This is a genomic window from Streptomyces sp. T12, assembly GCF_028736035.1.
GTDB lineage: Bacteria > Actinomycetota > Actinomycetes > Streptomycetales > Streptomycetaceae > Streptomyces.
This window is the reverse complement of the sequence record NZ_CP117866.1, coordinates 2,972,957-3,029,768: the sequence shown is the minus strand read 5'-3', so window position 1 is coordinate 3,029,768 and position 56,812 is coordinate 2,972,957. Positions and strand designations below refer to the sequence as shown.

The 56,812-nt window shown below is 70.4% G+C and carries 51 protein-coding genes, 1 tRNA gene and 1 pseudogene (2 of these 53 cut by a window edge); 26 read left to right on the top strand and 27 right to left on the bottom strand.

Annotated elements, in window-relative coordinates:
* Both PBV52_RS13505 and PBV52_RS13500 read left to right on the top strand, forming a co-directional pair.
* Positions 1-514, top strand: partial view of a MerR family transcriptional regulator gene (locus PBV52_RS13505; protein ID WP_274238592.1) — the 3' portion only. The gene continues 5 nt to the left of window position 1, outside the view; 514 of the gene's 519 nt are visible here — the last part of the coding sequence; its start codon lies beyond the left edge, outside the window; it ends in the stop codon at positions 512-514.
* Complete coding sequence (locus tag PBV52_RS13500; protein WP_274238591.1) at positions 511-1,524, top strand: aldo/keto reductase; 1,014 nt, start codon at positions 511-513, stop codon at positions 1,522-1,524. Before PBV52_RS13505 ends, PBV52_RS13500 begins: the two co-directional genes overlap by 4 nt.
* A gap of 143 nt (positions 1,525-1,667) precedes the next feature.
* Here PBV52_RS13500 and PBV52_RS13495 read toward each other — a convergent pair whose 3' ends face one another.
* From PBV52_RS13495 to PBV52_RS13485, 3 genes are all read right to left on the bottom strand, one after another.
* Entirely contained in the window at positions 1,668-2,531 is an 864-nt protein-coding gene (locus PBV52_RS13495) for a DUF4429 domain-containing protein (protein WP_274249374.1), read from the bottom strand.
* Between the two features lie 57 nt (positions 2,532-2,588).
* The gene (locus tag PBV52_RS13490) at positions 2,589-3,806 is read right to left on the bottom strand and encodes an alpha/beta hydrolase (protein WP_274238590.1); all 1,218 of its coding nucleotides are present in this window, start codon (positions 3,804-3,806) and stop codon (positions 2,589-2,591) included.
* Between the two features lie 93 nt (positions 3,807-3,899).
* The gene (locus PBV52_RS13485) at positions 3,900-4,526 is read right to left on the bottom strand and encodes a TetR family transcriptional regulator (RefSeq protein ID WP_274238589.1); all 627 of its coding nucleotides are present in this window, start codon (positions 4,524-4,526) and stop codon (positions 3,900-3,902) included.
* Positions 4,527-4,592: 66 nt separating this feature from the next.
* On the opposite strand from PBV52_RS13485, the gene PBV52_RS13480 reads away from it, so the two are divergent.
* Both PBV52_RS13480 and PBV52_RS13475 read left to right on the top strand, forming a co-directional pair.
* The gene (locus PBV52_RS13480; RefSeq protein ID WP_274238587.1) at positions 4,593-6,212 is read left to right on the top strand and encodes an MFS transporter; all 1,620 of its coding nucleotides are present in this window, start codon (positions 4,593-4,595) and stop codon (positions 6,210-6,212) included.
* Positions 6,213-6,503: 291 nt separating this feature from the next.
* Positions 6,504-6,809, top strand: coding sequence for a small hydrophobic protein (locus PBV52_RS13475; protein ID WP_274238585.1), 306 nt, complete (start codon positions 6,504-6,506; stop codon positions 6,807-6,809).
* Between the two features lie 34 nt (positions 6,810-6,843).
* Here the strand turns inward: PBV52_RS13475 and PBV52_RS13470 are convergent, their stop codons facing one another.
* The gene (locus PBV52_RS13470; RefSeq protein WP_274238584.1) at positions 6,844-7,584 is read right to left on the bottom strand and encodes a potassium channel family protein; all 741 of its coding nucleotides are present in this window, start codon (positions 7,582-7,584) and stop codon (positions 6,844-6,846) included.
* A gap of 89 nt (positions 7,585-7,673) precedes the next feature.
* A complete protein-coding gene (gene aceE, locus PBV52_RS13465; protein WP_274238583.1) occupies positions 7,674-10,421 on the bottom strand; it encodes a pyruvate dehydrogenase (acetyl-transferring), homodimeric type in 2,748 nt (915 codons plus the stop codon).
* Between the two features lie 353 nt (positions 10,422-10,774).
* Here aceE and PBV52_RS13460 point away from each other — a divergent pair, with 353 nt between their 5' ends.
* The 6 genes from PBV52_RS13460 to PBV52_RS13435 all read left to right on the top strand — a co-directional run bounded on the left by PBV52_RS13460 (position 10,775) and on the right by PBV52_RS13435 (position 15,336).
* Positions 10,775-11,209, top strand: coding sequence for a DUF3052 domain-containing protein (locus PBV52_RS13460; RefSeq protein WP_030054586.1), 435 nt, complete (start codon positions 10,775-10,777; stop codon positions 11,207-11,209).
* Between the two features lie 121 nt (positions 11,210-11,330).
* Positions 11,331-11,789, top strand: a complete 459-nt coding sequence (locus PBV52_RS13455; RefSeq protein ID WP_062698231.1) for a peroxiredoxin — start codon at positions 11,331-11,333, stop codon at positions 11,787-11,789.
* 146 nt (positions 11,790-11,935) lie between these two features.
* Positions 11,936-12,511 (top strand): TerD family protein, encoded by a 576-nt coding sequence (locus tag PBV52_RS13450; RefSeq protein WP_031476289.1) that lies wholly within the window; start codon positions 11,936-11,938, stop codon positions 12,509-12,511.
* A 122-nt stretch (positions 12,512-12,633) separates the two neighbouring features.
* Positions 12,634-13,209: a TerD family protein gene (locus PBV52_RS13445; RefSeq protein ID WP_128428150.1), complete on the top strand. Its 576-nt coding sequence runs from the start codon at positions 12,634-12,636 to the stop codon at positions 13,207-13,209.
* 125 nt (positions 13,210-13,334) lie between these two features.
* The gene (locus PBV52_RS13440; RefSeq protein WP_274238582.1) at positions 13,335-14,483 is read left to right on the top strand and encodes a DUF475 domain-containing protein; all 1,149 of its coding nucleotides are present in this window, start codon (positions 13,335-13,337) and stop codon (positions 14,481-14,483) included.
* A gap of 115 nt (positions 14,484-14,598) precedes the next feature.
* Complete coding sequence (locus tag PBV52_RS13435; RefSeq protein ID WP_274238581.1) at positions 14,599-15,336, top strand: Tellurium resistance; 738 nt, start codon at positions 14,599-14,601, stop codon at positions 15,334-15,336.
* A gap of 36 nt (positions 15,337-15,372) precedes the next feature.
* On the opposite strand, the gene PBV52_RS13430 is transcribed toward PBV52_RS13435, so the two are convergent.
* Complete coding sequence (locus tag PBV52_RS13430; RefSeq protein ID WP_274238580.1) at positions 15,373-16,170, bottom strand: TerD family protein; 798 nt, start codon at positions 16,168-16,170, stop codon at positions 15,373-15,375.
* Between the two features lie 187 nt (positions 16,171-16,357).
* Here PBV52_RS13430 and PBV52_RS13425 point away from each other — a divergent pair, with 187 nt between their 5' ends.
* The 3 genes from PBV52_RS13425 to PBV52_RS13415 are packed head-to-tail and all read left to right on the top strand — an operon-like array spanning position 16,358 to position 21,093.
* Entirely contained in the window at positions 16,358-17,542 is a 1,185-nt protein-coding gene (locus PBV52_RS13425; RefSeq protein WP_274238579.1) for an HpcH/HpaI aldolase/citrate lyase family protein, read from the top strand.
* A gap of 54 nt (positions 17,543-17,596) precedes the next feature.
* Positions 17,597-20,278 (top strand): phosphoribosyltransferase, encoded by a 2,682-nt coding sequence (locus tag PBV52_RS13420; protein ID WP_274238578.1) that lies wholly within the window; start codon positions 17,597-17,599, stop codon positions 20,276-20,278.
* On the top strand, positions 20,278-21,093 hold the full coding sequence (locus PBV52_RS13415; RefSeq protein WP_274238577.1) for an HAD family hydrolase: 816 nt from the start codon (positions 20,278-20,280) through the stop codon (positions 21,091-21,093). The genes PBV52_RS13420 and PBV52_RS13415 overlap by 1 nt, the downstream gene beginning before the upstream one ends.
* Positions 21,094-21,198: 105 nt before the next feature.
* Here PBV52_RS13415 and PBV52_RS13410 read toward each other — a convergent pair whose 3' ends face one another.
* The 3 genes from PBV52_RS13410 to PBV52_RS13400 all read right to left on the bottom strand — a co-directional run bounded on the left by PBV52_RS13410 (position 21,199) and on the right by PBV52_RS13400 (position 23,710).
* Positions 21,199-21,414 (bottom strand): zinc ribbon domain-containing protein, encoded by a 216-nt coding sequence (locus PBV52_RS13410; RefSeq protein ID WP_274238576.1) that lies wholly within the window; start codon positions 21,412-21,414, stop codon positions 21,199-21,201.
* Positions 21,415-21,432: 18 nt separating this feature from the next.
* Positions 21,433-22,863, bottom strand: coding sequence for a hypothetical protein (locus tag PBV52_RS13405; protein WP_274238575.1), 1,431 nt, complete (start codon positions 22,861-22,863; stop codon positions 21,433-21,435).
* Between the two features lie 73 nt (positions 22,864-22,936).
* The gene (locus PBV52_RS13400; protein WP_274238574.1) at positions 22,937-23,710 is read right to left on the bottom strand and encodes a DUF4097 family beta strand repeat-containing protein; all 774 of its coding nucleotides are present in this window, start codon (positions 23,708-23,710) and stop codon (positions 22,937-22,939) included.
* 216 nt (positions 23,711-23,926) lie between these two features.
* On the opposite strand from PBV52_RS13400, the gene PBV52_RS13395 reads away from it, so the two are divergent.
* Positions 23,927-23,998, top strand: a tRNA-Val gene (locus PBV52_RS13395).
* 61 nt (positions 23,999-24,059) lie between these two features.
* Here PBV52_RS13395 and PBV52_RS13390 read toward each other — a convergent pair.
* On the bottom strand, positions 24,060-24,404 hold the full coding sequence (locus PBV52_RS13390) for a hypothetical protein (RefSeq protein ID WP_274238573.1): 345 nt from the start codon (positions 24,402-24,404) through the stop codon (positions 24,060-24,062).
* A gap of 108 nt (positions 24,405-24,512) precedes the next feature.
* Positions 24,513-25,418 carry a ketopantoate reductase family protein gene (locus PBV52_RS13385; protein ID WP_274238572.1) on the bottom strand — a complete coding sequence of 302 codons (906 nt, stop codon included), beginning with the start codon at positions 25,416-25,418 and terminating at the stop codon, positions 24,513-24,515.
* 89 nt (positions 25,419-25,507) lie between these two features.
* On the opposite strand from PBV52_RS13385, the gene PBV52_RS13380 reads away from it, so the two are divergent.
* Positions 25,508-25,741 (top strand): DUF2277 domain-containing protein, encoded by a 234-nt coding sequence (locus PBV52_RS13380; RefSeq protein ID WP_274238571.1) that lies wholly within the window; start codon positions 25,508-25,510, stop codon positions 25,739-25,741.
* A 559-nt stretch (positions 25,742-26,300) separates the two neighbouring features.
* Here PBV52_RS13380 and PBV52_RS13375 read toward each other — a convergent pair.
* The 5 genes from PBV52_RS13375 to PBV52_RS13355 form a co-directional block, all read right to left on the bottom strand.
* Positions 26,301-26,921: a DedA family protein gene (locus PBV52_RS13375; protein ID WP_274238570.1), complete on the bottom strand. Its 621-nt coding sequence runs from the start codon at positions 26,919-26,921 to the stop codon at positions 26,301-26,303.
* 249 nt (positions 26,922-27,170) lie between these two features.
* Positions 27,171-27,608, bottom strand: coding sequence for a DoxX family protein (locus tag PBV52_RS13370; protein WP_274238569.1), 438 nt, complete (start codon positions 27,606-27,608; stop codon positions 27,171-27,173).
* A 90-nt stretch (positions 27,609-27,698) separates the two neighbouring features.
* Positions 27,699-29,630 (bottom strand): FAD/NAD(P)-binding protein, encoded by a 1,932-nt coding sequence (locus PBV52_RS13365; RefSeq protein ID WP_274238568.1) that lies wholly within the window; start codon positions 29,628-29,630, stop codon positions 27,699-27,701.
* 174 nt (positions 29,631-29,804) lie between these two features.
* Positions 29,805-31,529: an alkaline phosphatase D family protein gene (locus PBV52_RS13360; RefSeq protein ID WP_274238567.1), complete on the bottom strand. Its 1,725-nt coding sequence runs from the start codon at positions 31,527-31,529 to the stop codon at positions 29,805-29,807.
* Between the two features lie 86 nt (positions 31,530-31,615).
* Entirely contained in the window at positions 31,616-32,260 is a 645-nt protein-coding gene (locus tag PBV52_RS13355) for an HNH endonuclease family protein (RefSeq protein WP_274238566.1), read from the bottom strand.
* 384 nt (positions 32,261-32,644) lie between these two features.
* Between PBV52_RS13355 and PBV52_RS13350 the strand changes: the two genes are divergently transcribed.
* Both PBV52_RS13350 and PBV52_RS13345 read left to right on the top strand, forming a co-directional pair.
* Entirely contained in the window at positions 32,645-33,226 is a 582-nt protein-coding gene (locus PBV52_RS13350; protein WP_274238565.1) for a TMEM165/GDT1 family protein, read from the top strand.
* A gap of 258 nt (positions 33,227-33,484) precedes the next feature.
* Positions 33,485-34,162, top strand: a complete 678-nt coding sequence (locus PBV52_RS13345; protein ID WP_274249373.1) for an HAD family hydrolase — start codon at positions 33,485-33,487, stop codon at positions 34,160-34,162.
* Between the two features lie 169 nt (positions 34,163-34,331).
* Here PBV52_RS13345 and PBV52_RS13340 read toward each other — a convergent pair whose 3' ends face one another.
* Positions 34,332-35,234 carry a peptidoglycan-binding protein gene (locus PBV52_RS13340; RefSeq protein ID WP_274238564.1) on the bottom strand — a complete coding sequence of 301 codons (903 nt, stop codon included), beginning with the start codon at positions 35,232-35,234 and terminating at the stop codon, positions 34,332-34,334.
* Between the two features lie 336 nt (positions 35,235-35,570).
* Between PBV52_RS13340 and PBV52_RS13335 the strand changes: the two genes are divergently transcribed.
* Complete coding sequence (locus tag PBV52_RS13335; protein WP_373921859.1) at positions 35,571-37,628, top strand: MDR family MFS transporter; 2,058 nt, start codon at positions 35,571-35,573, stop codon at positions 37,626-37,628.
* A gap of 262 nt (positions 37,629-37,890) precedes the next feature.
* On the opposite strand, the gene PBV52_RS13330 is transcribed toward PBV52_RS13335, so the two are convergent.
* Positions 37,891-38,382, bottom strand: a complete 492-nt coding sequence (locus PBV52_RS13330) for a GNAT family N-acetyltransferase (protein WP_274238563.1) — start codon at positions 38,380-38,382, stop codon at positions 37,891-37,893.
* 97 nt (positions 38,383-38,479) lie between these two features.
* Here PBV52_RS13330 and PBV52_RS13325 point away from each other — a divergent pair.
* The 3 genes and pseudogenes from PBV52_RS13325 (at position 38,480) to PBV52_RS51695 (ending at position 39,535) form a co-directional block, all read left to right on the top strand.
* Positions 38,480-39,190, top strand: a pseudogene (locus PBV52_RS13325) (hypothetical protein).
* Positions 39,187-39,339 carry a hypothetical protein gene (locus PBV52_RS51700; protein WP_373921858.1) on the top strand — a complete coding sequence of 51 codons (153 nt, stop codon included), beginning with the start codon at positions 39,187-39,189 and terminating at the stop codon, positions 39,337-39,339. The pseudogene PBV52_RS13325 and the gene PBV52_RS51700 overlap by 4 nt, the downstream one beginning before the upstream one ends.
* Before the next feature lie 37 nt (positions 39,340-39,376).
* Positions 39,377-39,535 carry a hypothetical protein gene (locus tag PBV52_RS51695; RefSeq protein WP_373921857.1) on the top strand — a complete coding sequence of 53 codons (159 nt, stop codon included), beginning with the start codon at positions 39,377-39,379 and terminating at the stop codon, positions 39,533-39,535.
* On the opposite strand, the gene PBV52_RS13315 is transcribed toward PBV52_RS51695, so the two are convergent.
* Positions 39,524-39,961 (bottom strand): DUF1992 domain-containing protein, encoded by a 438-nt coding sequence (locus PBV52_RS13315; RefSeq protein ID WP_274238562.1) that lies wholly within the window; start codon positions 39,959-39,961, stop codon positions 39,524-39,526. The two genes, PBV52_RS51695 and PBV52_RS13315, sit on opposite strands and share 12 nt — an antisense overlap.
* Positions 39,962-40,058: 97 nt before the next feature.
* Between PBV52_RS13315 and PBV52_RS13310 the strand changes: the two genes are divergently transcribed.
* On the top strand, positions 40,059-40,451 hold the full coding sequence (locus tag PBV52_RS13310; RefSeq protein WP_274238561.1) for a hypothetical protein: 393 nt from the start codon (positions 40,059-40,061) through the stop codon (positions 40,449-40,451).
* Positions 40,452-40,483: 32 nt separating this feature from the next.
* Here the strand turns inward: PBV52_RS13310 and PBV52_RS13305 are convergent, their stop codons facing one another.
* The gene (locus PBV52_RS13305) at positions 40,484-41,155 is read right to left on the bottom strand and encodes an O-methyltransferase (protein ID WP_274238560.1); all 672 of its coding nucleotides are present in this window, start codon (positions 41,153-41,155) and stop codon (positions 40,484-40,486) included.
* Positions 41,156-41,305: 150 nt separating this feature from the next.
* Positions 41,306-42,439, bottom strand: a complete 1,134-nt coding sequence (locus PBV52_RS13300) for a DUF2330 domain-containing protein (protein WP_274238559.1) — start codon at positions 42,437-42,439, stop codon at positions 41,306-41,308.
* Between the two features lie 331 nt (positions 42,440-42,770).
* Here PBV52_RS13300 and PBV52_RS13295 point away from each other — a divergent pair, with 331 nt between their 5' ends.
* Positions 42,771-44,837, top strand: a complete 2,067-nt coding sequence (locus PBV52_RS13295) for a phosphatase PAP2 family protein (protein WP_274238558.1) — start codon at positions 42,771-42,773, stop codon at positions 44,835-44,837.
* Between the two features lie 141 nt (positions 44,838-44,978).
* Here PBV52_RS13295 and PBV52_RS13290 read toward each other — a convergent pair whose 3' ends face one another.
* From PBV52_RS13290 to PBV52_RS13270, 5 genes are all read right to left on the bottom strand, one after another.
* Positions 44,979-46,640 (bottom strand): hypothetical protein, encoded by a 1,662-nt coding sequence (locus tag PBV52_RS13290; protein WP_373921856.1) that lies wholly within the window; start codon positions 46,638-46,640, stop codon positions 44,979-44,981.
* 32 nt (positions 46,641-46,672) lie between these two features.
* Positions 46,673-50,878: an AAA family ATPase gene (locus PBV52_RS13285; RefSeq protein ID WP_274238557.1), complete on the bottom strand. Its 4,206-nt coding sequence runs from the start codon at positions 50,876-50,878 to the stop codon at positions 46,673-46,675.
* Positions 50,875-51,744 carry a hypothetical protein gene (locus PBV52_RS13280; RefSeq protein ID WP_274238556.1) on the bottom strand — a complete coding sequence of 290 codons (870 nt, stop codon included), beginning with the start codon at positions 51,742-51,744 and terminating at the stop codon, positions 50,875-50,877. The genes PBV52_RS13285 and PBV52_RS13280 overlap by 4 nt, the downstream gene beginning before the upstream one ends.
* A gap of 45 nt (positions 51,745-51,789) precedes the next feature.
* Positions 51,790-53,811 carry a P-loop NTPase fold protein gene (locus PBV52_RS13275; protein ID WP_274238555.1) on the bottom strand — a complete coding sequence of 674 codons (2,022 nt, stop codon included), beginning with the start codon at positions 53,809-53,811 and terminating at the stop codon, positions 51,790-51,792.
* A 161-nt stretch (positions 53,812-53,972) separates the two neighbouring features.
* Positions 53,973-54,398, bottom strand: coding sequence for an ATP-binding protein (locus PBV52_RS13270; protein ID WP_274238554.1), 426 nt, complete (start codon positions 54,396-54,398; stop codon positions 53,973-53,975).
* Between the two features lie 92 nt (positions 54,399-54,490).
* Between PBV52_RS13270 and PBV52_RS13265 the strand changes: the two genes are divergently transcribed.
* The 3 genes from PBV52_RS13265 to PBV52_RS13255 all read left to right on the top strand — a co-directional run bounded on the left by PBV52_RS13265 (position 54,491) and on the right by PBV52_RS13255 (position 56,267).
* Positions 54,491-55,339 (top strand): helix-turn-helix transcriptional regulator, encoded by an 849-nt coding sequence (locus tag PBV52_RS13265; protein WP_274238553.1) that lies wholly within the window; start codon positions 54,491-54,493, stop codon positions 55,337-55,339.
* Entirely contained in the window at positions 55,299-55,583 is a 285-nt protein-coding gene (locus tag PBV52_RS13260) for a DUF397 domain-containing protein (RefSeq protein WP_274238552.1), read from the top strand. The genes PBV52_RS13265 and PBV52_RS13260 overlap by 41 nt, the downstream gene beginning before the upstream one ends.
* A gap of 63 nt (positions 55,584-55,646) precedes the next feature.
* Positions 55,647-56,267 (top strand): hypothetical protein, encoded by a 621-nt coding sequence (locus PBV52_RS13255; RefSeq protein ID WP_274238551.1) that lies wholly within the window; start codon positions 55,647-55,649, stop codon positions 56,265-56,267.
* 35 nt (positions 56,268-56,302) lie between these two features.
* Here PBV52_RS13255 and PBV52_RS13250 read toward each other — a convergent pair whose 3' ends face one another.
* A protein-coding gene (locus PBV52_RS13250) for a steroid 3-ketoacyl-CoA thiolase (protein ID WP_274238550.1) crosses the window boundary here: on the bottom strand, positions 56,303-56,812 show its end. The gene runs 660 nt beyond the window's last position; only the last 510 of its 1,170 coding nucleotides appear in the window; the start codon falls outside the window, past its right edge — the gene reads right to left on this strand; its stop codon occupies positions 56,303-56,305.

Sequence of the window (56,812 nt, the reverse complement as noted above, 5' to 3'; positions counted from 1 at the left end):
GGTGATGGAGACCACGAGTACCAGGACCGACAGCTGTGCCGCTCCGCCGCACCCGCACCGCCGCCCGGAGGGCCAGGACAGCTACACGATCAGCGAGGTCGTCGCCTTCACCGGTCTGACGGCCCACACCCTGCGCTGGTACGAGCGGATCGGCCTCATGCCGCACATCGACCGCTCGCACACGGGCCAGCGCCGCTACAGCAACCGTGACCTGGACTGGCTCGACCTCGTCGGCAAGCTGCGGCTGACCGGCATGCCGGTCGCCGACATGGTCCGGTACGCCGAGCTGGTGCGCGAGGGCGACCACACCTTCGGCGAGCGCTTCGAACTGCTGGAGACGACCCGCCGCGACGTCCTCGCCCGGATCGCCGAGCTCCAGGACACGCTGGCGGTGCTCGACCGGAAGATCAGTTTCTACGCGGACGCGGGGCGTCTGTACGAGCAGGACAAGACGCACCAGCAGGACAAGACGTACGAGCAGCAGAAGACGGAACAGGTGGAGAAGGCCGGATGACGGACAGCAGGATCGCGACGGCACGACTCGGCTCGACGGGCCCCGAGGTAGGCGTCCAGGGCCTCGGCTGCATGGGCATGAGCTTCGCGTACGGCCCCTCGGACGCGGGCGAGTCCAGGGCGACCCTGGAGCGGGCGCTGGAGCTGGGCGTCACGCTGTACGACACGGCGGACGCGTACGGCGCGGGGCAGAACGAGAGCTTCCTGGCGCCGTTCTTCAAGGCGCATCGGGACGAGGTCGTCATCGCCACGAAGTTCGCCCTGGCGATCGACCCGGACGACCCGACGAAGCGGATCATCCGCAACGACGCGCCCTACATACGCCAGTGCATCGAGGCGAGCCTGAAGCGCCTCGACGTCGACGCGATCGACCTCTACTACATGCACCGTCGCGACGTGGCCGTCCCCATCGAGGAGACCGTCGGTGTCATGGCCGAGCTGGTCCGCGAGGGCAAGGTCAAGCATCTGGGCCTGAGCGAGGTGACGGCGGACGAGCTGCGCACCGCGCAGACCGTGCACCCGATCTCGGCCGTCCAGTCCGAGTGGTCCCTCTTCAGCCGCGACATCGAGGCGAACGTGGTCCCCGCGGCCCGCGAACTGGGCGTGGCCCTGGTGCCGTACTCCCCCCTGGGCCGGGGCTTCCTGACCGGCTCCTTCGCCAAGGCCGAGGACCTGACGGCGGACGACTTCCGCCGCCAACAGCCCCGTTACACGGGCGAGAACGCGGCCGCCAACGCCGCCCTGCTGGACCCGATCCGCAAGGTCGCCGAGTCCCATGGCGCCTCCCTGGGCCAGATCGCCCTGGCCTGGGTCCAGCAGCAGGCAGCTGTTCACGGGCTTCCGATCGTCCCGATCCCGGGCACGCGCAGGCCGACGCGAGTGGAGGAGAACGTGGGGGCGACGCGGATCGTCCTGGGCGAGCAGGACATGGAGCTGCTGGAGCCGATCGCGGCGAAGGTGGCAGGCGACAGGTACGCGGACATGCGGTTCGCGTCGGCGGGCCGGGAGTGACGAGTACGGCCCCTGCGGGCGCCGGTGGCTGCAACGCCGTAAGGGGCGCGGGGCTGTGTCGATATGCGGCTCCGCCGCGTGGGCGCGAGCAACCCACGACAGCCCGCATCCGAGAACGAACTGTCCCAGGCAGACGCTTAGTCCTAAAGCTCCGCCAACAACTCGGCTTTCTTGACCGAGAACTCCTCATCCGTCACCAGCCCAGCCTGATGCAGTTCCCCCAGGTGACGAATCCGCTCGGCGATGTCGGCCGGATCGCGCCGCGGTGCCCTGGCCGGCACCGTGGCAACCGGCCCGGCCTTCCTTACGGCAGCCACCACAGCGGCAGCGAACGGCAACGACTCATGCACGGGCCCGTACCCGAGCCCGAAGACAACGGCCGCCGGATCCTGATCGGCCTGCGCCGGCTGGGCGGCGTCGGCGGAGTCCCGCCGCAGCAGCCGTAGATGCCCCTCGAACACCTCCGGCGACCGCCACTCGACCCCGCTCAACTCGCCCACCGGAAAGCTCTGATCCCCGGCCTTCCACTTCGCCGACGACGCCCCCGTCCAGAACCACCGGAACCGGACGGTCTCCCCGTCGAAGGACGCCTTCCCGTCGTACGCCTTGAACTGCAACGGCACTTCGGGCGCGGCCACGAGGAACTCCTCGGCGGGCCCGGACTCCGTCAACTCCGCCCGCAACTCGTCGGCGTAGTACTCGGCCAGCGTCTCCTTGTCGGCCGGCAGTACCAGCCGATACGGATCGCTCCCGTCCTTCAACTGCCCGGCGGCCGCCTCCAGCAACGGGTCGGCGCCCGACCGGAGTTCGATGCGCAGAGCCACGGTCCCGCGCTTGCCCGGCGTAAGCGTCACCCCGGCGATCGCCTCCAGCGGAACGCGGCGCTCCGCGAGGCTCTGAAAGAGCTTGGGTGTTCGAATCCCTCGTTCGTAGCGGATGAGCACGGAGTCGGACTCGAACTCCCAGGCGGCATGAAATCCGGCCAGTACGTCACCCATGCGGCTCATCGTATGCGGCACGTGCTCCTCCGTCGCCACCCCGCGCAACCCGCAATTCCTGCGCCTCTACGCGCGTCCGGCCGACGCCGTGTCGGACAAACCCGCCCGACAGGCCTCGGCATCGTCGGCGCACCGCACCGACTCGTACGCGCCAACCCCGATCTCGGCGAAGTTCAGCACGCTGTCCGTACCCGGCTCGAAGTAGCCGGCGTGCCCCTTCGCTTCCCGCGCCGACAGCACTCGCGCGCCGAACGCCGACGACACCGGGTCCTCCCCGTGTCCCAGCCCGCCGACCTCGAGATACGGCACGTCCTGCACCCAGTCGTCCGCGTCCCGCATCGCCCACACATGGGCGGAGGTGCGCAGCTGGGAGGCCTTCGCGACCCGCATGCCGGGGGAGCCGGCCACCGCTATGTCGGCCACCCGTCCCGGCAGCGCGGGCGCGGCGAGGCCGCACAGCACCGAGCCGTAGCTGTGGCAGAACAGGGAGACCGGCGAACCGCCGGGCAGGCCCCGCACCAGCGCGTTCAGCCGGACGGCCCCGTCCGCGGCCCGCATCGCCGTCGCCGAGTCGATGCCGAGCCCGCTCGGCGTGGTGTAGTCGGCCCAGGCGATCACGGCCGTACGCGTCGAGGGGCCGACCGCGCGCTCGGCCGCGTACAGGGACTGCGCCATGCCGACCGGTGCCGAGTACTTGCGGTTGGTGCGCTGGAAGGTCAGCAGGTCGGTGTCGACGCCGGGGACGACGACCGAGATCCGCTCGGCCTCGGTCAGGTCGCCGAACACCTCCGCGGCCCGCCCCGAGCCCTCCGGGTCGAAGGCGAGGATGTGCCGGTCCGCCTGCATCATCGACTCGAAGCGATGCATACGGCGGCCCGCCTCGCGCTGCCCGTCCGGCGTGAGCCCGACGTCGTGCATGCGCTTCTGCTCGACCTTGCGCGCCTGGTCGAGCGCGATGTGGTTGGCGCGGTAGCGCAGCTCGACGGGGGCGCCGTTCATGTTGCCCACGGCGAGCGGATAGCGGTGCGCGAGGCTGCTGCGCTGCGGTGCGGTGAGCGAGGCGAAGAAACGGGCGAGCCGGGTGGGGGAGGAGTCCGCGTCCGGCAGCGGGTGCCCGGCGATGCGGCCGTGCTCCCAGGCGCTGATCGACGCCTGGAGCGGTGTGGCGCTGCGATGGTGGCGCAGGGCGGTCCAGCCGGTGGTCGCCAGCATCACGAACACCACGGCCAGAGCGAGCAGTGCGCGCCAGACGTTCAGTTGCGGGGTCGTGTCGAAGGAAGTCACTGGGAGGACACACTAGGAGAACGAGAGGGTCTCGCGTTAACCAAGTGACGGGTATCACGTTTCGATCAAGGCGGCGCTAACACGCCGATGACCTCAGCGTGTTCGCCAGCTCTCGCTGAGTGCCGGGCCCACCTGTTCGAGATATGAGACGGTCAATGCCCGCATGGCGTCCAGGCTGAAGTCCTCGCCGGTGCTCCACTGACGCTCCGTCAGCCGCATCACCCCGCCGAAGACGGCCACCGCCAGCCGAGGCCGCGGATCGGTGTCCATGTCGACCCCCTCGCGCGCGGCGAGGATGCGCGCGATGGCCTCCTCGACCTCCACCGAGCGGCGCAGATGGGCGGCGAGCAGGGCGGGCGTCGACTCGATCACCTTGTACATGCGCAGATACAGCTCGACCGGTGCGACGGCCTCGATCACGTCGTTGAGCGTGTCCCAGCCCTCCAGCACGGCCTGTCGCAGCGCCTCCATGGGGGCCTCGTGCGGCGGGCGCTCGCGCACCGCCTCCAAGAAGTGCGCCACCGTCATCTCCTCCAGGGCGAGGGCCGCCTCCTCCTTGCCGGCGAAGTAACGGAAGAATGTGCGCTGCGACACATCGACGGCCTCCGCGATGTCGTCGACGGTGGTGCCCTCGTACCCCTGGGTGGTGAACAGCTCCAGCGCGGTACGCAGCAGTGCTTCCCGGGTGCGCTGCTTCTTGCGTTCGCGCAGTGTTTCCATAGGTGTCAGTTACCGACTTGTGAATTGGTTTGTCAATTGTCAGAGGCTGTCATTAGCCTCGAACACATGACTAGTCAGACCACCATCGACACGACGGGGTCGGGGGGCAAGGCGCCGGCAGTCCCGTCGGACGCGACGCCGGCCAAGGGGCTGCGCGGCCACCCTTGGTTCACTCTCATCACCGTCGCAGTGGGGGTCATGATGGTGGCCCTCGACGGCACCATCGTGGCCATCGCCAACCCGGCCATCCAGAAGGACCTCGGCGCCACCTTCGCCCAGGTCCAGTGGATCACCAACGGGTACTTCCTCGCTCTCGCGGTCTCCCTGATCACCGCCGGCAAGCTCGGCGACCGCTTCGGGCACCGCCAGACCTTCCTGATCGGCGTGGTCGGCTTCGCCGCCGCCTCCGGCGCCATCGGCCTGTCCAGCAGCATCGCCGCGGTCGTCACCTTCCGCGTCTTCCAGGGCCTGTTCGGCGCGCTGCTGATGCCGGCCGCGCTCGGCCTGCTGCGGGCGACCTTCCCGGCCGAGAAGCTCAACATGGCCATCGGCATCTGGGGCATGGTCATCGGTGCCTCCACCGCGGGCGGCCCGATCCTCGGCGGCGTCCTGGTCGAGCACGTCAACTGGCAGTCGGTGTTCTTCATCAACGTGCCGGTCGGCATCCTCGCCGTCGTCCTCGGCGTCATGATCCTGCTCGACCACCGCGCCGAGAACGCCCCGCGCTCCTTCGACATCCTGGGCATAGCCCTGCTGTCGGCCGCGATGTTCTGCCTGGTCTGGGCCCTGATCAAGGCCCCGGAGTGGGGCTGGGGCGACGGCAAGACGTGGACGTTCATCGCCGCGTCGGTGCTGGGCTTCGCGCTCTTCGCCTTCTGGGAGACGAAGGTCAAGGAACCCCTCATCCCGCTCGCGCTCTTCCGCTCGGTGCCGCTGTCCGCAGGCGTCGTGCTGATGGTCCTGATGGCCATCGCCTTCATGGGCGGCCTGTTCTTCGTGACGTTCTACCTGCAGAACGTCCACGGCATGAGCCCGATCGACGCGGGCCTGCACCTGCTTCCCCTCACCGGCATGATGATCGTCGGCTCCCCGCTCGCGGGCGCGATGATCACCAAGCTGGGCCCGCGCATCCCGCTGGCCGGCGGCATGGCGGCCACCGCCATCGCGATGTACGGCATGTCCACGCTTCAGACGGACACCGGCAGCGCCATCATGTCGCTCTGGTTCGCCCTGCTCGGCTTCGGCCTCGCGCCGGTCATGGTCGGCGCCACGGAGGTCATCGTCGGCAACGCGCCCATGGAGCTCTCCGGCGTCGCCGGCGGTCTCCAGCAGGCCGCGATGCAGATCGGCGGCAGCCTGGGTACGGCCGTCCTGGGCGCCGTCATGGCCTCCAAGGTCGACAGCGACCTCGCCGGCAACTGGACCTCCGCGGGCCTGCCGCCGCTCACCGCGGCCCAGGAGGCCCAGGCCTCCGAGGCGGTCCAGGTCGGCGTGCCACCGGTGGCCCCCGGCACGCCGGACGCCATCGCCGCGAAGATCACGGACGTGGCGCACGACACGTTCATCTCGGGCATGAGCCTGGCGTCCCTGGTCGCCGCGGGCGTGGCGGTCGTCGCGGTCTTCGTCGCCTTCCTCACCAAGCGGGGCGAGAACGCGGAGGCGGGCGCGGGCGCGGCGCACATCTGACGCCACGCAAGCGAACGGAGGGATCCGCGGCCGGAGTTCCCCTATCAGGGTGACTTCGCTAAAGATCCCTCCCACCCGGCACGCGCCGCAGGTCAGATTGGGTCAAGCCCTCCGTACGGCATGTTCCTCGGGCAAGTTGGTACGACGAGGAGGGCGACCTGGGCGGCGGCGCGCTGCCGGAGGGGGACAGCGCGCCGACGGCCCGGAACTACCGCAGGATTAGCGCCCGCACGCGGGGTACTCGACCCGACGAACCCAACCGACCGGAAGGTTCTGGGAGTTGAGTTGACGATGGCGGGCTTCGGACACCGAACGCGCAGGTACCCCCGCTCACGTGGCCGGACGTGGTCACGGACCGGGCCGGATCGCGCGACGCTGGGGATCATCGGAGCCATCTGCGCGATCGCCGGTTTCTTCGTACTGGGCATCATCCTCGGCCCGGTGGCGATCGCCTGCGGCTGGCTTGCCATGAACCGCACCTGGTCAGGAGCCCGCCCGCTCCCCGCGCTGGTGGCCGTGGTGCTGGGCGCGATAGACACGCTGATGGCCGTCATCTGGCTGGCGGGGACGACGACACCGGGCAACGGTCTGTTCTGAGGTGCAGGGGCCGGCCGAGAACCGGCTGACGCACCTACTTGTCCCCCACTCTCTCCCCCGACAGCGCGGCGACCTCGGCTCGCAACGCCCGGACTTCCTCCGTGAGCGCCCGTATCGCCTCCGTCTGCCGCCGCTCCTCCACGTCGTCCATCTCGAACCGGGCGATGAACCACGCGGCGATGTTCGCGGTCACCACACCCAACAGGGCGATCCCGGACAACATCAGCCCCACCGCGAGCATGCGCCCCACGCCCGTGGTCGGCGCATGATCGCCGTACCCCACGGTCGTCATGGTCGTAAAGGACCACCACACCGCGTCACCCAGCGTCTTGATGTTCCCGTCCGGTGAGTCCCGCTCCACCGACAGCACGGCCAGCGACCCGAACATCAGCAGCCCGACCACCGACCCGGCGACATAGGTCGTGAGCCGCACCTGCGAGGCCATCCGGGCTCGCTGCCCGACGAGCAGCAGCGTGGCCACGAGCCGCAGCAGCCGCAGCGGCTGGACCAGCGGCAGCACGACCGCGCAGAGGTCCATCCAGTGGCTCCGTACGAACTGCACCCGCCGCTCGGCGAGAGCGAGCCGTACGACGTAGTCCAGCGCGAACGCGCCCCACACCACCCACTCCACCGCGAGACACGCGGACACCGCCTCACGGCTCGCCTCCGGCTCGACGATCGGCACGGCATAGGCCACGGCGAACACCAGGGCCAGCGCGAACAGGGGCCGCTGGGTACGCCGTTCCCAACGGACTTGCGCGAGCGGTTGCTTCATGTCCGCATCGTAGGAAATGTGAAGGGGTGGTGTAGTCCGCAGGTCACCCACGGGCACACCACCCCTTCGAGGCGTTGACGCCGCCGACGTTACGCGTCGCCGCCCGCGGCACCCGGATCCGCCGCCGACACATCGAGCAGCTGGTAACGGTCGATCGCCTGCTTCAGCACCGACCGGTCCACCTTGCCCTCCTTCGCCAGCTCGGTCAGCACCCCGACGACCACCGACTGCGCGTCGATGTGGAAGAACCGGCGCGCCGCACCGCGCGTGTCCGCGAACCCGAACCCGTCCGCACCCAGCGACTGGTACGTCCCCGGCACCCACCGGGCGATCTGGTCCGGCACCGACCGCATCCAGTCCGAGACGGCCACGAACGGCCCCTCGGCCCCGCTGAGCTTGCGCGTCACATACGGCACCCGCTGCTCCTCCTCCGGGTGCAGCAGGTTGTGCTCCTCGCACTCCACGGCCTCGCGCCGCAGCTCGTTCCAGGAGGTCGCCGACCAGACGTCGGCCTTGACGTTCCACTCCTCGGCGAGGATCTTCTGCGCCTCGATCGCCCAGGGGACGGCCACACCGGACGCGATGATCTGCGCGGGGATCGACCCCGCCGTGCCCTCGCTGAAGCGGTGGACGCCCTTGAGGATGCCCTCGACGTCGACGTTCTCCGGCTCGGCCGGGTGCTGGATCGGCTCGTTGTAGACGGTGAGGTAGTAGAAGACGTCCTCGCCGTGCGGGTGCTCGGCGTCGCCGCCGTACATCCGCCGCAGACCGTCCTTGACGATGTGCGCGATCTCGAACCCGAACGCCGGGTCGTACGACACACAGCCCGGGTTGGTCGAGGCGAGCAGCTGCGAGTGGCCGTCGGCGTGCTGCAGGCCCTCACCGGTCAGCGTGGTACGGCCGGCGGTCGCGCCCAGCACGAAACCGCGCGCCAGCTGGTCCGACATCTGCCAGAACTGGTCGCCGGTGCGCTGGAAACCGAACATCGAGTAGAAGACGTAGACCGGGATCAGCGGCTCGCCGTGCGTGGCGTACGCCGAACCCGCCGCGATCAGCGAGGCCGTGCAGCCCGCCTCCGAGATGCCGTCGTGCAGCATCTGGCCCTGCGGCGACTCCTTGTAGGCGAGCAGCAGGTCGCGGTCGACCGCCTCGTACTGCTGGCCGAGCGGGTTGTAGATCTTCGCGCTCGGGAAGAACGAGTCCATGCCGAACGTGCGGTACTCGTCCGGCGCGATCAGTACGAACCGCCTGCCGATCTCCTTGTCCCGCATGAGGTCCTTGAGCAGCCGTACGAACGCCATGGTGGTGGCGATCGACTGCTGGCCCGAGCCCTTCTTCACGGTCGCGTACGTCTTGTCGTCCGGCAGCGCCAGCGGCTTGGAGCGCACCACACGCGTCGGGACGTAACCGCCGAGCCCCTGGCGGCGGTCGTGCATGTACTGGATCTCCTCGGAGTCCCGCCCGGGGTGGTAGTACGGCGGGAGCCCGCCGTCCAGGTCCTTGTCGGCGATCGGCAGGTGCAGACGGTCGCGGAAGCGCTTGAGGTCGTCGACCGTCAGCTTCTTCATCTGGTGCGTGGCGTTGCGGCCCTCGAAGTTGGGACCGAGCGTCCAGCCCTTGATCGTCTTGGCGAGGATCACCGTCGGCTGGCCCTTGTGCGCGCGGGCCGCCGCGTACGCCGCGAAGATCTTCTTGTGGTCGTGACCGCCACGGCCCAGGTGCAGGATCTGGTCGTCGGTCATGCCCTCGACCATCGCGCGCAGGCGCTGGTCGTCGCCGAAGAAGTGGTCCCGGATGTAGCCGCCGGTCTCGGTGGCGTACGTCTGGAACTGGCCGTCCGGCGTGGTGTTCATCTTGTTGACGAGGATGCCGTCCCGGTCCTGCGCGAGCAGCGGGTCCCAGGTGCGGTCCCAGATCAGCTTGATGACGTTCCAGCCGGCGCCCCGGAAGATCGACTCCAGCTCCTGGATGACCTTGCCGTTGCCGCGCACCGGGCCGTCGAGACGCTGCAGGTTGCAGTTGACGACGAAGGTGAGGTTGTCCAGGCCCTCGCGGGCGGCGATGGACAGCTGGCCGAGCGACTCCGGCTCGTCCATCTCGCCGTCGCCCAGGAACGCCCACACATGCGACTTGGAGGTGTCGGCGATGCCGCGCGCCTCCATGTAGCGGTTCATCCGCGCCTGGTAGATCGCGCCGATCGGGCCGAGGCCCATCGACACGGTCGGGAACTCCCAGAAGCCCGGCATCAGCCGCGGGTGCGGGTAGCTGGACAGCCCGTACGGCGCCTTCGACTTCTCCTGGCGGAACGCGTCCAGGTTCTGCTCGCTCAGGCGGTCCAGCAGGAACGCGCGCGCGTAGATGCCCGGAGAGGCGTGGCCCTGGAAGAAGACCTGGTCGCCGCCGTCGCCCTCGTCCTTGCCGCGGAAGAAGTGGTTGAAGCCCACGTCGTAGAGCGAGGCGGAGGAGGCGAAGGTCGCGATGTGGCCGCCGACGCCGATGCCGGGGCGCTGGGCCCTGGACACCATGACCGCGGCGTTCCACCGGGTCGCGTTGAGGATCTTGCGCTCGATCTCCTCGTTGCCCGGGAAGAACGGCTCGTCCTTGGTGGCGATCGTGTTGACGTAGTCCGTGCTGCGCATCTCGGGCACGGCGACGCGCTTCTCGCGGGCCCGCTCGATCAGCCGCAGCATCAGATAGCGGGCCCGCTCCCGGCCGCGCTCGTCCACAGCGGCGTCGAGGGAGTCGAGCCACTCCTGGGTTTCCTCGGGATCGAAGTCAGGAACCTGACTCGGAAGGCCGCCAATGATGATCGGGTTTCGATCGGATCCGGAAGCCACGCTGTTCCTTACCTGTCAGAGGGCCGTGTTTCTGGGTGTCTGCACCGCTCCCCATCGTGTACCTCGGGGCGCCAAACGTCATCTCTACTGCGAGGTAACCGGGTCCTGGTAACGGCGGAGTACCCGTCGATGGTTCCCAAACGCCCAAAGGGGGCGGATTGGCGTGCGGTACGTCACCTTGGGACGATGATGGTGTGCCTGGAGTTGCGGTGACACGTTCACGATCGTCACCGTTTCGGCGGTCTGAACGGCCGGGTACTTGCGCGATCCGTCCCGCCCGTGTGGACTACGGCCAATGCTTCGCGCACGCGCGTGGCTGAGTTATTTCCCAAGACATGATCAGGAGGCAACCCGTGAGCGCGACCGCGGACCACGCGGAGGAGCGGACCCTTGCCGAGAGGCTGGGGTTCCAGCCCGAGCAGGTGGTCCAGGAGATCGGCTACGACGACGACGTAGACCAGGAACTCCGCGAGGCCATTGAGTCAGTCACCGGCACAGAGCTCGTGGACGAGGACTACGACGACGTTGCCGATGCCGCGGTGCTGTGGTTCCGCGACGAGGACGGCGACCTGACGGATGCGCTGGTGGACGCCACCACGTACATCGAAGAGGGCGGCGCGATCCTGCTGCTGACGCCGAAGACCGGCCGTGACGGCTACGTTGAGCCCAGCGACATCTCTGAAGCCGCGACCACGGCGGGGCTGTCGGCGTCCAAGAGCGTCAGCGTCGGCAAGGACTGGAGCGGCAGCCGGCTGGTGACGCCCAAGGCCGCGAAGACCAAGAAGTAGAACCGGTGGCGGTGCCGGGCCGGGCTGAAAAGCCCGGCCCGGCCTCCTGCACGGGCCTCGGTGGTCGCTGCATAGGGTGGGTTCCACCCGAACAGCCCCCACCGAAGGGACATCCACGACGATGGCGATCCAGGTCGGCGACAAGGCCCCCGACTTCGAGCTCAAGGACAACCACGGCGCCACCGTGAAGCTCTCCGACTTCCGTGGCTCCAAGAACGTCGTCCTGCTCTTCTACCCCTTCGCCTTCACCGGTGTGTGCACCGGTGAGCTGTGCGAGGTGCGCGACAACCTGCCGCAATTCTCCGACCGCGACACCCAGGTGCTCGCCGTCTCCAACGACTCCATCCACACTCTGCGCGTCTTCGCCGAGCAGGAGGGCCTGGAGTACCCGCTGCTCAGCGACTTCTGGCCGCACGGCGAGGTCAGCCGCGCCTACGGCGTCTTCGCCGAGGACAAGGGCTGCGCGGTGCGCGGCACCTTCGTCATCGACAAGGAGGGCGTCGTGCGCTGGACGGTCGTCAACGCGCTGCCGGACGCCCGTGACCTCAGCGAGTACGTCAAGGCACTCGACACTCTCTGATCCCGGCACCCCGCTGATCCCGACACCCTGTGATTCTTCGGTATCAAGGCCTGCGGGGTACGGGAACCCGTCACTAGGATCGAGTCGTTGATCCCATATCAAACGCACGGCGGGGCTCCCCGCCCCTGGAAACCAATGGAGGACTCGTGGGAGTCAGCCTCAGCAAGGGCGGCAACGTATCACTGAGCAAGGAGGCTCCGGGCCTCACTGCGGTCATCGTCGGTCTGGGGTGGGACGTCCGCACCACGACCGGCACCGACTTCGACCTGGACGCCAGCGCGCTGCTGCTGAACCCGGAGGGCAAGGTCGGCAGCGACGCGAACTTCGTCTTCTTCAACAACCTCAAGAGCGCCGACGGCTCCGTCGAGCACACCGGCGACAACCTCACCGGTGAGGGCGAGGGCGACGACGAGCAGATCAAGGTCAACCTCGCGGGCGTCCCGGCGGACGTCGAGAAGATCGTCTTCCCGGTCTCGATCTACGACGCCGAGAACCGCCAGCAGTCCTTCGGCCAGGTGCGCAACGCGTTCATCCGCGTCGTCAACCAGGCCGGCGGCGCCGAGATCGCGCGCTACGACCTCAGCGAGGACGCGTCCACCGAGACCGCGATGGTCTTCGGCGAGCTGTACCGGCACGGTGCGGAGTGGAAGTTCCGCGCCATCGGCCAGGGCTACGCCTCGGGCCTGCGCGGCATCGCGCAGGACTTCGGTGTGAACGTCTGAGGTCACCCTCCGAGAGGTGACCGTCCAGGACACCACTGGCTGAGTCCGGCGCCGCATTCGTTTGGGTGCGGCGCCGGATGCGCAGGACAACCAAAAAGCATCACGCGGGGAGGACCAGCAACATGGGCGTCACGCTCGCCAAGGGAGGAAATGTCTCCCTGTCCAAGGCCGCACCGAACCTCACTCAGGTGATGATCGGGCTCGGCTGGGACGCGCGCTCCACCACCGGAGCCCCCTTCGACCTCGACGCCAGCGCCCTGATGTGCACCGGCGGACGGGTCATGGGCGATGAGTGGTTCGTCTTCTACAACCAGCTCAAGAGTCCGGACGGCTCGGTGGAGCACACCGGGGACAACCTCACCGGCGAGGGTGACGGCGACGACGAGTCGCTCCTGATCGACCTCTCCAAGGTGCCGGCCCAGTGCGACAAGATCGTCTTCCCGGTCTCCATCCACATGGCCGACGAGCGCGGCCAGACCTTCGGCCAGGTCAGCAACGCCTTCATCCGCGTCGTGAACCAGGCCGACGGCCAGGAGCTCGCCCGCTACGACCTGAGCGAGGACGCCTCCACCGAGACCGCCATGATCTTCGGCGAGGTGTACCGCCACCAGGGAGAGTGGAAGTTCCGGGCGGTGGGACAGGGGTACGCGTCGGGCCTGCGCGGCATCGCGCTGGACTTCGGGGTCAACGTCTCATAACGCGATATGAGCAAAAGTCGGGGCCCCGTGGGACCGGGAGTGGGGCCGACTAGACTTCGGGTTCAAAAGTTCGTAAAGCCGAGTGCGGCGCTCGGGAGCCCCGTACACACAGGATTGGGTAGCCAGTGGTTCTGAAAACCTTCGGCTGGTCGTTCGCGGTCACCGCGCTCGGCCTGGTTGCAGCGGTCCTCTTCGGGGGGTGGACCGCCCTCGGCATCGTGGCGATCCTCTCCGTCCTCGAGATCTCGCTGTCGTTCGACAACGCGGTGGTCAACGCCGGAATCCTGAAGAAGATGAATGCCTTCTGGCAGAAGATCTTCCTCACCATCGGCATCCTGATCGCCGTCTTCGGTATGCGACTGGTCTTCCCCGTGGTGATCGTCGCGATCAGCGCGTCGCTCGGGCCGATCGAGGCGGTCGACCTCGCGCTCAACGACAAGGACCTTTACCAGGAACTCGTCACCGACGCCCACCCGGCGATCGCCGCGTTCGGTGGCATGTTCCTGCTGATGATCTTCCTCGACTTCATCTTCGAGGACCGGGACATCAAGTGGCTCGGCTGGCTGGAGCGCCCGCTTGCCAAGCTCGGCAAGGTCGACATGCTGTCGGTCTGCATCGCGCTGGTCGTTCTGCTGATCTCGGCGCTGACCTTCGCGGCCAACGCCCACCAGCACGGCGGCGCGCACGCCGACAAGGCGGAGACGGTTCTGCTCTCCGGTATCGCGGGCCTGATCACGTACATGATCGTGGGCGGCCTCTCCGGCTACTTCGAGGACAAGCTCGAAGAAGAGGAGGAACGCGAGCACGAGGCGGAGGAAGCGGCCGTGCGCGCCGGCAAGCCCCGCACGGCGGTCGCGCTGGCCGGCAAGGCCGCGTTCTTCATGTTCCTCTACCTGGAGGTCCTGGACGCCTCCTTCTCCTTCGACGGCGTGATCGGCGCCTTCGCCATCACCAACGACATCGTCCTGATGGCGCTGGGTCTCGGTATCGGCGCGATGTACGTCCGTTCGCTGACCGTGTACCTGGTGCGCCAGGGCACCCTCGACGACTACGTCTACCTGGAGCACGGCGCGCACTACGCGATCGGCGCGCTGGCCGTGCTCCTCATGGTCACCATCCAGTACCAGATCCCCGAGATCGTCACGGGCCTGATCGGCGTCGCCCTGATCGGCTGGTCCTTCTGGTCCTCGGTGCGCCGCAACCGTGCGCTGGCGGCAGCGGAGGGAAAAGCGGAGACCTCGGACGAGAAGACTGAGGTCTCGTCCGGGGTGTGACACCCCTGCGGGTGAGGAACGCTCTGAGCGGGGCGGCCGGGCCTCCGGCCGCCCCGTCGGCTTTTCCAAGTGAACGCAGGTTGTTCGTGGGACTTTCGTGGGACGTGGGGGCGGAATGGGCTTCTTGGACGGACTCTGGCGTGGCCGGGCGGCCGAGTTCGACTCGGGCAGCGCGTCGTCGAACTCGATCGAGCTGACGAAGCGGCACGACCGGGTTTCGCTCACCAAGCAAGGCGCTGCCACCGGGCATCTGCGGATCAACCTGACGTGGCGGATGCGGACGTCCGACATCGGGGGCTCGCAGCGGCAGAGTCTGCTGCGGCATCCCTTCAAGGCGCTCAGGCCGCCGGAGGTGCTCGGGCACAGCCAGAGCATGGTCAACGTCGACCTCGACCTCGGGGCGCTGTACGAGCTGACCGACGGCACGAAGGGGGTCGTCCAGCCGCTGGGCGGGTTCCTCGGGGACGTCAACGCGCCGCCGTATGTGAAGCTCAGCGGGGACGACCGGTTCGGGTCGGCGTCCGGGGAGACGATCTACGTCAACCTCGATCACCGGGAGAACATCAAGCGGCTGCTGGTCTTTGTGTACATCTATGACCAGACGCCCGCGTTCGACCGTACGCATGCGATCGTCACGCTGTACCCGAGCAATGGGCCCCGGATCGAGATAGGCCTCGATGAGCGGCATCCGCAGGCGCGGTCCTGTGCGGTGGTGATGATCGAGAACGTGAAGGGGGAGATCTGGGTTCGGCGTGAGGTGAAGTTCGTCTACGGGTTTCAGGCCGAGCTGGATCGGTTGTTCGGGTGGGGGCTGCAATGGGGCCGGGGGTACAAGACGAAGGCGGAGAAGTAGTCGCCCAGGGCCCGCGCCCCCGGCGGGGCGCTTCCGTCACCGTCCGATGAACTGTGGCCCTTGGGGAGGCAGGCTGAACTCCGAGGTCGGTGCGGCCGTCACCGGGGGCGGGTAGCCGTAGCCCGACTGGGGGCTGGTCTGCTGCGGGTAGCCGTAGGCCGGCTGGGTCGGCGGGGGCTGCTGGGGGTAGCCGTAGGACGGCTGGGACGGGACGGCCGTCGTCGGCTGCTCCGGCGGCAGCGGCTGGGAGATCTCCGGCGCGGGGGCCGGGGCGGGCTCCTCCATCGCCTCCGACTCGTCCACCGAGATGCCGAAGTCCGTGGCCAGGCCCTTGAGGCCGTCCGAGTAGCCCTCGCCGAGCGCGCGGAACTTCCAGCCCTCGCCGCGGCGGTACAGCTCGCCGCAGATCAGGGCGGTCTCCGCGCCCGTCTCCGGCTTGACGTCGAAGTACGCCAGCGGATCGCCCTCGGCGGCCGCCGCGTCGTACAGCAGGATGCGCAGGTCCCGTACGCGGTCGAAGGCGACGCCGTCCGCCGAAGCGACCAGCAGAATCTGACCGACGCCGGCCTCGACACCGGCCAGATCTGTCTGGATCGTGTCGGTGAGGCCCTCGGCGAGTCGCTTCTTGCCGAGGCGCCAGACCTGCCCGGAGGGGTGCCGGGGCTGGTTGTAGAAGACGAAGTCCTCGTCGGAGCGCACACGCCCGTCGGGGCCGAGGAGGAGTGCCGAGGCGTCGACATCCGGGACCCCCTGCCCGGGCGTCCAGCGCAGCACGGCGCGTACCGTCGTGACTTCGAGCGGGACGTTCGACCCCTTCAACATCGCGTGCGTCATGCGGTCATCCTGCCCTCTCCGTCCTGGTCACGACAACGCGGGGGTACACGGGCCGTGTGTGCTCGTGTTTGTCCGCGTTACCAGAAATTCATGCCCTGCGGGAACCCCTGACATGGGTATCTACGTACTATTACCGGCCACCTGTGAACAGGTCACGGGGGCCAATGAGACGCCACGGGGGAGCTCTATGCGTCATTTCGGGCACATCGCCCCGGAGGTGCGGCAGCGCCTCTTCCACCAGGAGCCGTGCGAGTTCTCCGCGGACTCCTCGGCACGGCTGCTCTCCGCGGCCCTGGGCGCCACGCTCTACAGTCCGGCCACGCGGCCGCGGCTCGCCGAGGACATCGTCAAGCAGACCGGGCGCGGCGTGGTCTCGATGGTGCTGTGCCTGGAGGACTCGATCGGCGACGAGGACGTGGCGGAGGGCGAGGAGAACCTCGTCCGGCAGTTCACCGACCTCGCGGAGCGGGAGAGTGCGCAAGGGAAGAGCGCGGCGGATCTGCCGCTGCTCTTCATCCGGGTCCGTGCGCCCGAGCAGATCCCCGATCTCGTACGGCGGCTCGGTCCCGCCGTCCGGCTGCTGTCCGGATTCGTACTGCCGAAGTTCACCGAAGAGCCCGGCATGCCCTTCCTCGAGGCCCTCGCGAGCGCCGAGGCGCAGAGCGGGCGGCGGCTCTTCGCCATGCCGGTGCTGGAGTCGCCCGAGCTGATGTACCGGGAGTCGCGCGTGGAGACCCTGGAGGGCATCCTGCGCGCGGTCGACAAGTACCGGGACCGGGTGCTGGCGCTGCGGCTCGGGGTGACCGACTTCTGCTCGTCGTACGGGCTGCGCCGGGCCCCGGACATGACCGCGTACGACGTCCAGATCGTAGCCTCCGTGATCGCCGACGTGGTGAACATGCTGGGCAGAGCCGACGGCACCGGCTTCACGGTGACCGGGCCGGTGTGGGAGTACTTCCGGGTGCAGGAACGTATGTTCAAGCCGCAGCTGCGCCGCAGCCCCTTCCTGGAGGGCCAGGCCGAGGAGCTGCGCGAGGCCCTGATCGAGCACGCCATGGACGGCCTGCTGCGCGAGATCACGCTGGACCACGCCAACGGCCTCCTCGGCAAGACCTGCATCCACCCCTCCCACGTGCTGCCGGTGCACGCGCTGTCCGTGGTCAGTCACGAGGAGTTCAGCGACGCCAAGGACATCCTGCGGCCCGAACGCGGCGGCGGGGGTGTACTCAGGTCGCAGTACACCAACAAGATGAATGAGGTGAAGCCGCATCGCGCCTGGGCCGAGCGGACCATGCTGCGGGCCGAGGTGTTCGGTGTGGCCAACGAGGACATCGGCTTCGTGGAGCTGCTTGCCGCCGGTATCCCGGCCTGACCGGGCCGACCGGCTTCTCCATCCAGCCGACCGGCTTCTATATCCAAGGGACGCATGAACAACGCAGTGAACAACGGGGTCTGGTCCGGGAGCTGGGTCGCCGAGCGGCTCGGAGTCCAGCTCGAGGGCGACGACGAGCTCACTCAGATGCTGGGGCTCGCCCTGCGCCGCAACCCCAAGCGGGCGCATCTGCTCGTCTCCCACGTGCTCGGCAAGCACGTACCGCAGTCGCCGTCCGTGGTGTACGGGGCCGGCTTCGCCCTCGGCCGCCGAGTACGGGATCTTCTGGGCGCCGACGAGGCCGCCAGGGCGGTCGTCCTCGGCTACGCGGAGACGGCGACGGGGCTCGGTCACTCCGTCGCCGACGGCATCGGCCTCGCCCCCTACCTGCACTCCACCCGCCGCCCGGTCGCCGGGGTCGCCCGGGCGGGCGGCTTCGAGGAGTCCCACTCGCACGCCACGTCCCATCTGCTGCTCCCGGAGGACCCGGCCCTGCTGGTCGGCGACGGGCCGCTGGTCCTGGTCGACGACGAGTTCTCGACGGGGAACACGGTGCTGAACACCGTGCGCGATCTTCATCAGCGGTATCCGCGGCGGCGGTACGTGGTGGTTGCTCTGGTCGACATGCGGTCGGCGGAGGATGCCGGGCGGCTGGAGGAGTTCGCGCGGGAGATCGGCGCGCGGGTGGATCTGGTGGCGGCGGCTTCGGGGACCGTACGGCTGCCGGAAGGGGTGCTGGAGAAGGGGCAGGAGTTGGTGGCGCGGTACGAGGCGGAGAGCTCCGCGGGTAGTGCCGCGATGGGTGGTCGGTCGTCCGCGGGTCCGTCGGGGCTGGTCGCGCAGTTCCCCGCGCCCCTTGAGGGCGTTGTCGGGGCCGCCTGCCAGGAGTCGACGCCCACTTCCGCGCGGAGCCTTGAAGCCGACGGCCCGACCACCCCCCCAGGGGCGCGGGGCTGTGCTGAATCTGCGGCTACCGCCGCGTGGGCGCGACCAGCCCCCGCCGGCCCGCACCCGGCAGACGAGCGCACCCACCCCCACCCCACCCGCATAGACCTGTGCTGGCCCCCCGGCCTCCCCGACGGCGGCCGCCACGGGTTCACGCCGGCGCAGCGCACCCGCCTCGAAGGCGCCCTCCCGGCCATGGCCGCCCGCCTCGCAGAGGCACTGCCCGCCGACGCCCGGCGCGTGCACGTACTCGGGTTCGAGGAGCTGATGTACGCGCCGCTGCGGCTCGCCCGTGAGCTGGAGCAGGTCGCTGAGGGCGTGGAGGTGCGGTACTCGACCACGACCCGCTCACCCGTCCTCGCCGTCGACGACCCCGGTTACGCGATACGCACCCGCCTCGTCTTCCCGGCCCACGACGACCCCGCCGACGGCCCCGGCGAGCGCTACGCCTACAACGTCGCGGGCGCCGGCTTCGACGCCGTCATAGCCGTCGTCGACTCGGTGGCCGACACCCCCGAACTGCACGCGCCCGAGGGACTGTTGGCGCAGCTGGCCGCCCACACCCCGCACGTCCTGCTCGCGGTGGTGCCGTCGTACGTCCCCGGCCCCCTGGCCATTCCCGAAAGGCACCCGATGCTGCCCGAGCCCCTCCGCGGCCCCGCCTTCTCCTCGTACGCCCCCGAGGAGGTCGGCTGGCTGCTGCAGGACCTCTCGGACGTGACGCTGGAGGCGCCGACCGAGGAAAGGGAAGAGGCGATTCAGAGCGGGGGCGCCCACTACGCCGAGTCGCTGCCCGTGGAGTACCAGCCCAGCGAGCAGTACCAGGCGCTGTTCCACACGGCCCTGGAGGAGTCGGCGGCGCGGCTGGCGCAGGCGGCCGGAGCGGTCACCGAGATCGTGCTGGCGGAGCGTTCACCGCGGCCGGTGCTCGTCTCGCTCGCCCGCGCCGGCACCCCCGTGGGCGTACTCATGCGCCGCTGGGCGCAGTTCCGGCACGGCCTCGAACTGCCGCACTACGCCGTCTCGATCGTGCGCGGCCGCGGCATCGACGCCAACGCGCTGCGCTGGCTGGCCGCGCACCACGACCCGCGTGACGTCGTCTTCGTCGACGGCTGGACCGGCAAGGGCGCCATCACCCGTGAACTGACGGCGGCGATACGGGAGTTCGAGGCGTCCGACGGCATCACCGGCTTCGACCCGGAGATCGCCGTACTGGCCGACCCGGGCTCCTGCGTGCGGACGTACGGCACCCGCGACGACTATCTCATCCCGTCCGCGTGCCTCAACTCGACCGTCTCCGGCCTGATTTCGCGTACCGTCCTGCGCGCCGACCTGGTCGGCCCGCACGACTACCACGGCGCGAAGTTCTACCGCGAACTCGCCGGCGCCGACGTCTCCGTGGCCTTCCTGGACGCCGTCTCCGCCCGCTTCCCGGAGGTCGTGGACGCCGTCGACGCGACGGTCAAGGAGCTGCTCTCCGGCGACCGCGCGCCGACCTGGGAGGGCTGGGCGGCCGTCGAGCGCATCAGCGAGGAGTACGGCATCCACGACGTGAACCTCGTCAAGCCGGGCGTCGGCGAGACCACGCGGGTGCTGCTGCGCCGGGTGCCCTGGAAGATCCTGGCGCGGGCCGGAGCCGGCGCCGACCTGGACCACGTACGTCTGCTGGCCGAACAGAGAGGGGTACCGGTGGAAGAGGTGGCCGAACTGCCGTACACCTGCGTGGGGTTGATCCACCCCAAGTACACGCGGGGCGCGACGGGTGCCGACGGCAAGGCGGTGAACCTCTGATGCCGGTGCTGGTGGCGAGCGACCTCGACCGTACGCTCATCTACTCCGCGGCGGCCCTCGCGCTGACCATGCCGGACGCGCGGGCGCCGAGGCTGCTGTGCGTGGAGGTGCACGAGAGCAAGCCGCTGTCGTACATGACCGAGACGTCGGCCCAGCTGCTGACCGACCTCGGCGACGCGGCGGTCTTCGTGCCGACGACGACCCGGACCCGCAAGCAGTACCAGCGCATCAACCTGCCGGGCCCCCCGCCGAAGTACGCGATCTGCGCCAACGGCGGCCATCTGCTGGTCGACGGCGTCTCCGACCCCGACTGGAACGTGCACGTCATGGCCCGTCTGGCCGAGCAGTGCGCGCCGCTCGCGGAGGTGCAGGACCACCTGATGGCGTCGGCGTCCCCCGCGTGGGTGCGCAAGCACCGGATCGCCGAGGACCTCTTCGCCTACCTGGTCGTCGAGCGTGAGCTGCTGCCCGAGGAGTGGGTGAAGGAGCTCGCGGTGTGGGCGGAGAACCGGGGCTGGACGGTGTCCTTGCAGGGCCGCAAGATCTACGCGGTGCCGAAGCCGCTGACCAAGAGCGCCGCCATGCACGAGGTCGCCCGGCGCACGGGTGCGGAGCTGACGCTGGCGGCCGGTGACTCCCTCCTGGACGCCGATCTTCTCCTCGCCGCCGACCGGGGCTGGCGCCCGGGCCACGGCGAACTGGCCGACACCGACTTCACCGCCCCGGCGATCAGTGCGTTGCCGGAGCGGGGGGTGCTGGCGGGGGAGCGGATCCTGCGGGAGTTCTTGAAGGCAACCCGCACGACAGCGCCCTAAGGGGCGCGCAGCGCCTCAAGGGGGCGCGGGGCTGTGTCGTATGCGGCTCCGCCGCGTGGGCGCGACAAGCCCCCACGCACCCGCAGAGAGCAACGCACGCACTACCTAGCGGCAACACCCTCCACCACAACACCCGCCTCCGCCCGACTTCGGCGCGGGGGCGGGAGCCGAGGCGGTGCCGCCGACGGCCACCGTCGACAGAAGCTTCACGGTGTCGTCATGCCCGGCCGGGCAGCTCGCCGGGGCGGACGACTGCGCCATCGGACGGCTCAGTTCAAACGTGTCGCCGCAGCTGCGGCAGCGGTACTCATAGCGAGGCATGCGCACAGGTTAGCCCGGTCAGTGACCGCCGCCGCGCTCCTCGCGGATCCGCGCGACCACCCCGGCCACCGCCTGCCGCACCGCCCCCGTCTCGGTCAGGAAGTGCCAGTAGTCCGGGTGGCGGCCCTCCAGCGTGCCGATCGCCCGCTCCAGCCGGGCGACGGAGTCGTCCAGCGGACGCGCGTGCCGCGGATCGGGCGTGTTGCGGCCCGCCATGGCCAGCCGCTGGGCGTCCCGGATCGCGAAGCGGGTCCGGTCGATCTCCTGCTGCGGGTCCTTCTGCACGGCGTTCAGCCGGCGCAGCCGGTCACCGGCCGCGGACACCGACTCGTCGGTGGAGTTCAGCAGCGCCCGGACCGTCGACAGCAGCGCGGTGGCGTCCGGCCAGCGCTGCTCGTCGCGCGCGGCCTGCGCCTCCTTCAGCTTCAGCTCGGCCTGCCGTACGTTCTCCCCGGCCCGGTCCGGCACGCTCTGCAGGTCCTGCCAGCAGGCCGCCGTGAACCGCCGCCGCAACTCGCTCAGCACCGGCTCGACCTGCCCGGCACGGGTGGTCAGCGCCTGCGCGCGCGTCCGCAGCGACACGAGCCGGTGATCGATCTCGGCGGCCTTCTCCGGCAGCCGCTCGGCCTCCACCCGGACCGCTTCCGCCTCCCGCGCGACCCGCTCGGCACGCTCCAGCGTCTGCGGGACGCCATGCTGTCCGGCGCCCTGGTTCAGCTTGGTCAGCTCCGGGGCGAGGGCCGCGAGCCGGGCGGCGAGATCGTCCGCCCTCAGCCCCGATCCCCGTACGGCATCCAGCGCGTTCGAGGCGGCGAGCAGGCCCTGCCGGGCGCGCTCGACCGAGGGGGCGAGCCGGGCCAGCTGGGTCTCGGCCTTGCCGAGCAGCGGCCCGAGCCCGTCCGCGAACCGGTCCAGCTCCTGCTTGACGCGCCCCAGCTCGTCCTTGGCCTGCGTCAGCTCCGTACGGGCGCGGGCGGCGGCCGAGGCCTCCAGGTCGTCGCGGTCGAGGTCGTGGGCGTCGACGGCCTGGATGTACTGGTGACTGGCCTCGTCGATACGCCGCCCGAGCGCCTCGAAGTCGGTGAGCGCCCGGCGGGCGGCGGGCGAGTCGTCGACGGCCGCGATCGTCTCGATCGAGATCCGCAGATCCCGCTGAGCGGTGTCCAGCTCGTAGAACGCGGCCGCCGCCGCGTCCTTCGCGGCCTGCGCCTCGGCCCGCTGACTCTCCGCCCGCCCACCGAACCAGCGCCGCGTACCACCACCGGCGAAGGCGGCCGGCAGGGCGAGAACGGCGACAAGGGGGAAGGCGCAGACCAGGGTGAGGGTGTCGCGCAGAGCGCGGCGCGAGCCGCGCGGAACCTGACGTACGGGCTGCGGGACGCCCCGCGCGGGATGTCCATGCGCGCCCGGCGCTGACGGCGAGTTCGGCTGCGGAGGTGTCGCCGTCACATCCCTCTCCCGTGCTGTCATTCACCCTGCCCGGTTCATTCTCCCACCGGTTTAGGACGAACACACGGGCCGGTTAGTTCGCGGTTCGCACCGTGACTTTTCCATCGCCGCTACGGGCGGAGACCACATGGGAGCTGGCGTCGTCCCGGGGCACGGACACATCCACCGAGCCGTCACCGGTCTCGGTCGACACGCGGTACGTCGCCCGGGGCAGCTCGATCGTCACCGAGCCGTCGCCGCTGCGGGTCTCCACCAGGTCCGGCACGGTGCCGAGTTCGAGCCGCACCGAGCCGTCCCCGGTCCGCGCCCTCACCTGGCGCGAGGAGACGTCGGAGACGTGCATGGAGCCGTCGCCGGTCTTCAGGTCCAGCGGACCGCTGGAGTCGGTGACCCGCACGGACCCGTCCCCCGTACGAATGCTCAACGCATCCTGGAACCCGCGCGCCCGCACGCTCCCGTCCCCGTCCTCGACCTTCACGGTGACCCCGCGCGGCACCTCGATCCGGTGCTTGGCCGAGCAGTTGGCGATCATGCCCGAGCACTTCTCCCGCAGCACCAGCCGGTCGTCCTCCATCGCCCAGGTCACCTTGGGATCCGAGCCGATCGCGACCGACCCCTGGAACCACCGCGTGACCTCGACCGTGCCGGCCTTGTTCCCGTCGGCGGCGACGATCTCCAACGCCGAGTCGTCGGAGTCGATGGTCAGGGTCTTCCCCTCCAGCGCGAAGGACCGGTGCTCGGGATCCTTGTCATCCCCGGCGGAGGCCCCGCATGCGGTGACCCCGGCAAGGAGCACCACGGCGGCCCCGGCGACGGCGGCGGCGCGGGCGGGAACGGTACGGGCCATGACGATCTCCCCCTGAGACTCTCCTGGGACCGGGCTTCGCGGCCCAGGATTACGACGGTGCTTCGACCGTACGGACCCCGAGCCCGCCGCGGGATCCGGGCCGCTCCCGGATCCGTGGTGGGGATAACCCCAGGTTGTCCCCGGACTTCCCGGACAGTCCGCGATACGGGTTTGCGGGACATGGCCCCTGGCAAGGTAGGCTGTCGACTCGTTCTCGGGTGCGTAGCTCAGGGGTAGAGCGCCTGCCTTACAAGCAGGATGTCGGCGGTTCGAAACCGTCCGCGCCCACAGCGACAGAGGGCCCCCGCCGTTCGCGGCCGGGGCCCTCTGCGTTTCAGTTCTCTTCCTCTCAGTTCTCTTCCTCCGCCGGCGTCTCGTGGGCGTGCTTCAGCTTTGTGCGGGCGTCCACACGTTCCGGCCCGGTGAGGTCCGACCAGAAGCGGTGGCCGCTGACGAACACCGCGAGCTCGTGCTCGCGGTGTCGGAGCTTCTCGACCTCGGCCTGCTCGTCCTCCGTCCAGCCGGGGGAGGCGGGGCGCTCGACCTTGCGCCAGCCGTTGTCGTCGCTGAACGCGTCCAGGGGTACGACCGACCACGGGAGCCGCTTCAGCAGGGCCGACAGCTCGGCCCGGACCTGATGCAGCTCCTCCTGGCCGGCGAGGAGGTCACTCGGAAAGTCATAGGGCGTAGCCACGGCCCAATGCTACGCCTGTTCGATTTTGGGTTGCGAGTTTCTTCGGGTGGTTCATGCGAACGAGTGTGTGAGTCGATGATCGGTAGGCCGGGCCGTCGCGAGCTTCGGCTAGTGGCCGGCGCTCCTCAACTCCTGTACCAGGCGGGTCGCTACCGGTGCGGGCACCCCATGTCGCTCCGCCGCGCGCAGCAACGCGCCGCCGATGGCGTCCAGTTCGAGGGGGCGGCCTGTCTCGGCGTCGCGTTGCATCGAGGACTTGGTGGCGGGTGGGAAGGCGTCGTAGCGGGCGAGGGCCTGGGCCGGGTCGGCGGGGCCGCCGCAGGCGCGGCTGACGGCTGCCGTTTCCTCGACGAGGGACGTCAACTCCTCGCGGTGGAGCGTGCGTACGTCGCCGAGGGGGAGGGCGTGGCGGGTGGTGAGCAGGGCGAACGGGGCCAGGAAGGACATCTTCGCCCAGAGCGTCGCCGTCTCGTCGTCGAGGACGCGGGTGGTGGGGCCGGCCGCGTCGAGGGCCTGGGCGAGGGCGTCGAGGCGGCCGCGGGGGACCGGGTCGCCGGTGAGGTCGATCTCGGCGAAGGGGCTGGCGTGCTCGATCGTCCCCGGGGCGACGCGAGTCGACTCGGCGCGGATGACGGCCGGCGCGACGCGGTCGGGGCGGTAGCGGGTGCGGAGGGTCTGCGGGTGTTCCACGCCGTTCAGGAAGGGGACGATCAGGGCGTCGCCCAGCGCGGTGGGCGGGACGCGGGTCAGGGCCGCGTCGAGGGCGGTGGCCTTGACCGCGATCAGGCAGGCGTCGACCGGTTCACGGAGCTCGGTGTCCGTCTCGACGTCGGCCGTGAAGTCCCCGAACAGGCCGCTGCGGACGTGGATTCCGGTCGTACGCAGGGTCTTGGCCGTGTCGTCGCCGGCCAGGCAGATCACCCGGTGGCCGGCCCTGGACAGCAGCGCGGCGAGCAGGCCGCCTATGCCGCCCGGGCCCAGTACCGCCACGGTGAGTCGATCGTTCGCCGTCATGCGAGTCCTCTCGTCGGTCGGCCCCGGTGTGGTGGCCGCCTCGACGTGATCATGGCAGACAGACCCCTCCCGGGGGGAGACTGTCAGGCATGTGCCGCAGCATCAAGACGCTTCGTCCGCCCGCGTTGCCCGAAGAGGCGACGGAGGAAGAGATCCGGGCCGCCGCCCTGCAGTACGTGCGCAAGGTCTCCGGGTTCCGGGCTCCCGCCGCCCACAACCGGGAAGTCTTCGACCGTGCCGTCGATCTGATCGCGGAGGCCACGGCCGACCTGCTCGACGGGCTGGAGGTGCGGGGCGCCGCACCGGCGCGCAAGGCCGGGTAGCACCCGGGACGCGTGCCGGACGGGACGGGTAGCGCCGGGACGGGCGCGCCGCGCAGGACAGGTGGCGGAGCCCGCGGGTGGCTGCGCCGGTTTCCGGCGCATCATGTACGTCGCCCCCTGTCCCCGCCGCGAACAGTGCTGTGACCGATACTCCCGTTGCCAGCCAGGCGGTAGGCGGCCGGGGTGACGGCACCGGGCGGGAGCGGTGCGGGGCGGGACAGGTGCCGGGCGGGAGCGGTGCCGGGCAGGACAGGTGGCGGAGCCCGCGGGTGGCTGCGCCGGTTTCCGGCGCATCATGTACGTCGCCCCCTGTCCCCGCCGCGAACAGTGCTGTGACCGACACCCCCGTTGCCAGCCACGCGGTAGGCGGCCGGGTGACGGCGCTGGGCGGGACGGGTGGCGGAGGTCGCGGGTGGCTGCGCCGGTTTCCGGCGCATCATGTACGTCGCCCCCTGTCCCCGCCGCGAACAGTGCTGTGACCGACACCCCCGTTGCCAGCCACGCGGTAGGCGGCCGGGTGACGGCGCTGGGCGGGACGGGTGGCGGAGGTCGCGGGTGGCTACGCCGGTTTCCGGCGCATCACGTACGTCGCGCCTGCCCCCGCCGCGAACAGTGCTGCGACCGATACTCCCGTTGCCAGCCAGGTCGCGCCCAGCCATTGGGCGCCGAAATAGCCGAGGGCCACGCTGTAGGTGGCCCAGGTGATGCCTGCCAGGGCGGACCAGGGGAGGAAGTCGCGCGGGCTGCGGTGTGTGGCGCCGGCGCCCAGGGAGACCACCGAGCGGCCGGCGGGGGCGAAGCGGGCCAGGACCACCAGGGCGCCGCCGCCCCGGGCCAGGGCCGTGCCGAGACGTTCCTGCGCCGACGTCAGGCGGCGGGAGCGGGCGATGGCGCGGTCCAGTCGGGCGCCGCCGCGCCAGGCGAGACGGTAGGCGACGAGGTCGCCCAGGACGGAGGCCGTCGCGGCGCAGAGCGTCAGGGCCAGGATGTCCGGGACGTCGCCGGGGACCTGACCGGTCGCGGCTCCCGAGCCCGCGGCCGCCGCCGTCGCCGCCGTGATCACCAGAACGCCGCTGGGCAGGACCGGGACGAACACGTCCAACAGGACTGACAGTGCGACCACTACGTAGATCCATGGGCTCGCTGTCAGCAAACCCACGTCCCCGAGACCCTCGAACACCGCAACTCCCCGTTTACCCCCGTGGCCAGACCGTGCCGCGACGTCGTGGGGGAGCGGCAGGGGCGGCCTATGACAGCCATACAGCGTACGCCGGGGGCGTGACAGGAGATTCATCGGGGGCTCGTGTGTTCGGCACAGCATGTTCACTCGGCTGCCCTGCCCCACGGGGCAAAGGGAACGGCGCCCGCACCCGCGTGAGCCGCGCGGATACGGGCGCCGTCGTCCGGGCCGGGGCCGGGGCCCGAGCCGTCAGGCCGCCACCGGTGTCTGGTCGGCCGCCGTCCTGCTCTGCGCCCCGGAACGCTTGGCGAACAGCCGGTCCAGGCCGAACGCGCCGGAGCCGGTGAAGATCAGCAGGAACATGGCCCAGCAGTACATGGCGGCGCCTTCGCCGCTGTTCTCGATGGGCCACAGGGCCTGGGGCTGGTGGACCTTGAAGTACGCGTACGCCATGGCGCCGGAGGAGATGAAGGCCGCGGCGCGGGTGCCGAGGCCGAGCAGGACCAGGCTGCCGCCGACGAGTTCGATCACGGCGGCGTACCAGGCGGGCCAGGTGCCGGCTTCGGCGGTCTGGCCTCCGAAGGTACCGAAGAGCGAGTTGGCGCCGTGGCAGGCGAAGAGCAGGCCGACGACTATGCGGAACAGGCCGATGGCGTAAGGCTGGGCGCTGTTAAGGCGTCCGGTCATGGGGGGACTCCCTCGGTCTGACGTCTACCGGTCCCTGGGGAGGAGCGGTGTGGGGACGGATACTGATCGGTAGCCCCACGTTAGGTAGCCCTAATCAATACTTGCAAGTTCAACATTCGGCCAACACTCCGCCTCGGAATCCTCATCCGCCCCGGAAGTAACCGCACGTAGCGCCGCCCTCGCCACCGCATCCGCGTCCGAAAGCGTGACCGAATCCACACCTGGCCGCGCCCCGGCCGCCGTCACCCAGTGCACACCCTCCGTGGGCACGCCGAACGCGAACCGCCTCGCGTGCGCCTGACCCCGACGGTCGATCAGACGGTACGGCCGCTGTGTCACGTCCAGCCCGCCCGTTTCGTAGCCGTCGACGAGGTGCGGTCGGCACTGTCCGGTCTTCAGCAGCCGGGCCAGCAGGTCGTCGGCGGTGCGGCGCAGGTCGGGTTCCGGCAGACGGGCCTCGACGAGGGTCGTCGCCCGGACCATCGAGCCCGGCACCTCGGGCGAGTGCGCCACCCAGGCCCCGTCCTCCTCCCGCACCTCCAGCCGGGGCCCGAGCACCTCCACCACGCCCGCCTCCATCAGGGCCATCAGCTCCTCCACGCGGCGCCGGGGCGGGCCGATGGACAGGAAAGCGTTGAGCGGGGTGTACCAGCGGTCCAGGTGGTCCCGGCGCGAGGTGCCGGTGAGGCCGCCGTGGTCGACGATCAGCCGCAGCTCGTTGCGCAGGTCGCGCAGCACGTCGAGGGCCGACTTCAGCGGGCCCTGCACATTGCCCCGGGCGGCCTGTGCGGCGTCCTCGCGCAGATACGCCAGCAGCCACTCGCGCCACCGCACGGGATCCGCGACGTCGGACCCCGTGTAGGGGCGGGAGACCCGGTCCCAGCTCCAGCGCTCGCGCTCCGGGATCCCGAACTCCTCCAGCAGGAGCGCCTCCTGGGGGTCGCGGTGGGCGACGGCGAGGAAGCGGCCGACGAACTCCGGCCGCCGTGTCCCCGGTATCAGCGCCGTGTAGTACACCGTCTCCACCTCCTTCGCCACCAACGGCCATATCTCCGCGAGGAAGTCCGGCGCCTCGCCCGAGTCCGCGCGCTTGCGGAAGCCGGCGATCACCTCGGGCGTCAGGACGAGCGGGAGATGGCGGCCGTACGGCCCCTTCGCGTTGTCGCCGCGCGCCTGGTACGGGATGCCGCGGCGCGAACCGGCGTACAGACGCGGCTCGTTGCCGGACGGGACGTAGCGCAGGCCGCCCCGGCCGTCCTCGACGCGGACGAAGCGGCCGCCGCGGCCGGTGGTCAACAGGGCCATGTGGTCGAAGAAGTTGAGACCCAGGCCGCGCAACAGCACCGGTTCGCCGGGGGATACGGGGGAGAGGTCGACGTCGGCCGGGTTGGCGGGCGCCACATAGCGCAGGCCGTGGCGTTCGGCGTACGCGGCGAGGTGGCGCTGGGGCGCGTCGGCGGCCGTCGGCAGATGTCCCTGTGCCAGGACCACGGCGGACAGGCCGGGCAGGGTGCGGCCGTCGTCGAGGGTGAGGAACTGGTGGCCGTCGGGCGCGTCGTCGAGCCGTACCGCACGGGCCGCGTACGTCTGGACGCGTATCGCCGGGGGCGCCTCGCGCACGACCTTCGCGAACACCCACTCCAGGTACCGGCCGTAGTGCGCGCGGGTCGGGTACTCGTCCGGGCCCAGCGCGCCGGCCGCCCAGTCGTAGAGGCTGGGGCCGGGCCGGACCGGGCCCGAGCAGTCCACGCTGTCGTCGGTGAACAGCGTGACCTGCGAGGACACCGTGTTCATCAGCAGCTCGGGCGACTGCGCGGTCCGCCACACGCGCCCGGGGCCGGGCGGGGCAGGGTCGATCACATGGACCGTGAGGTGTGTGCCGGGCGGGAGGAGTTCGGGAGCCGAGGCGCACAGGCGTTCCAGGACGCTGGTGCCGCGGGGGCCGGCGCCGACCAGGGCGACGGAGACCGTGGGGGAGTCCGCGGGGGAGTCCGGGGTCGGTGCGGAGGTTGGTGCAGACAAAAGGGTGACTCCCGGGCGTGGGGGGCGCAGTGGAGCGATCCGCCGGATGGAAGCGGACGGTCCGGCTCATCATGCCGTCGGGAGCGGGGCGAACCGAGCCCCGGGGTGAGCGAGTGTGGGATGCATCACGAGCATCACCTGACACAGCGGTGACAAGCAGGCGGAAGAGCCCGATTACGGGGCGAGTTCGGACTCCGCCACCGTCCGCAACCGCGCCCCCGCAGCCTCCGCAGCCCCCGCGCCCCCACCGGCACTCCCACCCGCCCCCGCACCCCGCCCCGCCCGTGCCTGCTCCAGCCGCAGCCGTGCCGAACGACCGCGCAGCGTCAGCGTCATGAGCTGGTTGCCGAACCAGGGCCCGCCCGTCCGGCGCCAGTCGATCGGCGGCCGTGGACAGCCCCCGTGTCCCGCGAACCACCGGCCGAGCACCCGGGCCGCCCCGCTCCAGCCGAAGCGGAAGCCGAGCCGGATCGCCAGGTGGATGGCGTTGTGGACGGGCGAGCAGGTCAGCTGGAAGACGCGGGCGTCCGGCCCCTTCCCCGCCGGCCAGGTCGGCTCGGCCACGTACGCGTGATGCACATCCCCCGACAGCACACACACCGTCGCCGGCGCCCCCGCCCCCGACCCGGCCTCGGCGATCAGCTCCGCCAGCGCGTCGAAGGACGACGGGAACGCCGCCCAGTGCTCCAGATCCGCCCGCCGCCGCAGATCCTCCCCGAACCGCGCCCAGCGCTCCCCGCGCTCGCCCCGGCACAGGGCCGCGTTCCACGCCTCGGCGTCGTGCACCAGATGCGGCAGCAGCCAGGGCAGGGAGGTGCCGATGAGGAGGTGGTCGTAGGAACCCCTCCCGTCGAGCGCCTGCTCGCGCAGCCACCGCGCCTCGCCCGGGTCGAGCATGGAGCGCGCGTCCTCGTCGAGCACCCGGGCCGCCCGCGTGTCCACCATCAGCAGCCGTACGCGGCCGAAGTCGCGCCGGTAGCTCCAGCGGACGGAGGACGGTTCGACGTCCGCCTCGCAGACGAAGGAGCGCAACAGGTCGGTGCCGTCGGGGGTTTCGCGTACGGCGGCGTAGAGCGGGTCGGCGGCCAGCTCGTCCGGCGACAGATTTCCGAGGTGCTGGTGCACCCAGTACGACATCAGCCCGCTCAGCAGCCGCTCCCGCCACCACGGGGTGGCCCGCATGTCGGCGAGCCAGGCGGCGGAGGTGTTCCAGTCGTCGATGACGTCGTGGTCGTCGAAGATCATGCAGCTGGGCACGGTGGAGAGCAGCCAGCGCACCTCGGGGTCGAGCCAGGACTCGTAGTAGAGGTGGGTGTACTCCTCGTAGTCCGCGACCTCGTCGCCCGGCGGCTCGCTCAGATCGCGGCGGGCGGCCAGCCACCGCCTGGTCGCCTTGGAGGTCTCGTCGGCGTACACCTGGTCGCCCAGCAGCACCAGTACGTCCGGCCGTTCGCCGTCGGGGTCGGCCGCGAGCCGGGCGGCCAGCGTGTCCAGGGCGTCCGGGCCGACCGGGTCCTTCTCACCGGCCGGCGGCGCGGCCCAGCGGCAGGAGCCGAAGGCGAGGCGGACGGGGTCGCCGATGGGGGCACCTCCCGCTCGAGCGAAGTCGAGAGTGGGGGAGGGGGTGCGGATGACGGAGTCCGGGAACGGGGAGCCGGGCAGCGGCCACACGCGCGTGCCGTCGAGGAGGACCTCGTACGGCGTCGTCGTCCCCGGGGTGAGGCCGGTCACCGGCACCAGGGCGTAGTGATGACCCGCGATCTGAAAGGTGCGCGCCTCGCCGCCGGAGCCGTCCGCGCCGCGCACCTCGGCGGCGCAGGGACGGCTCGCCTCGACCCAGACGGTCGCGGACGAGCCGTCGGCGTACCTCAGCAGTGGTCCCAGGCGCAGTTCGGCCACCTCATCGCCCTCCTCCGTCGCCCCGTACGGTACGGAACGACGGAGTTGAGCGGGGAGGTTCCGGGATCACAGTTTGCTGAACTCGGTCAGCAGCTCGCGAGGTAGTTCGTCAGCGCGCTCTTCTCGGCCGAGTCGACCGAGAGGTCGTAGTAGTACTTCACCTGGACCCAGGCGCGCACGTAGGTGCAGCGGTACGAGCTGACCGACGGCATCCAGGTGGCCGGGTCCTGGTCGCCCTTGGCCTGGTTGACGTTGTCGGTGACGGCGATCAGCTGCGGGCGGGTCAGGTCGTTGGCGAAGGCCTGGCGCCGGGAGGTGGTCCAGCCGGAGGCGCCGGAGTCCCAGGCCTCGGCCAGCGGGACGAGGTGGTCGATGTCGAGGTCGGAGGCGGCGGTCCAGGTGGCGCCGTCGTAGACGGAGTACCAGCTGCCGCTGGTGGCGGCGCAGGAGGAGTCCTGGACGACGTTCGTGCCGTCGCGCTTGAGGACGACCTCGCGGGTGTTGCAGGTGCCGGACTGGGTGATCCAGTGCGGGAAGAGGTCGCGGTCGTAGCCGGTGCGGTCCTCGGTGGCCACGGTGAGCGAGGCGAGGTAGGTGCGGGCGGTGGAGGCGCTGACGGGGGTGGGGAGCGCGGCGGAGGCGGTCGGGCCGTTGAAAAGCCCGACGGAGGCTATGACACCGGTCAGCGCCGCGAGTATGCTGACGCGTCGACGCGCGTAGAACTTCGACATTGCGAACTCCCTTGGGGGGTGGGGGTGTTGGCGAGCGAGCGATCGAATGCTCGCCACGCCGTGTTGCCGGGAGGTGTGCGTCCGGTTAGAAGTTAGTGACACGTACATGACATAACAAGGTTTATGGCGAAACGATCTCGTATCATGGTGTGCGCAGAAGGGGAGTAGCTCTTCGCCGGACCGTCGACATACTGCTCAGCTCGCCTGAGCCGGCGCCCGGAGGCGGACCTCGTTCATGAGGTCGGCCAGCGAGACCTTCGGCAAGCAGTGCACGCCCGTGTCGTACGGCACGGGCGATGAGTGTGCTGCCGTGCCGAGGTGTCGTAGCGCGATGATCGCAGTGACAGTGCTCTCGGTGGGGCAGCCCCGACCGATTGAGGAACCTTGATCAGCTTCACCGTGACGGCGGTCGTCTTCGGCGTCGTCTTCCTCGCCGAACTGCCCGACAAGACCGCGCTGGCCGGGCTCGTCCTCGGTACGCGCTATCGCGCCTCCTACGTCTTCGCCGGTGTCGCCACCGCGTTCGCGGTGCATGTGGCGCTGGCCGTGGCGGCCGGCAGCGTACTGACGCTGTTGCCGCAGCAGATCGTGCACGCGCTGACGGGTGTGCTGTTCCTGGGCGGCGCGGCGGTGCTGCTCATGAAGGGGGACGAGGACGAGGAGGAGGTCCGCAAGCCGGAGAACCAGTCCTTCTGGAAGGTGTCCGGGGCCGGGTTCATGCTCATCCTGGTCGCCGAGTTCGGGGATCTGACGCAGATCATGACGGCGAACCTCGCGGCGCGTTACGACGATCCGCTGTCGGTCGGGCTCGGTGCGGTGCTGGCGCTGTGGGCCGTGGCGGGGATCGGGATCGTCGGGGGGAAGGCGCTGATGCGTCGGGTACCGCTGCGGCTGATCACCAAGGTGGCGGCGCTGGTGATGCTGGGGCTCGGGGTGTGGAGCCTGTGGGAGGCGATCGCCGGGTGAGGTGGGGGTGGCCGGGGTGGTTGGGGTGGTCGGGGTGGCCGGGGTGTCCGGGGTGGCTGCGGGGGAGCGGCTGAGCCGGGGCTGAGCTGAACTGTTGGTGAACGGTTTCTGGAGGCGGTAGCGGGATCGGGCCTCGGTTTTGTACCGTTGGGGAACAAAGTGGCTCCCGCCCGTTTTCCCTGACCGGCGGGCGGGGCCACCTTGTCCCTCCCGGGGGCCACCGCTGTACCCCCGGTGCCCCTCGCCCTGGAGCTGCTGATGCCGGCCACCACCGTGCCCGCCACGCCCACTGTGCTCACCGCCCGTGCCCTCCTGCTCGACATGGACGGAACCCTCGTCAACTCCGACGCCGTCGTGGAACGGATCTGGCGTCGCTGGGCCGAGCGGCACGGGCTGGACGGGGACGAGGTGATGAAGGTCGTGCACGGGCGGCAGGGGTACGCCTCGATGGCGCTGTTGCTGCCCGACCGGCCGATGGAGCAGAACCACGCGGACAACGCGCGCATGCTCGCCGAGGAGACGGCGGATGTGGCGGGCGTGGTGCCGATTCCGGGGGCGCCGGAGTTTCTGGCCTCGCTGCGGGGGTTGCCGCATGCGCTCGTGACGTCGGCCGACGTTGCGCTGTCCACGGCGCGGATGGCTGCGGCCGGGCTGGAGCTGCCGGAGGTGCGGGTGACCGCGGAGTCGGTGGGCGCGAGCAAGCCCGACCCGGAGGGGTTCCTGAAGGGGGCTGCCGAGCTGGGGGTCGCGCCGGCGGACTGCGTCGTCTTCGAGGACTCGGCTGCCGGGATCGAGGCGGGGCGCTCCGCGGGGATGCGGGTGGTGGGGGTCGGGCCGCGGGCCGGGCTTCATGGGCCGGATGTGGTCGTGGCCGACCTGCGGCAGGTACGGGTCGAGGCTGCGGCGGGTGGGGAGATCCGGCTGTACGTCGGCTAGTGCCCCGGGCGTCGTAGGTGTGGGGTGGTTCGCCTGAGAGCTCGGGGCTTCGCGTTCATCGGCGGCTGCGGGTCGCGTGTGGCCGGTCGCGCAGTTCCCCGCGCCCCTTGGGCCGCTGCACTGCAGCCAACCAAGGGGCGCGGGGAACTGCGCGAGCAACCGAACAGCGTCACGGTTCCGTCGTCTCCGACTCCAGCTTCTCCCTCGTCGCCAGGTCGTACACCCCGTATTCCTCCGGCTGGACTCCCCGTGCCCACTGGTACCTGCTGACCGCGTCCTCGACGCCCTCGTTGTAGTTGCCGTCGGCCTTCCTCGTGTAGAGGCCGAGTTGAGTCAGGCGGAGTTCCAGTTCCGTGACCTCGGGGCCCCGGTCGCCGCGGCTGAGGGTGGGGGGTTCGGGTGCCAGGGCGGCGGCGGATTCCTCCTGGGAGTCCGTGGCTTCGGCTGTCGGCGGCGCCGTCGTGGGTTCGGTCGAGCGTGATGGTGTCGGGGACATGCTCGACCTCGACGGGGAGGGTGAGGGGGACGCGCTCTGCGTGGGCGACGGGGGCGCGGGCGGCGGTGCCGGTCGTGTCGACGTCAAGGTCGGTGCGGGCTCCTCGGAGGCCTCGCTCGTCGACGGGACCGGGACGCTCGCCCGTACGTCGTCCGGCAGTGCCGTGTCCCGTGACGGCGTCTCGTACGTGAACAGGCCGCTCGCCAAGCCGGCCGCCGCCAGCACGGCCACGAGCGCTCCGCCCACTCCCAGCAGGGCCGTACGCGTACGGCGGTGGCCGGCCCTCGCGCGCCGAGTCCTGTCCCTGTCGTCTTCCTCGTACACGGCCGTGTCCGGCTCGAACAGGCTCAGGTCCCGTGCGCTCGGTGTCGTCGCCGGTGGGGACAGGGGGGTGGGGAGCGTCGAGGTCGGATCGGTGGTGGGCGGGGCGGGCGTCGGTGCCGTCGGCGGTATCGCCCGTAAGGGCATCGTTTCGCCGTCGCCCTCCAGCTCCACGTACGGGCGTATCCGCAGGGGATCGAAGTCCTCCGCCGCGGCCGCCTCCGCCGTACGGGCATCGCGCAGGGCCTCTGACACGCGGGGCCCGCAGCCGCACGACGGGGTGTTGTCGGCCGCTCTCGGCGCACCGCACTGCGGGCAACGGTGGCCCTCAGGGCCATCCGGGCTGCCTGGCCTGGTCGGGCTGTCAGGGCTGTCCGGGCCGGCCGGGTCCTGCGGACCCTTCGCTCCCTCGGTTCCCCTCGGCTCTGTCACGCGTTCGTCCCCTCCCCTCGCGAACTCCCCAGGTTATGCAGACGTTCCTCACGCCACCTCCCCAACCCCCGGAAGGACCGCTTCCAAACGGACTCGACAGGCCATAACGGGGCACAGCGATCACGATGGGAGGGGTAACGACTCGCTCGGGAGGTCTTCATGGCCGGGGACGCGCACGGTATGACGGGAAATGTGCGTGACGCGCAGCCCCCGAAGCGGGGAGTCGAGGCGCACGAGAACGTGCCCGGCAACGTCCTCGTCTCCATCGGCGCACTGCTTCTCGGCATGCTCCTCGCCGCGCTCGACCAGACCATCGTGTCCACCGCGCTGCCGACCATCGTCAGCGACCTCGGCGGCATGGATCACCTGTCGTGGGTCGTGACCGCGTATCTGCTGGCGTCCACCGCCGCGACACCGCTGTGGGGCAAGCTCGGTGACCAGTACGGGCGCAAACGGCTCTTCCAGATCGCGATCGTGATCTTCCTCGTCGGTTCCGCGCTGTGCGGCATGGCGCAGGACATGGCTCAGCTCATCGCCTTCCGGGCCGTGCAGGGGCTCGGCGGAGGCGGGCTCATCGTGCTGTCCATGGCGATCGTCGGCGACATCGTCCCGCCTCGTGAACGTGGGCGGTATCAGGGGCTGTTCGGTGCCGTGTTCGGGGCCAGCAGTGTGCTGGGGCCGTTGCTCGGCGGGGTGTTCACCGAGCATCTGAGCTGGCGGTGGGTGTTCTACGTCAACCTTCCCGTCGGCATCGTCGCCCTGGCCGTCATCGCCACCGTCCTGCGCATTCCGCGCAGGTCGACGCGGCATGTCATCGACTACCTCGGTACGCTCCTCATCGCCTCCGTCGCCACCTGCCTGGTGCTGGTGGCCTCCCTCGGGGGCACGACGTGGGGCTGGGGGTCGGCGCAGACCGTCGGGCTCGTCGTCCTCGGGGTGGTGCTCTCCTTCGCTTTCGTCGCCGTGGAGCGCAGGGCTGCGGAACCCGTGCTGCCGCTCAAGCTGTTCCGCGTGCGGACCTTCACGCTCTCCGCGGTCATCAGCTTCATCGTCGGGTTCGCCATGTTCGGCGCGATGACCTATCTGCCGACGTTTCTCCAGGTCGTGCAGGGGGTCAGCCCGACCATGTCCGGTGTGCACATGCTGCCGATGGTCGTCGGCATGCTGCTGTCGTCCACCGGGTCCGGGCAGATCGTCAGCCGTACCGGGCGCTGGAAGGTGTTCCCGATCGCCGGGACCGGGGTCACGACGCTGGGTCTGCTGCTGCTCCATCAGCTCGACATGGACAGCTCCACCTGGGAGATGAGCGTCTACTTCTTCGTCTTCGGGCTGGGGCTCGGGCTGGTCATGCAGGTGCTGGTGCTGATCGTGCAGAACGCCGTCTCGTACGCGGATCTCGGCGTCGCCACCTCCGGGGCGACCTTCTTCCGGTCCATCGGGGCCTCGTTCGGCGTCGCCATCTTCGGCACGATCTTCGCCAATCGGCTCGATGACCAGCTGGTGGAGGCGTTCCGCGGAGCCCGGCTTCCGGCCGGTGTCTCGCTGGAAGGGCTCGAAGCGGACCCGCGCGACATCGCCCAGCTGCCGGCTGCGCTGCGGCCGGCCGCGCTGGAGGCGTATGCGACCTCGATCACCGACGTGTTCCTGTACGCCGCTCCTGTGGCGCTGGTGGGGTTCGTACTGGCCTGGCTGCTGCGTGAGGACAAGCTGCGGGGGTCCGTGACCGCCCCTGACGTGACCGAGACGCTGGCCAGCAACCCCGTCGAGCGGTCGTCGTACGACGAGGTGTGCCGGGCGTTGTCCGTGCTCGGTACGCGGGAGGGGCGGCGCGAGGTGTACCGGAAGATCACCGAGCGGGCCGGGTACGACCTGCTGCCCGCGGCCAGTTGGCTGCTGCTGCGGATCAAGAAGTACGGCTGGGTGGAGCCGGCGGTGCTCGCCGAGCGCAGCGCTGTGCCGCTGCCGGTGATTCTTGACGCCGCTCGGCAGGTGGAGGGGCGGCGGTTGGCTGTCCGTGAAGGGCTTGACCTTGTGCTGACGGACAGGGGGCGGGAGGTGGCCGAGCGGTTGGCTCGGGTGCGGGAGGAGTCGTTCGCCGAGTTGCTGGGGGACTGGTGGGGGCCGGATCGGCCTACCGATCTGGTCCAGTTGGTGAAGGAGCTGAATGAGGAGCTGTGCGGGTCGGATCGTGAGCAGCCGGGTGCCTCCGGCGGTTGAGCCGGGGTGCCTGCGGCGGCCTGTGCGGGTGCCTTCGGCGGTGGGGCGGGGGATGCCTGCGGCGGCCTGCGCGGGTGAGTGGGGGTGCGCGTTGCGCCTGCGGGTGCGTTGTGGGTCGGGGCCGTGCCGGGGGGTGTCCGTCCTCGGTCGGGCGGTTGCCGTACGTCAGTGGGGTGCCCTGTGTTGACGCCCGCTGCTGCGGGCGGACACCCCCCGGCACGTCCCCTTCCCGCCGTGCGCGGGTGCGGCGCCACGGGGGTGGCTAAGCGAGGTCCTTGCTGAACCAGTGCTCGGCGTAGATGTCGTCGTTGTGGGGGGCCGTCTCCTCGTAGCCGAGTCTGGTGTACAGGGTGCGGGCCTCCGTCAGGTCGTGGCGGGTGTCCAGGATCATGCGGGTGGCGCCGAGGGAGCGGGCCGTGGCCTCGGCGGCTCGTACGAGGGTCTGGCCGCCTCCCTTGCCGCGCATCGGCTCGTGGAGGAAGACCCGCTTCAGTTCGGCGGTGTCCGCGTCGAGGAGGCGTACGCCTGCTGAACCGGCCGGCTCGCCCGCGTAGCGGGCCACCAGCAACGTGCCTTTCGGCGGCTGGAGTTCGTCCCAAGCGTGCGCGGCGATCTCGCGTTCCAGCTCGGCCGGGTCGGTACGGCGTCCCTCGTGCAGGAGGTAGTAGCGGTCGCTGACCTCCGTGTAGTACGCCCGCCAGAGAGCGGTGGCGGTGGGGGAGTCGTGGGGTTCCGGGGCGACGGTCCAGGTCATGCGGGACATTGTCGGAGGGTGACTTAGTGGGCGCGCAAGCGAATTACACCCACTGCGGCGGCTGTTTGAGGGGCGCCTTCGGGGCAACCCGGCAGACATGTCCACAGGTGTGATCGTTCTGATCGTGATTGCGGCGGTCGTCGTCGTGCTCGGCGCGGCCGTCCTGGCCCTGCGTGCTCGGGGTATGCGGGGCAGTGAGGGGCTGAAGCGGCGCTTCGGGCCCGAATACGAGCGGGCCCTGGCCCGGCACGACGGGGACGCCGAGGCAGCCGAGCGTGAGCTCGCCCTGGGGGCACCTCCCGCTCGAGCGTAGTCGAGAGTGGGGGAGGGTGGAGCGCACGGCGGGCTGCGGGAGCGGGCGCTGGAGCCGGTCGAGCTCGAGCGGTTCGAGGCCCGCTGGACGGCGGCCCAGGAGCGTTTCGTCGACTCGCCGAAGGAGGCCGTCGACGAGGCGGACCGGCTGCTCGCGGACGTGGCGCGGGCACGGGGTTTCCCCGACGGCGCGCAGTACGAGGAGCAGCTGTCCGCCCTGTCCGTGCACCACGCGGACCATGTGCAGGGCTACCGGCACGTGCACCGCGTCGCCCATGCGCGCGTGGGCGGCGGACCGGAAGGCGGTGGGCCGGGTACGGAGGAGATGCGCGAGGCCATGATCGAGGCCCGGGGCCTGTTCGAGGACCTGACGGTCGAGCGCCACCGCAGGGTTTCCCGGGAGCCGCACGAGTCCCGGAGGGACACCGACGGCCACCGCGGCCATCTGCCGTGGACGTTCTCTGGACGTCACGCGAAGGGGAGTCGAGCGACATGACGGACGTGACGACCGGCAGGGGAACCGACTACGAGCCGGCGAAGAGCGGACCCACGCCGCTCCTCCCGCACGACGAGTCCGACAAGTTCGAGCTGCAGTTGCAGCACGCGGTCTCCGGGGTTCGTCGACGGTCCCCGGACCGCCGTTGAGGAGGCCGACCACGTCCTGGAAGAGCTCACCGGTCGCTTGACCGAGGCGGTGGCGCAGCGTCGCCGTACTCTGCGTGGGTCCTGGCAGTCCATGGAAGCGGCCGAGGACGAGCCCGGTTCGTCCACCGACACCGAGCAGCTTCGGCTTGCGCTGCGCGACTACCGCGAGCTGGCGGAACGGCTCCTACACGTCTGAGGCGTCCGCCCGCCGACCGCTCGCCGCCTCCCGGCGCTCCCGCCACTCGCGTACGACCTCTTCGACGTCGTACGGCTTGCGGCCCAGGGGCGGGCCGGGGGGCGGCTTCAGCAGCATGTCGCGGATCTTGACGTTCACGTCCGTGATGATCTTCCGGGCGAGCCGCTCCGTCGGCGCCGCGTACGCCGCCGTCAGCGCGTCCTCCGCCTCCTTGCGCAGGGCCAGCGCCGGGGGCAGGACCGACAGGCCCTCGCGGGCCATCTTGCGTTTGACCCACCACAGTTCGTCGTACGGGGATTCCAGATCGTTCGGCAGGGGTTTGCCCGCTCCGGGCAGTCTGTCGAAGTCGCCGCGCGCCTGCGCGTCGTGAATCTGCTTGTCGACCCAGGACTCGAACGGGACACCGGGGGGCTTTCGCTCGGTCATGAGTTCATTGTGCCGGACGCGGCGGTGCCGGGCGATTTATCATGCGGCGTCGTGGCCAAAACGGCCGCTGTACAAGGATGTTTCAGGAGGAACGCACGTGCTCGAACTCACCATGGCCGCCGTGTCCGCGGCGGACGAGGGTGCCACGGCCGGCATGCTCATGGCCGACGCGCCCAGCGAGCCGGGTGCCGTGCTGCGGGTGGGCCGGGACAAGACGGTGTGCCGGCTCTCGACGCCGGACGACTGGCTGTTCGTCTCGCGGGTCCACCTGGAGTTCCTGTGCGGCCCGGACGGCGGCTGGCAGGTGAGCTGGCTGCGCGGCTCGCAGCCCGACCCGTCCTCCGAAGTGCGGCTGACGGTGGGGCAGTACGCGCAGCCGATCGCCTACGGCGGGACAGTGCCGCTGCCCAGGGGCGGCAGCGGCGAGATCGTCATCCAGGACCGCACGGAGCCGCGCAGCGTCAACGTCGGCTTCTATCACGAGGCTTGAGCCCCGGGGCCTGTCGGGCAGGCCCTCGCCGCTTACGCCAGCACCCGCGCCAGGGCGAAGCCGTCGTAGCCCTTGCCGCCCACCGTCTGGATCGCCGTGCCGCTCAACCTCGGGTGGCTGCCGATCAGTTCGATGGCGGCGCGGGTGCCCCGGATGTCCGGCGCGGTGCTGTCCGCGTCGGCGACCCGGCCGCCGCGCACCACGTTGTCCACGATGATCAGGCTGCCGGTGCTCGTGAGCCTGAGGGCCCAGTCGACGTAGTGAGGGTTGTTGGCCTTGTCGGCGTCGATGAAGACCAGGTCGAAGGGGGCCGGGTTCTCGTCGGCCAGCTTGGGCAGCGACTCCAGGGCCGGCCCGACCCGCACCTCGACGATCCTGTCCAGGCCCGCCCGCGCGATGTTGCGGGTGGCGACCTCGGCGTTCTTGGCGCTGTACTCCAGCGAGATCAGGCGGCCGTCGGCGGGCAGGGCGCGGGCCAGCCAGATGGTGCTGTAGCCGCCGAGCGTGCCGATCTCCAGGATGTTGCGGGCGCCCTGGATCTGGGCCAGGAGATGGAGGAACTTGCCCAAGGGCGCGGTGACGTTGATGTGCGGGAGCTCGGCCGCGTCGCTGTCGCGCAGGGCTGCCTGGAGGGTGTCGTCCTCGGGGGAGAGGTGGGCGGAGAAGTACTCGTCGACGTCGTCCCAGAGCTGCGACTCGCTCATCGCCTTGCCTTTCGTATGGCTAGTTAGAAGCGGTAAGTAGAAGAGCTAACTAGATGTCCTAATGAACATAGTCGCGTGCCCCGTTCCCTGTCGGGGATTTTCCTCGTCGGGCGTTTCCGTTTCCCCGCCAGGGACTCCAGGATCGTGGATTCAGCCGATCGGCGCAGGCGCCGGTGCCTCCGGTCGCCGGGACCGTCGTACGGCGAACACCGCTGCCGTCGCCACGACCAGGGCGGGCCCGCCCGTCACCGTCAGCAGCCACGCCGGGACACCGGCCACCGTGCGCAGCCGGTCCTCGTAGATCACCTGCTGGAAGGTGTCGTCGGCCGCCCGGTGCAGCACGTGGTCGCCGGAGATCCGCTCGGGGTGCGGGAACTCCTGGCCGATCGCGGTCAGGAACGGGGTGCCGGCCGCCAGCTCGGCCAGCGGGCCGGACTTCGCCGTCACCCGGCCGGCGTAGGTGACGCGGGGGCGTTCGCCACCGATGCGGGACGCCGGTTCCATGCGGTGCGCGGCCAGGACGTACAGGCCCAGTGACTGCCGGGTCTCGGCGAGGCGGGACAGGCGCATCGGGTAGACCGGCTCATCGGCCCGGAAGGTGAGGTGCAGCGGGTCCAGGGTGCCGGTCAGCGGCTCGCCGGTGCTGTCGGGGGCCAGCTTCACGGCGACGTACTCCCACCGCTTTTGGACGTACGGCCGCAGGGCGCCGGCCAGGCGGGCCGGCAGGGCGAAGCCGTTGCTGTCCAGCCAGCCGCCGAGCGCGCCCGGGTCGGTGGCGGTCAGCCGGGCCACGTCGAAGGGGCCGAGCCGCTGCCGGCCGACCACGTTCACGGCAGGGGTACGTCCGGCGCCGAACCGGGGCCCGCGCGGGCCGCCGGCCGTGCCGTCGCCGGTCACCAGGGGCCAGTCACCGTCCTGGGGCCAGAAGTGGTACCGGTCGCGGTGCACGGGCGCGGTGACGTCGTGCAGTTCGTCGAAGAGGTCCGGGTCGCCGAGCCGGACCGTCGCCCGCCCCGGCACCGGCATGATCCACGCGACCCGCTCGGCGTCCCCACGGACGGTCAGCCGCATCACGACCTGCTCGCGCGTCCCGTCCCAGCGGACCACGGACTCCTCACGGCCGACCGTCACGCGTCGTGCGTCGGCGGGCACCATGGCCCCGCAGCCGCACGCCCAGGCGGGCGCCACGAGCTGTCCGAGCTGAAGGGCGAGCAGTGTCAGGACGAGGGTGAGAGCTCGGCTTCGGGCCCGCCTCCGTACCCCTCCCCGCAGTAAGCCGGCCATGGTGCGCAGCCCCTCCATCCCCGCAAGCCCCTCCACCGTGCTGACGCCAGGGCTTCAGACGGTACGGCGGATGATCCGGTTCCGGGGGCCGGTCCCGCCATGTGAACGATTCCGCGCCACCTCCGGCGATCCACGGGAGGCGACCGGACCGGCCCCCGACTATCGTCATCCCGGACAAAAGGAGAGCAAAGGGGAGCAAAGGAGAGCGGGCGTCAGGTGCAGACGGGGTTGCCTGCGTCTCTCCCCGGGGGCGGTGCGGGCCTCACCGGGTCCGTGACGATTCCTTACGCGCGGGACGTGTGGGACGACCGGGGCGGGAGGCCTACGAGGCGTGGCGAATGCGGATCACGGTGGGCGACCGGCGCAGGCACTTGGAGCCACGGCCGTCGGCACGGTTCAGGCACGCGTTCGCGTGGCGCGCCTCGGCCTGTGGCTGGTCGCCGCGATTCTCGGGGTACGGCAGGTGGCCGTCGTCCTCAGCACCCCGTCCGGGGAGCGGCTGACGGACCTGGAGACCTGGGTCGGCCCGGACGGCGTCCTGCATGTGAAGGGCTCGCTGTACGACTCGACGCAGTTCACCGGTACGCCGTTCGGCGGGCTCGTCCTCAAGCCGCTGACCCGCGCCGCCGAGCAGGCCCTCGGCTGGGGCTGGACCTTCGGCACCCTCCTGCTCGTCGCCGCCCTCGGCCTGGTCGCCGCGCGCGCCCTGCCGCAGCCGGTGAGCAGACGGACCTCGCTGCTCGCCGCGCCCGTCGCGATCAGCCTGCTCATGCTGTCGCTGCCGGTGCGCAACACCCTCTACCTCGGCCAGACCAGCATCATGCCGGTGCTGCTCGTCCTGCTCGGCTGCTTCGCCGTGCGCGGCGAACGCGCCGGCGGCGTGCTCATCGGCCTCGCGGCCGCGCTCCAGCCGACCCTGCTGCTGTTCACCCCGCTGCTGTGGTTCACCGGCCGCCGCCGGGCCGCGCTCTCCACGGGGGCCACGTTCGCCGCGAGCACCGTGCTCGGCTGGGCGGCGATGCCGCACGACTCGTACACCTACTGGGTTCACCACATGGGCGGCGTCGGTCTCGGCGGCCGCGCCGACGACCTCGCCAACCAGTCCCTGCACGGCGCGCTGCTGCGGCTGGGGCTGACCGGACCGCTGGAGATCGCCCTCTTCCTGCTCCTCGGCGCCGCCGTCGCCGTGCTCGCGCTGCGCCGCGCCGTGCGCTACGCCCACGACGGACAGCTCCTCCTCGCCGTCGCGATCACCGGCTGCGCGGCGATCGTCATGTCCCCCACCGCCTGGCAGCACCAGCTGCTGTGGGTGTTGCTCGCGGTCGTCGGCCAGGTCGGCAAGCGGGCCTCCGACCGGTACGTGTGGCCGGTCGCCGTCATCCTGATGATGACGCTGCCCGCGAAGACGATGGTGCCGGACAAGGTGATCTTCCACCCCCTGCGCGCCGACCTGATCCTCCTCGCCGCGCTCGCCACAGCCGCCGTCGTCCCGTTCCTGTCGCGCACGTCGCCGTACTGGCAGACGCCGATCCCGACGCGGTACGCCGACCCCGTCCCCTCCCGGTTCCGGCACATCCCGCTGGTGCAGTCCCTGCGCCGGGTGATCACCCGCCCGAACCTGCTCTTCGAGCTGTTGCTGATCCGGGTCACCTACTACGCGTACGCCCAGATCCGCCTCGCCGCGGCCGGCGGCTCCAACTCGGCGGGCCGGGTCACCGCCGAGGAGCACGGCGCGGAGATCCACTCCATCGAACGCGCCCTGCACATCGACATCGAGTACTGGGCCAACCACGCCGTGGTGAAGGTCGACTGGCTGCGCGCCTTCTTCGACTTCTACTACGAGTCGTTCCACTTCGGCGTCCCGCTCGCCATACTCGGCGTCCTCTACTGGCGCCGCCCGGTCGACTACCGCTGGGCCCGCTCCGCGATCGGCTTCGCCACCGTCTTCGCCCTGATCGGCTTCTGGCTCTACCCCCTCGCCCCGCCCCGCCTGATCCCCGGCCTCGGCATCATCGACACGGTCAACGGCCCGCAGGACTTCACCCAGCCCGACTACGGCACGCTCACCGACCTCACCAACCAGTACGCCGCGATGCCGTCCCTGCACTTCGGCTGGTCCCTGTGGTGCGGCCTCGTGATCCTCATCCTCGCCCCCAAGTGGTGGATGAAGCCCCTCGGCCTGCTGCACCCGCTCTTCACGGCCACCGCGATCGTCGTCACCGGCAACCACTGGGTGCTGGACGCGGTAGGCGGCGCGATGGCCGTCGGCGCGGGCTTCGGCATGACGTACCTCCTCCAGGGCCCGCGCGCGAGGACGGTGACGGCGCAGGCTGAGGCTGAGGCGGAGAAGCTCAGCAGCGACTCTCCGGCTTCGGTGAGGGACCGTACTCCGAGCTGAACGGTCTGGCCGGGGTATGGGTTCGCGGCGGGGGCGGTGCGCAAGGCGGACATCGACGCGGATGCTTGCGGTCGCCGGTGGATGGTGGAGGCGGTCGGCGGCGCCCGCGTGCCCGGGGCGGGACGGCGTGGGCGAAAGTGGTCAGCAGCGATTCCCCGGCTTCGGTGAGGGACCGTACTCCGAGCTGATCCGGTACTCGCCGGGGGCGGAGACCGTGAGGCGGGTGAACTCGTCCTGTTGGGTGAGGCAGCCGCCGCTGTCCGTGCGCAGCCAGGGGGAGTAGGCCACGCGCAGGGTCGTCGTCCCGGCCCGGGGCATGCGTACGACGATGTCGGCGCTGGACGTCGACACGACGCTCGCGGGGGCGGTCACCAGCGGGACCGCGTCCCGTACCCGGTACACCCGCCAGTGCTCGTCCTGCCACACCGGCTCCAGCCACGCCGGCCGATGGTCCCGTATGAGCTGTGCCTCGACCTTGGCGTACCCGTCGGGCCTGCCCAGCGGCAGGACGACGAAGCCGACGGCCCAGCGGTCCAGCCACGCCCGGTAGGTGGCGGGCGAGAAGGAGCCGTCGTAGAACAGGCGGGCGCGCTCCATGTCGAGCTGCCGGTTCCAGCCGCGGGCCATGTTGACGTGCGGGGCGAGCCCGCTGGCCTCGCGGTGGTTGCGGGCCGGGACGACCTCGACGCGGGTGCGGTCGGCGCCGAGGCGGTCGAGGGCGCGGACCACTCCGTGGGTCTCGGCGGCCCAGGCGGGCACCCGCGTGGAGACGTAGAGGTCGTCGGCGGTCCTCTTGCCGACCCAGGCGACCGAGAAGACGAGGGCCGCTATGAGGAGGTTTCTGCGGAGCTTGTGCAGGCCGGGGTGGCGCCTGTGGAGGCGGGGCAGGGCCAGCAGCGCGGCGAGGATCGCGGCCGGGGCGAACAGCTCCGCGAACCGCTCGACGTTCGTGCCGATCGGCGAGGCGACGAGATACGTCAGGACCGTCCCGGCCGCGTACACGGCACCGCTCCAGCGGGCGACGCGCCAGGTGCGGGGGGCCAGGACGGTGACGGCGAGGCCCAGGAAGAACGGCGGCCAGATGCGGCCCGCGAACATCAACTGCTCGCCCTTGAAAGGGAAGAGGAGGGTCGTCGCGCCGACGGTGACGGCGGGCGGGACGAGGAGGGCGAGGGCGCGGGCGTGTTCGCGGGTGGCGAGGAAGGCGGCGCCGACGACGGCGAGGAAGAGGCCCGCCACCGGGCTGGCCATGGTCGCGAGGGCGGCGTAGGCGGCGGCGAGGACGATCCGTCGCTCACGGGTGAGCAGGAGGCAGGCGGCGAGTCCGAAGGCGACGCCGAGGGCGAAGGTGGTGCGGCCGGAGGCCACGTTGCACCACAGGGCGAAGGCGGCGAGCAGGGCGGGGCCGAGGGGTCTTCGGACGCCGTCGGCGCGGGTGATGAGGACCGCCGCGAGCCAGGTGGCGACGAGGCCCGAGACGACGGTGACCGCGCGGACGCCCAGCGTGGCCATCAAGTACGGGGATATCAGGCTGTAGTTGGCGGTGTGCGTGCCGCCGTACCAGAAGAGGTTGTAGGCCGAGCCGCCGTGCCGATCCGCGAAGCCTGCCCAGGCGTACTGGGCCGCCAGGTCGCCGCCTCCGGTGGCGAGGAACGCCCACCAGAGCGCGTAGAGGGGGACGGTGGGGAGCGTGGCCAGCAGCGGGATCCGGTGCCGGCTCCACACCGTGCGCAGCAGCTGGTTCCGGGCAGGGGGCGCCGTCTGCGGGGCTGGGGCGCGGGTGAGTTGCTCGGCTTGGGCCACGTGAGCGAAGACGTGGAACGCGGGGGAAGCGTTCACTGGCGGGCGAAGACGGCCACGTCGCTGCCGAAGGCACAGACCAGGTCGCCCGTGTCGTCGAGGAGCACCGCCTGGGAGACGCCGGGGACCTGGAGCATGCCGACGGGCGTGCAGTTCGCCAGGTCCCAGATCCGGACCGTGTCGTCGAGGGAGCAGGTGACGGCGACCGGGCGGCCGTCCAACGTCCCGCACCGCACCGAGTGCGCGGCTCTGCCGTGTCCGGTCATCGGCCGGCCGAGCAGCCGGCCCGTGCCGAGGTCCCGCACCTGCACCGTGCCGTCCCGACCACAGGTCACCACCACGGGACGGTCGTCGACGGCGCCGCACGCGATGGCGAGGGCACTGTGCTCAATCTCCGTGATCGAGCGGCGAGTTGCCAGATCCCAGAACTGCGTCACCCCCTCACCCGAGGTGACCGCGATCAGGCGACCGGCCACGACGGTGGAGGCCATGGCCCGGCGCGCCCCTCGGTCGATGTGGAGGCACCGGTACAGGGGCCTTCCCGTTTCGAGGTCCCACACCCACAAGGTGTCGTCCTGCGCACTGCCGACGGCGACCGGGCGGCCGTCCAGGACGTGGCACGCCACCTGGGACACGGCTTCGCTATGGCCGGTGAGATATCCGGACGTGGCCTGGCGTTCCAGGTCCCAGACCCGCACCGAGCGGTCCAGGGAGGCGGTGACGGCGACCGGCCGACCGCGCAGCGTGGCGCACGCCACGGCTCGCACGTCATGCCGGTGTCCTTTCAGGGGATCACCGATGGGCCAGCAACTGCTCGGATCCCAGATCCGGACCGTCATGTCGTGGGAGGTGGTGACGAAGACCGGCCATCCTTCCAGCTCGCCGACGTCCACGGCGGTGATCCGCTGGGTGTGGCCGGCAACCGCGCGGCCGAGGGGCCGCGAGGCGGACAGGTCCCAGACGCGGACCACGTCGCGTGAACCACTCACCGCGACGTGTTGCCCGGCCAGCGACGTGCGCGCCAACGATGTGCCGGCGTTGCTCTCGCTGCTGAGGCTTTCGACCAGCCGGTGGGACTCCAGATCCCAGACGGCCAGGGCCCGGTCGTGTGAACAGGCGACGGCGACCGGACGGCGATCCAACCGTGTACAGACCAAGGCGTGCACTTGAGTGACGTGCGACTCGAACTCCGCCAGGCGCTCACCTGTCTCCGGATCCCAGATGTGCAACTTCCCGTCCTGCGCCCAGGCAACGACAACCGGGCGGCCGCCCAGTTCCGTACACGCCATCGCCCTGGCACGAACTCCCTCGGAGCCCCACAGCCCGCCCCGCTCCCGGCAGTTCGCCAGGTCCCACGCCCGCACCCCCGAGGTCGTGGAGCCCGTGACGGCGACCGGGCTGCCGTGCACCCTGGCGACCGTCAGCGCGCTCACCCGGCCGCCGGCATTCATCGGCTTGCCGACGGGGCTGCCCGTGGCCAGATCCCAGACGCGCAGTGTCTCCGCACCGGTGACGACGACCGGGCGGCGGTTCAGCGTGGTACAGGCCACCGAGTCCACCCTCTTGGTGTGGCCGGTCATGGGTCTGCCCACGGGTTCGCAGGCGGCGAGATCCCAGGCGCGGACGGTCGCGTCGCTCGATCCGCTGACGGCGACCGGGCGGCCGTGGAGGGTCGTGCAGGCCACCGCGTCCACCTTCCTGGTGTGGCCGGTCATGGGTCTGCCGACGGGTTGGCCGGTGGCCAGATCCCAGATACGGAGTGTCTTGTCCACCGACCCGGTGACGACGACCTCGCGGCCGTCGAGGACCGTGCAGGCCACGGCGGCAACCTGCGCGGGGGGAACGGTGAAGGCGTTGAGCAGGTTGGCGGAGAGAAGCGAACCGGATGCGGCGAGGGGCTTCCACGTCAGCTCGGGCGTCCCGTTGTTGAGCGCCCTCAGGAGGGAGGATTCGTTGTAGCGGGCGGCGTCCAGAGCGAGGATGCGGCGCCGGCCGGCCGCGTCGAGATGGCGATGGAACTGGATGGACGCCCGGTAGACCGCGGCATGGAGCCGGGCGGTGTCGCTCCTGACCCCCAGCAGGAGCAGCACCAGCGTGTCGGCGTCGGCGTGTACGAGGTATTCGTGCTCGGCGACCAGGTCGTCGAGCAGGCCCGCGTGGGCCGCATGGACAGCGAGGTGCCGCAGGGCATACGGGTGGGCCCGCGCCCAGTCCCGCGCACCGTCGAGCCGGTACGGCACGGCCCGCCGCATGACTGTGGTGAACGCCCGGTGCGCCTTCCCGGCGTCCCACCCCCGCCGCACATACTCCGCCATCGCCTCGTGGTACAGCCGGTACACCGACCGCCCGTCCTCGACGGCCTCCACCACATACGCGCCCGCGTCCCGCCGCAACCGGCGCAGATCCTCGTTGGTGTAACGGCGCCGCCTGGACAACTCCGAGGCGAGCGGCGCCCAGATGTCCTCCCAGGGCAGGCCCTGGCCCTCGGCGTACGCCAGCGGCCGCAGCAGATCGAGGATCCTCTCGGCGCCCTCGCCGAAGCGCTGATGCAGGTCACGGTGCATGGCGTCGGCGGCCACGCGCGGCAGTGACCGGCGCCAGTCGGGATCCCGCGGGTCGGGCAGCCCAGCCGTCGCCGCGAGGGTGCCTGCCGTGATGCGGGCTACCAGGAAGGAGTGCCCGGCGGCCTGGGCGACGGCCTCCGCCACCCCCAGCCGTAGCTCGTCCGGGCAGTCCGGATACGGCGATTCGGGGTGCGCGTCGATCAAGTTGCGCACCGTGTAGGCCAGTACGGCCCTCGGGTCGGCGTAGCGAGAGGAGTCCAGGTCGATGTGGTCCCGCCGCGCCAGGTGCAGCGGGGCCAGGAGGTGGGGCCGGGTGCCGAGGAGCAGGCGCAGGTGAGGCCGCGCCAGGTCCATCAGGGGGCGCAGCACCTGGCCGCACAGGGAGGACGGTGTCGCCGCCTCGTCCAGGCCGTCGATCAGCACCACGCGGGGCCGTTCGGGCACAGAAGCGTCGGCGAGGTGGTTCAACAGGTCGGCCACCGCCTCCGTCGGCGGCAGCCGGAGCGCCGCGGCGAGCGCCCGCACCACCTGCTGGTCGGTCAGGTTCTGGGCGTAGACCGCCGTACCGATCGCCTGCGGCGGCGGCAGCTGCCCGGCCCGCAGCCCCAGGCTCGCCAGCGGTACCTCCCGCCGGTACTCCGGGTCGCTCACCGCCGCCAACAGCCCCAGCACAGCCGTCTTCCCCGATCCGGGATCGCCGGTGACCACCAACGCGGGCCGCTCGTCCGGCAGTTCACCGAGCCAGCCCGTGATGTCCGCCAGCGCCCGATGCCGACCCGAGAACCACCATCCCACCCGGTCCTCGTCCCGGTGCCCCATCGCCCGCCGCAGCAACCGCGTCCGGAACTCCACGTCCCGCCGCTTGTCCTGCTCGTCCCACTCGGCGGCCCGTTGCAGGGCCATGTCGGTGTGGGACAGCTGCTTGCTGTGCTTGGCGTTGGGCAGGAAGGGCGGTATCTCGCCGGTCAGGCCGATGATCTCCAGGCCGATCCGCTGGTGGTCGGGGCGCTTGGGGTTGTTGCGGGTGGCATTGACCACCGCGTCCAGAGCCAGCAGCTCCGGTGTGTACCCGGCGGTGGCGAGGCTGGTCACCGCTTCCGACAGCAGCTCGGGGAAGGCTCCGGTCCGGGCGAGTTCGTACGGCTGGGTCGAGGTGATCAGCGCCAGGCCCGCGTCCTGCTCACGCCAGCCGCTCTTCAACTTCGCCATCGCCGCGAGCAGTTCATTGCCGCCCTGGCCGGAGTAGCAGGTGTCGAGCATCAGCAGCAGCCGCCGCACCTTCGTCCCGGCGAGGATCTTGCGGACCAGCTGGCCCGGCTGCAGCGCGTCGTGCAGGTCGTCGGGACGGGTGTCCGAGGTGAGGAGGACGTACTCGTCCTCGGCGCGCAGGAGTTCACCGTGCGCGGTGATGTACACGGCGACCACGTCATCGGGCCGACGCTCAGGCGCGCGGCAGAACTCCCTTAATTCCCACAGCAGTTGGTGCTGCGTCGGGTTGGCGCCCAGGTCGGGGACGTGCTCGTAGCCGAGCTTGGTGGTGAACAGCTCCACGATCTTGCGGCGCGCCTCGACGAGGCCCGGCCGGTCCCACTGCGGCGCGTGCGGGTAGTGGCTGACCGCGGTCGCGATCAGGAAGCGGCGCGGGCCGACGTGACCGGCAGCCGTCCCGCCGCTCATTCCAGTCCCTCCGCCACCGCCTCGCCCGTCTCCTTCGCGGTCAGGTAGAGGGTGGCGTCGTGGGCGTGCGAGCCGTTGTGGACGACCTTCCCCGTCACTCCTTGTCCCGCCACCCCTCGTCCCGTCACCCCCGTGCCGTAGAACAGCGACAGGTCCTTCACCGCCGCCACCACATCGCCCTCGTCGACGACGTTCGTCCACGTCGACGTGCCCGGCCAGCTGCCCGGTTCGGGCCGGAGCCGGTCGTACACCATCCGCATCCCCAGCGGCGAACCCAGCGTCACCAGCGCCCGCACCTGATGGCCGGGCTGCGCGCACAGCGCCTCGTACGCCACGACCGAGCCCAGCGAGTGGGCGACGACGACCCGGGTGTCCGGCCCGATCGCCTCCTCCACGCGGCGCCGCGCCGCAGCCCTCAAGCCGTCGTCCGTCAGATAGCGACGCACCTGCTTCAGGTCGAACACGAGGGCCCGCAGGGAGATGTCGGCGAAGAAGCGGGAGTGCTGGAGCACCCGCAACGCCGTCTGCACCGCCCTCGGCGAACGCGCCAGCGTGTCCGTCGCACCGGGTGGCGGTACCGCCGGGTCGGTCCGGGCGCACTGCGCCCACCACTCCAGCAGCAACTCCGCCTCGAAGCCCTCGTCGACGTCGTCCGGCGTGAACATCGGGTCCCCGACGGCCAGGGTGTGGCCCGGGGGCCGGAACAGGTCACCGTAGAAGGCGATGCTCAGGTCGTCCGGGGCGAGCCGCGCCCCGTAGCCCGCCCGGTCGAGGCCGTCGGCGAGTGCCGGTTCCCAGTCCTTGAGGAGCGTGTTGCTGCCCAACCGCTGCTTGCCCACCCCGTGCACACCGACGATTCGCGCCATCGCCCCGTCTGCCTCGTTCCCCCGAGCCGCGTAAGTCTCCTCACTCTAGACAGGAGGGACGGGCGGCAGGGCAGGCAACGACCAAGCTGTTCTGACGAGTTGGAGCGTGGAGCGGGCCAAGGTGTCGGCCGTGCCGATCTCTCGCTGGGCTCTGGCGAGGTCCGAGAAGGAGCCAAGGAGGTGGGAATCGGAGTCCTCGTCGATCCGCTCAAGGGGGAGTGAATCCGTGAAGATCCTCTGCACCGTGTCCAGATGGTAGGCGCGGTTCGCCAGCGTCGCGCCCATCCGGGCACGCTCTCCGCTCGCCCCGGCCCGCTGGTGGATCAGGTTGCCCAGTTCGTCGAGTGGGGCGTCCGCGGCGACCACGTCCCGGCGGAAGAGCTGCGCCAGCTCGGCGTGCTCCTCGGAACCGCCGGCGGTGTTGGCGATGCGGTCGACTTCGCGGTCGACCAGCTTCTTGGCCAGGTCGGACAGTAGCCGGACATCCTCCGTCGACACGTACGAGTAGGCCGCGCGGGCCGTCCGCAGGAGGTCACGCGGTATGCCGCCCGACAGGCAGTAGAACAGGGCGGCGAAGGGAACCGGCAGCCCCACCACCCGACGGCTCAGCAGCCGCTGGGCCGTCTCCAGATCGAGCGGCTCGACCCGGACGACCTCGTCGATCGCGCTGTCGAAGGCATCGCGTCGGCCGACCGGCGCCAACTCCGCCTCCCGCAGCGCCTCGTCGGAGACCGACAGCACGAACAGGCACTTCGGCACGTCGAACACGGCCTTGAGTTCGTTCAGGAACGTACGCGCGGTGGCGGCCGGCTCTATCCGGTCGAGTTCGTCGATACCGATCACCAACCGCCGCCTGCGCTGCTTGTCTCCGTCCAGCTCCTGCGCGGTCCGGCTGAGGAACCTCTTCAGGGTGTCCACGATCTCGGGGTACGTCTGCGGCTGCTCGGCGAGCGAGGTCGCCCTCTTCGCCGACAGGGTCCAGCTCCGCCAGCCGGCTCCGATGGCCGCCTCGTCCGACTGGGTCTGCAAGTAGCGGATCGAGCGCTTGTGCCGCTCGGCCTCCTGCGCGGTGGCCAGGCCTTCCTTGATCACGAGGTCGCACAGCTTGTAGAAGAGGTGGAGCATGAACTCCCGCCGGTCGAAGACGACCGGTACCGGCTCGACGAGGCTCAACTGCCCTGGGGAATCCCGTTTTTCGTCGACCTTGCAGAAGTTCTTCAGCAGTTGCGTCTTGCCTGCCCCGCGTGGCCCGGACAGAGCGATGCTTCCGCTCTCCATCCCCGCACTGATCACGTCCAGTTGACGGTCGGCCTGCGTCGGCACATGCTCATGGCCGGCGCGTAGCTGCCTCAGGCCCGGGGCGTCCGTGATGGTGAGGCGCGTGGACAGGACGCGCTGGGTCCGTCGGCGGATCTGATCCCGCAGGAAACTCAGCAAGACCTGCTCCACGGCCTCCTGCCAAACGGCCTTGGCCTGCCGTTCGGCTTGGTTCCGTTCCCCTGAATCGCGTACGGCGATCAAATAGGCGAGGGAGAGCGACTTCCTGGACGCAGCCTTTGCGAGTCTTCGAAGCGACAAAGGCACAAGCGCGAACAACGCGAGCGAACCCAGCATGAACCAGAAGCCCTCGCTGTACCCACCGACCTGTTCCAAAGGCCGGTCGTGCCGGAGCTGCCAGGCGACCTCCGTCGGGTACATCCCCGCAAAGAGCGAGCACAAGAGCGCCAGAACGCCATACGCGAAGCCCCCGGTGACGAGCAGTTGACGCCCCTTGGCCGTTGGTACGCCTGCCCGCACATCGCGCGACAGAAGGTAGTGGACACACCAGGGCACGAAGGCCACACCGGCGGCGATCAGGGCCACGATAAGGACGAATCCAAAGCCTTGACCCGCAACGGACTTGACCGAAACGGAACGGTCATGAGCCAGGGCGTCCTTGAGCGCGTCGCTCCAGCCGAATGCCATCGACGTCGTGAGCAGCATGAGCAACGCCAGCACGCCGGCCGCCACCAACACCCTGCGGAGCCGAGCCTCCAGACGAGCCCGGGAAACAGCGTGCTGATACATGTTCTGCGCTTCCTGGGCATGCCCCAGAATGACGTCACGCCGCCTTTCCGCGGCAGGTCTCAGCTGGTCCTCTCGCACGCCGCTTCTTTGCACTTCCTGCCCGTTCAGCACCTGCCGCAGCAGTTGCGCGAACAGTTCTTCCGGTTTCAGCTCCGACACCCTCAGGTACTTCCGCACCAACACTCGAACCACACCGCCTTGCCACCCCCCGACACAGGATCCACACCCCACTTGTCGACCACCGAGTCGAGCAGGAACAGCCCGCGCCCGCCCTCCGCCGACAGTGACAACTCGGCAGGCAGCACCGGGAGTTGACGGGACCCATCGGTGACCTCCACCCGAACCGCCCCCTCCTGCCGCAGGATCAGCACCTCACAGCGCCGGTCCGGAACATGCCGTACGACATTGGCGACCAGCTCCGTCACGCCCAGCTCCACGGCGTCGGTCAGTTCACGCATCTCCCACTCGTCGAGCAGCGAGCGCGCGATGGTGCGGATGTGCCGGGCCGAGTGTGTGCCGACGGTGAGGCGCAGGCGGTACTGGGCGCGGAAGGGGGCCAGGGAGGTGGGGGGAAAGTATCCGTTCACGGTACGAGCGTGACCTCGAGCGACTACTTTGGGCTACGGAACAGATACAACGGGTCCCGAAGTGGGCCCAGTTGCGTGAGAGGGGGCTCTGCGTGACCCACATCAACACCCTCGACCCCGGCGCCTCGCCACTCGACTACTTCGGCTTCGAGCTACGGCGGTGCCGCGAGGCCGCCGGGCTGACCCAGAAGCAGCTCGGGGGCATCGTCTACTGCACCGGTTCGCTGGTCGGCCAGATCGAGACGGCCCGGAAGCTGCCGACGCTGCAGTTCAGTGAGCGGGCGGATGCGGCGCTGGGGACGGGTGGGTTGCTGTCCCGGCTGCATGAGCTGGTGATGCGTAGTCAACTTCCGGCCTGGTTTCAGCAGGTGGCGGAGTTGGAGGCGCGGGCGACGGAGATCTGCACCTTCCAGATGGGCATGGTGCACGGTCTGCTCCAGACCCCCGAGTACGCGCGTGCCGTACTCGGCCTGCTGGACGACACGGACCTCGACGACCGCACCGCTGTACGACTCGCTCGCCAGCGCATCTTCGAGAAGGGGAAGCCACCGGTCCTGTGGGCGATTCTCAGTGAAGCCGCCCTGCACCAGGAGATTGGCGGTCGCGAGACGATGCGCGGCCAACTTGCCCACCTGTTGTCGTTCGAGCGTAATCCCCGGATCAACATCCAGGTGCTGCCGTTCTCGGCCGGAGCGCACGCGGGGCTGACAGGCTCATTCAACCTCTACCGCTTCGAGAGCGATCCGGACATCGTCTATATGGAGGGCTACGGGAGCGGGCACCCAACCGCCAACCCGGACACCGTCAAGGACTGCTCGCTCCGTTACGATCATCTTCAGGCCGCCTCCCTCTCCCTCAGGGATTCGGCGGAGCTGATCCGACGCGTGATGGAGGAACGCTATGGAGAGCAACCCGATCCCGACGGGGACTCGGTGGCGTAAGTCCAGCCACAGCAGTGACCAGGGCGGCAACTGCATCGAATGCGCGCCGCTCGGGGCCCTGGCCTGGCGTAAGTCTTCGTACAGCAGTGACCAGGGCGGCGACTGCGTCGAAATCGCCGAAACCCCTCACACCACCCTCGCCATCCGCGACTCCAAGAACCCGGCGGGGCCAACCGTCACACTCGACCCCGCCGCGTTCACCACGTTCGTCGACTGGACGGCATCCACCGCTCCGTCCGTTTGACAGTACCGAGCAGCCGATCAAGAGTGCATTCCGTGCCATAACGGACATGGGATGGAGTCAGGAATGCGCTTGTGCATCGGCCGTGGGCGTCGCAGCGTCATCGTTCCCGCACTGGCCGCGGGGCTGGCCATGCCTCTGGTGCTGGCAACCCCCGCCGCCGCGGCCCCCACCGGCATGGTCACCCGGTCCGGTGGGACCGTCACGTTCGTACCGTTTCCGGGTGCGGCCAATCAGGTGACCTTCTACGTCGCGGGCGACCTCACCCGGCTGCGAGTCTCCGACCCGGCCGGCATCACCGCGGGTCCCGGCTGCACCCAGACCAGCGCGCGCACGGCGACCTGCGGAACGATCGCCGGTGTCACCGGCATCCAGGCCGACGGTGGCGACGGGAACGACCGGCTCGCGGCCGAGGCGGATCTCCACATCCCCGTCGATTTCGACGGCGGCCCCGGCCAGGACATCCTCGTCGGCGGTACCGCCGACGACCACCTGGAGGATCCCGACGGCTGGCCCGTCCGCCCGATCCGGGCCACCTTCCGCGGCGGCGCCGGTAACGACACGTTCGTCAGCCGCAACAACGGCTTCGATCGCGTCGAATGTGAGGGCGGCAACGACACCGTCACGGCGGACATCGCGTTCCTGGACCGGGTCACGAACACCTGCGAGACGATCGACCGTGCCTGATGCCCCGCTCACCGGCCTGCCGTTCCGGTGGACGGCTACAGCCGCTGAATGATCGTCCCGGTGGCCAGCCCGCCACCCGCGCACATGGTGATGAGCGCGAACTCCTTGTCCGCCCGCTCCAGTTCATGAAGTGCGGTCGTGATCAGCCGGGCCCCGGTGGCCCCCACCGGGTGTCCGAGCGCGATCCCGCCGCCGTTGACGTTGACCTTCTCCAGGTCCTGCTCGAAGACCTGCGCCCAGCTCAACACCACGGACGCGAACGCCTCGTTGATCTCGACGAGGTCGATGTCCTTCAAGGACATCCCGGCCTTCCCCAGCACCGCCCGCGTCGCGTCGATCGGACCGTCGAGGTGGAAGTGCGGGTCGGCCCCCACCAACGCCTGCGCCACGATCCGCGCCCTCGGCCTCAGCTTCAGCGCCCGCGCCATCCGCTTCGAGGCCCACATGATCGCCGCCGCACCGTCGCTGATCTGCGACGAGTTGCCCGCCGTATGAATGGCTGTCGGCATGACCGGCTTCAGGCCGGCCAGCGCCTCCATGGACGT

Coding starts and splice junctions, on each gene's coding strand:
- PBV52_RS13335 (WP_373921859.1), top strand. CDS start 35,571: ATGGCCGGGGACGCGCACGGTATGACGGGAAATGTGCGTGACGCGCAG.
- PBV52_RS13300 (WP_274238559.1), bottom strand. CDS start 42,439: ATGGCCGGCTTACTGCGGGGAGGGGTACGGAGGCGGGCCCGAAGCCGA.
- PBV52_RS13305 (WP_274238560.1), bottom strand. CDS start 41,155: ATGAGCGAGTCGCAGCTCTGGGACGACGTCGACGAGTACTTCTCCGCC.
- PBV52_RS13370 (WP_274238569.1), bottom strand. CDS start 27,608: ATGACCGGACGCCTTAACAGCGCCCAGCCTTACGCCATCGGCCTGTTC.
- PBV52_RS13355 (WP_274238566.1), bottom strand. CDS start 32,260: ATGTCGAAGTTCTACGCGCGTCGACGCGTCAGCATACTCGCGGCGCTG.
- PBV52_RS13255 (WP_274238551.1), top strand. CDS start 55,647: ATGCGCTTGTGCATCGGCCGTGGGCGTCGCAGCGTCATCGTTCCCGCA.
- PBV52_RS13470 (WP_274238584.1), bottom strand. CDS start 7,584: ATGAAGCAACCGCTCGCGCAAGTCCGTTGGGAACGGCGTACCCAGCGG.
- PBV52_RS13330 (WP_274238563.1), bottom strand. CDS start 38,382: ATGACCTGGACCGTCGCCCCGGAACCCCACGACTCCCCCACCGCCACC.
- PBV52_RS13410 (WP_274238576.1), bottom strand. CDS start 21,414: ATGCCTCGCTATGAGTACCGCTGCCGCAGCTGCGGCGACACGTTTGAA.
- PBV52_RS13495 (WP_274249374.1), bottom strand. CDS start 2,531: ATGAGCCGCATGGGTGACGTACTGGCCGGATTTCATGCCGCCTGGGAG.
- PBV52_RS13415 (WP_274238577.1), top strand. CDS start 20,278: ATGCCGGTGCTGGTGGCGAGCGACCTCGACCGTACGCTCATCTACTCC.
- PBV52_RS13275 (WP_274238555.1), bottom strand. CDS start 53,811: ATGTATCAGCACGCTGTTTCCCGGGCTCGTCTGGAGGCTCGGCTCCGC.
- PBV52_RS13380 (WP_274238571.1), top strand. CDS start 25,508: ATGTGCCGCAGCATCAAGACGCTTCGTCCGCCCGCGTTGCCCGAAGAG.
- PBV52_RS51700 (WP_373921858.1), top strand. CDS start 39,187: ATGACGGACGTGACGACCGGCAGGGGAACCGACTACGAGCCGGCGAAG.
- PBV52_RS13445 (WP_128428150.1), top strand. CDS start 12,634: ATGGGCGTCACGCTCGCCAAGGGAGGAAATGTCTCCCTGTCCAAGGCC.
- PBV52_RS13345 (WP_274249373.1), top strand. CDS start 33,485: ATGCCGGCCACCACCGTGCCCGCCACGCCCACTGTGCTCACCGCCCGT.
- PBV52_RS13475 (WP_274238585.1), top strand. CDS start 6,504: ATGGCGGGCTTCGGACACCGAACGCGCAGGTACCCCCGCTCACGTGGC.
- PBV52_RS13280 (WP_274238556.1), bottom strand. CDS start 51,744: ATGGCGCGAATCGTCGGTGTGCACGGGGTGGGCAAGCAGCGGTTGGGC.
- PBV52_RS13430 (WP_274238580.1), bottom strand. CDS start 16,170: ATGACGCACGCGATGTTGAAGGGGTCGAACGTCCCGCTCGAAGTCACG.
- PBV52_RS13420 (WP_274238578.1), top strand. CDS start 17,597: ATGAACAACGCAGTGAACAACGGGGTCTGGTCCGGGAGCTGGGTCGCC.
- PBV52_RS13260 (WP_274238552.1), top strand. CDS start 55,299: ATGGAGAGCAACCCGATCCCGACGGGGACTCGGTGGCGTAAGTCCAGC.
- PBV52_RS13455 (WP_062698231.1), top strand. CDS start 11,331: ATGGCGATCCAGGTCGGCGACAAGGCCCCCGACTTCGAGCTCAAGGAC.
- PBV52_RS13425 (WP_274238579.1), top strand. CDS start 16,358: ATGCGTCATTTCGGGCACATCGCCCCGGAGGTGCGGCAGCGCCTCTTC.
- PBV52_RS13485 (WP_274238589.1), bottom strand. CDS start 4,526: ATGGAAACACTGCGCGAACGCAAGAAGCAGCGCACCCGGGAAGCACTG.
- PBV52_RS13400 (WP_274238574.1), bottom strand. CDS start 23,710: ATGGCCCGTACCGTTCCCGCCCGCGCCGCCGCCGTCGCCGGGGCCGCC.
- PBV52_RS13385 (WP_274238572.1), bottom strand. CDS start 25,418: ATGACGGCGAACGATCGACTCACCGTGGCGGTACTGGGCCCGGGCGGC.
- PBV52_RS13480 (WP_274238587.1), top strand. CDS start 4,593: ATGACTAGTCAGACCACCATCGACACGACGGGGTCGGGGGGCAAGGCG.
- PBV52_RS13285 (WP_274238557.1), bottom strand. CDS start 50,878: ATGAGCGGCGGGACGGCTGCCGGTCACGTCGGCCCGCGCCGCTTCCTG.
- PBV52_RS13315 (WP_274238562.1), bottom strand. CDS start 39,961: ATGACCGAGCGAAAGCCCCCCGGTGTCCCGTTCGAGTCCTGGGTCGAC.
- PBV52_RS13435 (WP_274238581.1), top strand. CDS start 14,599: ATGGGCTTCTTGGACGGACTCTGGCGTGGCCGGGCGGCCGAGTTCGAC.
- PBV52_RS13500 (WP_274238591.1), top strand. CDS start 511: ATGACGGACAGCAGGATCGCGACGGCACGACTCGGCTCGACGGGCCCC.